Origin of the sequence: Nocardia sp. NPDC058705 (genome assembly GCF_042749305.1) — a bacterium.
Taxonomy (GTDB): domain Bacteria; phylum Actinomycetota; class Actinomycetes; order Mycobacteriales; family Mycobacteriaceae; genus Nocardia.
The window spans coordinates 56,611-114,281 of the sequence record NZ_JBHYRN010000023.1; the positions used below are offsets into that span (position 1 = coordinate 56,611).

37 protein-coding genes (2 of these 37 only partly in view) are annotated in these 57,671 nt (G+C 68.5%); 27 read left to right on the forward strand and 10 right to left on the reverse strand.

Annotation, left to right across the window (positions count from 1 at the left end; translation table 11 throughout):
- A protein-coding gene (locus tag ACFW6D_RS23700; protein WP_379331483.1) for a DUF4862 family protein crosses the window boundary here: on the forward strand, positions 1-447 show its 3' end. 519 nt of this gene lie to the left of the window's left edge; 447 of the gene's 966 nt are visible here — the last part of the coding sequence; its start codon lies beyond the left edge, outside the window; it ends in the stop codon at positions 445-447.
- Positions 448-456: 9 nt separating this feature from the next.
- Here ACFW6D_RS23700 and ACFW6D_RS23705 read toward each other — a convergent pair whose 3' ends face one another.
- Positions 457-765 carry a putative quinol monooxygenase gene (locus ACFW6D_RS23705; protein WP_379331484.1) on the reverse strand — a complete coding sequence of 103 codons (309 nt, stop codon included), beginning with the start codon at positions 763-765 and terminating at the stop codon, positions 457-459.
- 87 nt (positions 766-852) lie between these two features.
- On the opposite strand from ACFW6D_RS23705, the gene ACFW6D_RS23710 reads away from it, so the two are divergent.
- The 4 genes from ACFW6D_RS23710 to truB all read left to right on the forward strand — a co-directional run bounded on the left by ACFW6D_RS23710 (position 853) and on the right by truB (position 3,901).
- Positions 853-1,152, forward strand: coding sequence for an ArsR/SmtB family transcription factor (locus tag ACFW6D_RS23710; RefSeq protein WP_379331486.1), 300 nt, complete (start codon positions 853-855; stop codon positions 1,150-1,152).
- A 42-nt stretch (positions 1,153-1,194) separates the two neighbouring features.
- Positions 1,195-2,151 (forward strand): metallophosphoesterase family protein, encoded by a 957-nt coding sequence (locus ACFW6D_RS23715; RefSeq protein WP_379331488.1) that lies wholly within the window; start codon positions 1,195-1,197, stop codon positions 2,149-2,151.
- Between the two features lie 152 nt (positions 2,152-2,303).
- On the forward strand, positions 2,304-2,975 hold the full coding sequence (npt, locus tag ACFW6D_RS23720) for a 4'-phosphopantetheinyl transferase Npt (protein ID WP_379331490.1): 672 nt from the start codon (positions 2,304-2,306) through the stop codon (positions 2,973-2,975).
- Between the two features lie 11 nt (positions 2,976-2,986).
- Entirely contained in the window at positions 2,987-3,901 is a 915-nt protein-coding gene (gene truB / locus ACFW6D_RS23725; RefSeq protein WP_379331492.1) for a tRNA pseudouridine(55) synthase TruB, read from the forward strand.
- Between the two features lie 99 nt (positions 3,902-4,000).
- Here the strand turns inward: truB and ACFW6D_RS23730 are convergent, their stop codons facing one another.
- Positions 4,001-4,315 (reverse strand): hypothetical protein, encoded by a 315-nt coding sequence (locus ACFW6D_RS23730; protein WP_379331494.1) that lies wholly within the window; start codon positions 4,313-4,315, stop codon positions 4,001-4,003.
- A gap of 31 nt (positions 4,316-4,346) precedes the next feature.
- Between ACFW6D_RS23730 and ACFW6D_RS23735 the strand changes: the two genes are divergently transcribed.
- Positions 4,347-4,871, forward strand: a complete 525-nt coding sequence (locus tag ACFW6D_RS23735; RefSeq protein ID WP_379331496.1) for a hypothetical protein — start codon at positions 4,347-4,349, stop codon at positions 4,869-4,871.
- On the opposite strand, the gene ACFW6D_RS23740 is transcribed toward ACFW6D_RS23735, so the two are convergent.
- Positions 4,868-5,629 (reverse strand): metal-dependent transcriptional regulator, encoded by a 762-nt coding sequence (locus ACFW6D_RS23740; RefSeq protein WP_379331498.1) that lies wholly within the window; start codon positions 5,627-5,629, stop codon positions 4,868-4,870. The genes ACFW6D_RS23735 and ACFW6D_RS23740 overlap by 4 nt on opposite strands.
- A 102-nt stretch (positions 5,630-5,731) precedes the next feature.
- Between ACFW6D_RS23740 and ACFW6D_RS23745 the strand changes: the two genes are divergently transcribed.
- From ACFW6D_RS23745 to ACFW6D_RS23770, 6 genes are all read left to right on the forward strand, one after another.
- A complete protein-coding gene (locus tag ACFW6D_RS23745) occupies positions 5,732-6,700 on the forward strand; it encodes a bifunctional riboflavin kinase/FAD synthetase (protein ID WP_379231835.1) in 969 nt (322 codons plus the stop codon).
- Between the two features lie 124 nt (positions 6,701-6,824).
- Positions 6,825-7,094, forward strand: coding sequence for a 30S ribosomal protein S15 (rpsO, locus tag ACFW6D_RS23750; protein ID WP_379231837.1), 270 nt, complete (start codon positions 6,825-6,827; stop codon positions 7,092-7,094).
- Between the two features lie 420 nt (positions 7,095-7,514).
- Positions 7,515-9,791, forward strand: a complete 2,277-nt coding sequence (locus ACFW6D_RS23755) for a polyribonucleotide nucleotidyltransferase (RefSeq protein WP_379331500.1) — start codon at positions 7,515-7,517, stop codon at positions 9,789-9,791.
- A 481-nt stretch (positions 9,792-10,272) separates the two neighbouring features.
- Positions 10,273-34,242, forward strand: coding sequence for a non-ribosomal peptide synthase/polyketide synthase (locus ACFW6D_RS23760; protein WP_379331502.1), 23,970 nt, complete (start codon positions 10,273-10,275; stop codon positions 34,240-34,242).
- Positions 34,243-34,413: 171 nt separating this feature from the next.
- Positions 34,414-35,772, forward strand: a complete 1,359-nt coding sequence (locus ACFW6D_RS23765; protein ID WP_379331504.1) for a M16 family metallopeptidase — start codon at positions 34,414-34,416, stop codon at positions 35,770-35,772.
- Between the two features lie 28 nt (positions 35,773-35,800).
- A complete protein-coding gene (locus ACFW6D_RS23770; RefSeq protein ID WP_379331505.1) occupies positions 35,801-37,303 on the forward strand; it encodes a tetratricopeptide repeat protein in 1,503 nt (500 codons plus the stop codon).
- On the opposite strand, the gene ACFW6D_RS23775 is transcribed toward ACFW6D_RS23770, so the two are convergent.
- Positions 37,300-37,650, reverse strand: a complete 351-nt coding sequence (locus tag ACFW6D_RS23775) for an ArsR/SmtB family transcription factor (protein WP_379331507.1) — start codon at positions 37,648-37,650, stop codon at positions 37,300-37,302. The genes ACFW6D_RS23770 and ACFW6D_RS23775 overlap by 4 nt on opposite strands.
- Before the next feature lie 80 nt (positions 37,651-37,730).
- Here ACFW6D_RS23775 and ACFW6D_RS23780 point away from each other — a divergent pair, with 80 nt between their 5' ends.
- A complete protein-coding gene (locus ACFW6D_RS23780; RefSeq protein WP_379331509.1) occupies positions 37,731-38,951 on the forward strand; it encodes an MFS transporter in 1,221 nt (406 codons plus the stop codon).
- 49 nt (positions 38,952-39,000) lie between these two features.
- Here ACFW6D_RS23780 and ACFW6D_RS23785 read toward each other — a convergent pair whose 3' ends face one another.
- Entirely contained in the window at positions 39,001-39,396 is a 396-nt protein-coding gene (locus tag ACFW6D_RS23785; protein ID WP_379331547.1) for a VOC family protein, read from the reverse strand.
- A 136-nt stretch (positions 39,397-39,532) separates the two neighbouring features.
- Between ACFW6D_RS23785 and ACFW6D_RS23790 the strand changes: the two genes are divergently transcribed.
- From ACFW6D_RS23790 to ACFW6D_RS23825, 8 genes are all read left to right on the forward strand, one after another.
- Positions 39,533-40,639 (forward strand): alcohol dehydrogenase catalytic domain-containing protein, encoded by a 1,107-nt coding sequence (locus ACFW6D_RS23790; RefSeq protein ID WP_379331510.1) that lies wholly within the window; start codon positions 39,533-39,535, stop codon positions 40,637-40,639.
- Between the two features lie 120 nt (positions 40,640-40,759).
- The gene (dapB, locus tag ACFW6D_RS23795) at positions 40,760-41,506 is read left to right on the forward strand and encodes a 4-hydroxy-tetrahydrodipicolinate reductase (RefSeq protein WP_379331512.1); all 747 of its coding nucleotides are present in this window, start codon (positions 40,760-40,762) and stop codon (positions 41,504-41,506) included.
- Positions 41,507-41,559: 53 nt separating this feature from the next.
- Entirely contained in the window at positions 41,560-42,000 is a 441-nt protein-coding gene (locus ACFW6D_RS23800; RefSeq protein ID WP_379331514.1) for a hypothetical protein, read from the forward strand.
- 7 nt (positions 42,001-42,007) lie between these two features.
- Complete coding sequence (locus ACFW6D_RS23805) at positions 42,008-42,460, forward strand: flavodoxin family protein (RefSeq protein ID WP_379331516.1); 453 nt, start codon at positions 42,008-42,010, stop codon at positions 42,458-42,460.
- A gap of 114 nt (positions 42,461-42,574) precedes the next feature.
- A complete protein-coding gene (locus ACFW6D_RS23810) occupies positions 42,575-43,240 on the forward strand; it encodes a DNA-binding response regulator (protein ID WP_379331517.1) in 666 nt (221 codons plus the stop codon).
- The gene (locus ACFW6D_RS23815; RefSeq protein WP_379331519.1) at positions 43,237-44,451 is read left to right on the forward strand and encodes a sensor histidine kinase; all 1,215 of its coding nucleotides are present in this window, start codon (positions 43,237-43,239) and stop codon (positions 44,449-44,451) included. Before ACFW6D_RS23810 ends, ACFW6D_RS23815 begins: the two co-directional genes overlap by 4 nt.
- Positions 44,451-45,476, forward strand: a complete 1,026-nt coding sequence (locus ACFW6D_RS23820) for a hypothetical protein (RefSeq protein ID WP_379331521.1) — start codon at positions 44,451-44,453, stop codon at positions 45,474-45,476. Before ACFW6D_RS23815 ends, ACFW6D_RS23820 begins: the two co-directional genes overlap by 1 nt.
- A 40-nt stretch (positions 45,477-45,516) precedes the next feature.
- The gene (locus ACFW6D_RS23825) at positions 45,517-46,716 is read left to right on the forward strand and encodes a winged helix-turn-helix domain-containing protein (protein ID WP_379331523.1); all 1,200 of its coding nucleotides are present in this window, start codon (positions 45,517-45,519) and stop codon (positions 46,714-46,716) included.
- A gap of 1 nt (position 46,717) precedes the next feature.
- On the opposite strand, the gene ACFW6D_RS23830 is transcribed toward ACFW6D_RS23825, so the two are convergent.
- On the reverse strand, positions 46,718-47,164 hold the full coding sequence (locus ACFW6D_RS23830) for a hypothetical protein (protein ID WP_379231860.1): 447 nt from the start codon (positions 47,162-47,164) through the stop codon (positions 46,718-46,720).
- Between the two features lie 114 nt (positions 47,165-47,278).
- Here ACFW6D_RS23830 and dapA point away from each other — a divergent pair, with 114 nt between their 5' ends.
- Together dapA and ACFW6D_RS23840 are read left to right on the forward strand one after the other, a co-directional pair.
- Positions 47,279-48,187, forward strand: a complete 909-nt coding sequence (gene dapA, locus ACFW6D_RS23835) for a 4-hydroxy-tetrahydrodipicolinate synthase (RefSeq protein WP_379331525.1) — start codon at positions 47,279-47,281, stop codon at positions 48,185-48,187.
- Complete coding sequence (locus ACFW6D_RS23840) at positions 48,184-50,271, forward strand: ribonuclease J (RefSeq protein WP_379331527.1); 2,088 nt, start codon at positions 48,184-48,186, stop codon at positions 50,269-50,271. Before dapA ends, ACFW6D_RS23840 begins: the two co-directional genes overlap by 4 nt.
- Before the next feature lie 64 nt (positions 50,272-50,335).
- Here ACFW6D_RS23840 and ACFW6D_RS23845 read toward each other — a convergent pair whose 3' ends face one another.
- A complete protein-coding gene (locus ACFW6D_RS23845; RefSeq protein ID WP_379331529.1) occupies positions 50,336-50,890 on the reverse strand; it encodes a hypothetical protein in 555 nt (184 codons plus the stop codon).
- Positions 50,891-50,925: 35 nt separating this feature from the next.
- Entirely contained in the window at positions 50,926-51,309 is a 384-nt protein-coding gene (locus ACFW6D_RS23850; RefSeq protein WP_379331549.1) for a DUF4189 domain-containing protein, read from the reverse strand.
- Between the two features lie 296 nt (positions 51,310-51,605).
- Here ACFW6D_RS23850 and ACFW6D_RS23855 point away from each other — a divergent pair, with 296 nt between their 5' ends.
- Together ACFW6D_RS23855 and ACFW6D_RS23860 are read left to right on the forward strand one after the other, a co-directional pair.
- A complete protein-coding gene (locus ACFW6D_RS23855) occupies positions 51,606-54,161 on the forward strand; it encodes a DNA translocase FtsK 4TM domain-containing protein (RefSeq protein ID WP_379331531.1) in 2,556 nt (851 codons plus the stop codon).
- A gap of 424 nt (positions 54,162-54,585) precedes the next feature.
- On the forward strand, positions 54,586-55,566 hold the full coding sequence (locus tag ACFW6D_RS23860; RefSeq protein ID WP_379331533.1) for a TerC family protein: 981 nt from the start codon (positions 54,586-54,588) through the stop codon (positions 55,564-55,566).
- 58 nt (positions 55,567-55,624) lie between these two features.
- Here the strand turns inward: ACFW6D_RS23860 and ACFW6D_RS23865 are convergent, their stop codons facing one another.
- Together ACFW6D_RS23865 and ACFW6D_RS23870 are read right to left on the reverse strand one after the other, a co-directional pair.
- Positions 55,625-55,909: a YciI family protein gene (locus ACFW6D_RS23865; protein ID WP_379331535.1), complete on the reverse strand. Its 285-nt coding sequence runs from the start codon at positions 55,907-55,909 to the stop codon at positions 55,625-55,627.
- Positions 55,910-55,937: 28 nt separating this feature from the next.
- The gene (locus tag ACFW6D_RS23870; protein ID WP_379231876.1) at positions 55,938-56,504 is read right to left on the reverse strand and encodes an amino-acid N-acetyltransferase; all 567 of its coding nucleotides are present in this window, start codon (positions 56,502-56,504) and stop codon (positions 55,938-55,940) included.
- A 181-nt stretch (positions 56,505-56,685) separates the two neighbouring features.
- On the opposite strand from ACFW6D_RS23870, the gene pgsA reads away from it, so the two are divergent.
- Positions 56,686-57,324, forward strand: coding sequence for a CDP-diacylglycerol--glycerol-3-phosphate 3-phosphatidyltransferase (gene pgsA / locus ACFW6D_RS23875; protein ID WP_379331537.1), 639 nt, complete (start codon positions 56,686-56,688; stop codon positions 57,322-57,324).
- Positions 57,321-57,671, forward strand: the 5' portion of a protein-coding gene (locus ACFW6D_RS23880; RefSeq protein WP_379331539.1) for a CinA family protein. Its footprint extends 138 nt past the window's final position; 351 of the gene's 489 nt are visible here — the first part of the coding sequence; the start codon lies at positions 57,321-57,323; its stop codon lies beyond the right edge, outside the window. The genes pgsA and ACFW6D_RS23880 overlap by 4 nt, the downstream gene beginning before the upstream one ends.

The window sequence follows — 57,671 nt, forward strand, 5'->3', positions numbered from 1 at the left end:
GTGGTGAAGGGGTTCCTTCCGCTGGAAGACGAGGTGTCGGCAGTCGGAGCGGCTCGCGAGCGCACGGGTATCGATCTCGGAATCCAGCTGAACTGGGGCCGTTCGGTCGTCGAGGGACGTACCCACACCACCGCGGCCGACCACATCGCCACGGTCCGAGCCGCGGGTTTGCTCGCCGGCTTCACGCTCTCGGGGTGCGCACCGGTCGATACCTCGCACGGACCCGCGTGGGACGACTGTCACGTCCCGCCCGACCCGCTCTGCCCGGTCTCCGAACTCACCTCGGCCCGTATCGCGGCGACCCTGGCGGCGCTCGGGGCTGCGCGGATCATGCGCGGCATCAAAGTGTCGGCGCCGACAGGTGCCGACCTCGCCACGCGCATCGATACGGTCGCGCGCACGCTCAGCGTCGTACAGGCCGCCGAGCGCCGCGCCGCGGGTCGATGACGGTGCGGATCAGCGCGGATAGGGGCTGAGCATGTCGATCCAGCGGATGTCGAGGTCGCGGGTCAGGTAGTCGAGGCGGGAGTTCCAGAAGGCCTGCATGTGGGGGAGTGCGAGGTGGCGGTCGAGGTCGGCTTTGCTGCGCCACACCTCGTAGAAGACGAAGACCGACGGGTCGTCGCTGTCGACGTGGAAGTGGTATTCGAGGCAGCCCTCCTCGGCGCGGGTCGGTTCGACGAACGAGAGCAACAGTTCGCGCAGGTCGTCGCGGCGTTCGGGTTTCGGGTGGGCGAACCCCACCAGTGCGTAGGTGCTCGGCATCATGCTCCTAGGTACGATGTTCTACGTACCTAGGAGCGCTAGGCCGTGGCTAGGTATGGCGCAAGTCGTACCTATTGGAGGTGATGGGTGGAGGAACTCGAGCTGGGCGTGGTTCTCGGCGCGCTGGCCGATCCGCTGCGGCGCCGTGTGATCACGCTGCTCGCACTGGATCCGGCCGACGGGGATCGCAGTTGCTCGTCGTTCGAGCTGCCGGTGACGAAGGCGACCCGCACCCACCACTTCCGGGTGTTGCGCGAGGCGGGGCTGGTCCGGCAGGTGAATTACGGCAATCGCAGCACTGTCGTCCTACGGCGAGCCGAGCTCGACGCGCGGTTTCCGGGGCTGTTGGATCTGCTGGTCGCCGAAGGCGTGGACGCGCAGGGGTGAACCCACCGGTGACGCGGGGCGCGGGTGTGCCACTGTGGACAGGTGATTCCGAAGTTGTGGGCGGTCAGTGATGTGCATGTGGGGCATCAGGGGAACAAGCCTGTCGTCGAGCAGATCCAGGCGGATTCGCCGGAGGACTGGCTGATCGTTGCCGGTGATGTGGGGGAGAAGGCCGAGGAGGTGCGGTGGGCGCTGGAGTTGTTGCGCAGCCGCTTCGCCAAGGTGATCTGGGTGCCGGGTAATCACGAGCTGTGGACCACGCCGAAGGATCCGGTGCAGATGCACGGGGCCGCGCGCTACGACTATCTCGTGGCGATGTGTCGTGACATCGACGTCGTGACTCCGGAGGACCCGTTCCCGGTGTGGACCGGTTCGGGTGCGGAGAAGTACGGCGGCCGGGTCACCCTGGCCCCGATGTTTCTGCTCTACGACTACTCGTGGCGTCCGGCGGGCACGAAAACCAAGGCGGAGGGTTTGGCGCTGGCCCGCGAACGCAATGTCGTCGCGACCGACGAGTTCCTGCTCACCCCCGACCCGTACCTCACCCGCGACGCCTGGTGCCACGCCCGCGTCCAGTACACCCAGCGCCGTCTCGACGCCCTGCCCCCGGAAGCCCCGCTGGTGATGATCAACCATTTCCCGCTGGTCCGCCAGCCCACGGAAATCCTGTTCTACCCCGAGTTCTCCCTGTGGTGCGGCACCGACCTGACCGCAGACTGGCACACCAGCTACAACGTGGTCTGCTCGGTCTACGGCCACCTCCACATCCCCCGCACCACCTACTACGACGGCGTCCGCTTCGAAGAGGTCTCCCTCGGCTACCCCCGCGAATGGAAACGCCGAGGCGTGCCGGACCCCCTCCTGCGCCAGATCCTCCCCGAACCGACCTACGCCGAAGGCGACCTCAACGCCTGGGGCGGCCACTTCAAGGTCACCCCGGAGATGGAAGCCGCCGCAGCCGAAATGCGCGAGAAGGCCGAACGCAGACGAGGCATCTAGATTTGCAAGAAATCCCCCCCAACTGATTTCGTAAGAACATCGGTAACTCACCGGGCACGAGCAAACCCGCCCACCCCGGTCCCGCCAGACGCCAACGCTGCCCCAACCAGCACCTGAGTCTGGCCTGAATACGCGGAGAGGCGGACGAGCACGTGCTGGAGAGGATTTTGCCGCGGAGTGTGGCTTCGGCGGAGCTGTTGGTTTTTCCCGAGGATCTGAAGGCGCATCCCGCCGAAGAACACCTCATCGCCAAGTCCGTCGAGAAGCGCCGTCGCGATTTCATCGGCGCCCGGCACTGTGCCCGCCTCGCTCTCGAAGAACTCGGTGAGCAGCCTGTCGCGATCGGCAAGGGTGAGCGCGGTATGCCGCTGTTCCCGCGCGGCATCGTCGGCAGTCTCACCCACTGCGACGGCTACCGAGCGGCCGCGATGGCGCATGCGCTGCGGTACCGTTCGGTCGGTATCGATGCCGAACCGCACGGCCCGCTGCCCGACGGCGTGCTCGATTCGGTGAGCCTGCCCGCCGAACGCGAGTGGTTGTCCGCCACGCCCGGTGAGGGTCTGCACCTGGATCGACTGCTGTTCTGTGCCAAGGAGGCCACCTACAAGGCCTGGTTCCCGCTGACCTTGCGCTGGCTCGGTTTCGAGGACGCGCACATCACGTTCGAAATCGATTCCCGCACTTCGGATTCCGGTTCCGGAACCTTCCACACGAAACTGCTCGTGCCGGGCACGACGAACGACGGCGGCGCACCGCTGACGGAGTTCGACGGCAGCTGGTTGATCGCCGACGGGCTGATCCTGACCGCGATCGCGCACGGCTGATGGCGGCGCGGGTGTCGCGGGTCGGCGAACTCGGCGGTCTGGTGATCGTCGACAAGGACAGCGGGCTCACCAGCCACGATGTGGTGGCGCGCAGCCGAAAGATCTTGCAGACCAAGAAGGTCGGGCACGCGGGCACCCTCGACCCGATGGCCACCGGCGTGCTGGTGCTCGGGGTGGAGCGGGCCACGAAACTACTCGGCCAGCTACTGCTCACCACCAAGGCCTACACCGCGACAATCAGGCTCGGGCAGGCGACGAACACCGACGACGCCGAGGGTGAGGTCACCGCGACGACGCCCGCGCTGCACGTCACCGACGAGGAGATCGCGGCCGGTGTTGCCGCCCTGACCGGCGACATCGAACAGGTGCCCGCCACGGTGAGTGCCATCAAGGTCGACGGTGAACGTGCCTACGCCCGCGTGCGCGCCGGTGAAGAGGTGCAGCTGGCCGCCCGCCCGGTCACGGTGTCGCGCTTCGGCATTCTGGCCCGACGCGATGTCGATGAGTTCGTGGATCTCGACGTGGATGTCGAATGCACCTCCGGCACATACATTCGCGCCCTGGCCCGTGACCTCGGTGCCGCCCTCGGCGTAGGTGGCCACCTGACTGCGTTGCGCCGCACCAGAGTTGGGCCCTTCACCCTCGAACATGCCCGCACCCTCGAAGAACTCGCCGCCGCAGGCGAAGCGGGCGAGTCGCTGCTCAGTCTCGACGTCGACACCGCCGTCAAAACCGCGTTCCCCCTACGCGACATCGACGAATCCCAAGCCACCGACCTACGCACCGGCCGCTGGCTCGACCCCGTGGGCATCAAGGGCGTCTACGCCGCCATCGACCCCCGTGGCCGCGCCATTGCCTTGCTCCAAGAGAGCGGAAAACGCGCGGGCTCGGTCATCGTGGTGCGCCCGCGCGGCATCGGCGACTGACCAGGCCGACCAACACAGCCGACTCCGGCGAGCGTTGCGATGCCCCCTGTTCTGGGGGCTGGATAGCGCCTAACACCGGCCCGACCCCAGGCGATAGCCCTACTGCATAGTCCTCGATACCAAGGGGTGCATCGTGACGGTGTCCAAGAAGGCGTGGCTCGTCGTATCCGCCTGCGCAGCAATAGCTCTCGTCGGATGTGGGGACGCAGACCCGTCGACATCGGGCACGAGCACTCCGCGCATCACCTCGACCGTGCCGCCGAGCGTGACGACAACGGTCATCACGCCCGCTTCGGGCGCTGACCAGCCCACGATCGTGCCCGCGCCGTCGACCACCGCATCATCCGGCGGATCGGTGACGACGAAACCGGCATCGCCCGCGGAACCGACGCCGCAACCCACGGGCACGATCATCCTCTCGACCCGGACGGTGGCCGGTTCGCCGGTGCCGAATGTGCTGGTGCACTTGGCACTCCATCGGCCATGTGACCCGGCCTCGCACGACATCAGGACGGGCGAGACATCGGAAGCCGCGCGGTTCGACGCGCACACCGACGCACAGGGCATCGCCACGTTCCCGAATGTGCCGGTCGGCTGCTACTACTTCGGCATGACCCCGCCCGAGGGCAGCAACCCGGTCCCCGTCGGCATGCACACGCTGTTTCTGACGACCGCGGGCGCCACCGAGAAGGGGACCCTGGAGTTCAACAACATGACGAGCTCACCCAACTGTGACGAGACGACCATCGAAACCAGTCTCGGGGTCGATCCCGCGCCCGCGATCACCATCGACCTCTGTGACGGGGCGTGGGCGGTGGTCCGTTGGGACAGCCGAGGCGACAACCAGCAGATCATCAACTCCAATGTCGGCGGGTGGCAGACGTACACGATCTTCCCGCACAACATCTGCTGGGCGACGGCCACCGCCGACGGTGTCCCCGACCGGTTCAAACGCTTCTTCGACTGCTAGCTGGTCAGCCAAATAGCTTCGGCGGCAAGGGTTCCCAGTTCGGTGGGGGAATCGGCCGAGGCGATGCGCACGGCGATGGTGCCGGCGAAATCGCGGCGCTCCTCGACGGCGATGGAGGTGTCGAGGGCGATACCGACGGAGTCGAAGTAGCGCAGCATCGCGGGGTCGGCGTCGGAGATGCGGGCTACCCGGCCGGATTCGCCGGCGGCGAAGTCGCTGAGCTGGCGGGCCGGTGGGGTGGGCACGGCGCCGTCGACCGAGGGGATCGGGTCGCCGTGGGGGTCGCGGTCGGGGTGGCCGAGTTTCGCGTCGATGCGGGTCATGAGCAGGTCCGAGACGGCGTGTTCGAGGACTTCGGCTTCGTCGTGGACCTCGTCCCAGCCGTAGCCGAGTTCGTTCACCAGGAAGGTCTCGATCAGGCGGTGGCGGCGCACCATCGCGACCGCGGCGAGGCGGCCGTGTTCGGTGAGGGTGATCGCGCCGTAGCGGGCGTGCTCGACCAGGCCCTGATCGGTGAGTTTGCGGACGGCTTCCGACACCGTCGAGGCCGACACGCCGATCCGCTCGGCGAGCAGCTTGGTCGAGACCTTCTCCTGCGACCACTCCTGGGCGGTCCAGATGACCTTCAGATAATCCTGTGCCACCGCCGACAGTTCGGGGGCGATCGCGGGGCTGAATTCTGCCTGCTCGGCGGGTTGCGTCAGCGCGCTACGGGTCGCGACATCTCGTTTGGCTGGCACCTCACCAATGTTAGGCATCCCTGGCCCGAATGACACATCGGCGAACCGGCACGGCGCGCACCGGTGATCCGCCTCATACCGGAATTCTGTTCGCGCACCGCTTTGCGTAGGCTTCGCTCTGTGCAGAGATGGCGAAGTCTCGACGACGTGCCCGCGGACTGGGGGCGTTGCGTTCTCACGATCGGCGTGTTCGACGGGGTACATCGGGGGCACGCGCAGCTGATCAGCCGCGCGGTGGCCGCGGCGGAAAAGCGTGGGGTCCCCTCGGTTCTGATGACCTTCGATCCGCATCCGATGGAAGTGGTGCGACCCGGTTCGCATCCCGCGCAGCTGACCACGCTGACCCGCCGCGCGGAGCTGGCGCAGGAACTCGGGATCGACGTGTTCTGCGTGATGCCGTTCACCCAGGAATTCATGAAGCTCACGCCAGGCGAGTACGTGCACGATCTGCTGGTCGAACGACTGCATGTCACCGAGGTCGTGGTCGGCGACAACTTCACCTTCGGCAAGAAGGCCGCGGGCACGGTCGACACGATGCGTGAGCTGGGCGAGCGGTTCGGCTTCGAGGTCGACGGGGTGACCCTGCTCGGCGAACACGCCGTCACTTTCTCCTCCACTTATATCCGCGCCTGTGTCGACGCGGGCGATATGGCCGCGGCGGCCGAGGCGCTCGGGCGTCCGCATCGGGTCGAGGGTGTCGTCGTGCACGGCGACGGTCGCGGGCGTGGGCTCGGTTTCCCGACCGCCAATGTCGCGCCGCCGATGCATGCCGCGATTCCGGCCGACGGGGTGTACGCGGGCTGGTTCACCGTGCTCGGGTCCGGTCCGGCGATCGGTTCCACCGAACCGGGCGAGCGGGCGATGGCGGCGATCTCGGTCGGCACCAACCCTACGTTCTCGGGTCGCTCGCGCACGGTCGAGGCGTTCGTGCTCGACGGCGAGGCGGATCTCTACGGCCAGCATGTCGGCGTCGATTTCGTCGAACAGCTGCGTGGGATGCGCAAGTTCGAGTCCATCGATGAGCTGGTCGAGGCCATGGGCCGCGATGTCGAGGCCGCGCGCAAGGTCCTCACCGCCGCCGACTCCTGACCCGACTTTTACTCCGTGCGTAGCGCCGAGTACAGTGGCTCCTCGGGTTTGCTGCGGTCCGCGGTGGCGCCCATCCCGGGTAACCGGACCTTCGAGCGCGGAACTGAAAAATAGGAGTCCAGCCATGGCGCTGACCACTGAGCAGAAGTCGGCGATTCTCGCCGAGTACGGCCTGCACCCCACCGACACCGGCTCCCCGGAGGCGCAGATCGCGCTGCTGTCGAAGCGGATCTCGGACCTGACCGAGCACCTGAAGACGCACAAGCACGATCACCACACCCGTCACGGCCTGCTGGCCCTGATCGGTCGTCGTCGTCGCCTGTCGAAGTACCTGCAGGCCAACGACATCAACCGCTACCGTTCGCTCATCGAGCGCCTCGGCCTGCGTCGATAGTTTTTGCGGCTGGCGCCGCGGGTTTTCGAGTTCGCGTGACACGCCATCCTTCGGGAGGCGGTCGTCGAGTAGCCAATGGGAAGAAGTACACTTCTTCTCGTTGGCTATTCGTGTATTCGGGGACCATCGGGTTCCCGGCTGCATTACAACATGTGACAGCCGTGTGCATCCGTCCGCGTGGCGTCGGTCTTCGGTAGTGGCCTTTCGGCAGGCGTTGTTTTCACCGCCGTCGGGCTTCGATCGATGATCGCCTCCGCGTCGCCCCTCTTGTGGAATGTTCCAGCCAGGGGAAAGGCCGGGTGCTGCGCGTGGCAGCCAGGAGGGTTCCCACGTGTCCGTGTCCGGTACGGCTGACGAAAAGCCGGTTCGCGCCCACATGGTGCTGCGCTCCGGCGAGACGAGAGGTCGAGAGAAGAAAATATGACGCAGACAACTGAACGTCCTTCGACTGCGGTCGAGGTCGAGCCCGGTGTTTTCGAGTCGGTCGCACTGATCGACAACGGTAGCTTCGGCACCCGCACCATCCGCTTCGAAACCGGCCGTCTGGCCAAGCAGGCCGCGGGCTCCGTCGCCGCCTACCTGGACGACGAGACCATGCTGCTGTCGGCGACCACCGCCGGCAAGTACCCCAAGGATCAGTTCGACTTCTTCCCGCTGACGGTCGACGTCGAAGAGCGCATGTACGCCGCGGGTCGCATCCCCGGCTCGTTCTTCCGTCGCGAGGGTCGCCCCTCCACCGACGCGATCCTGACCTGCCGCCTGATCGACCGGCCGCTGCGCCCGACCTTCATCGACGGTCTGCGCAACGAGATCCAGGTCGTTGTCACCGTGCTGAGCCTGAACCCGGCCGACCTGTACGACGTGGTGGCCATCAACGCGGCCTCGGCGTCGACTCAGCTCTCGGGCATCCCGTTCTCCGGCCCGATCGGTGGCGTTCGCGTCGCCCTCATCGGTGAGCAGTGGGTCGCGTTCCCGACTGTCGAGGAGCTCGAAGGCGCCGTGTTCGACATGGTCGTCGCGGGCCGCGTCACCGACACCGGCGACGTCGCCATCATGATGGTCGAGGCCGAGGCCACCGACAAGGTCATCGCGCTGATCGAAGACGGTGCGCAGGCGCCGACCGAGGCCGTGGTGGCCCAGGGTCTGGAAGCCGCGAAGCCGTTCATCGCGCGTCTGGTCCGTGCGCAGGCCGACCTGGCGGCGCTGGCTGCCAAGCCGACGCAGGAATTCCCGCTGTTCCCGCCGTACGGCCCCGACGTGTTCGAGGCTGTCGAGGGCACCTCGAAGGTGGAGCTGAACCAGGCGCTGAGCATCGCCGACAAGCAGGCCCGCGAAGCCAAGATCGACGAGATCAAGGCCGAGGTGCTCTCCCGTCTGGGTGAGGACTTCACCGGTCGCGAGAAGGAACTGGGTGCCGCGTTCCGCTCGGTCACCAAGAAGCTGGTTCGCCAGCGCATCCTCACCGACGGTTTCCGCATCGACGGCCGTGGCCTGGCCGACATCCGCGAGCTGTCTGCCGAGGTCGACGTGATCCCGCGCGCCCACGGTTCGGCGATCTTCGAGCGTGGCGAGACCCAGATCATGGGCGTCACCACCCTCGACATGGTGAAGATGGCGCAGCAGGTCGACTCGCTCGGCCCGGAGACCTCCAAGCGCTACATGCACCACTACAACTTCCCGCCGTTCTCCACCGGCGAGACCGGCCGCGTCGGTTCGCCGAAGCGTCGCGAGATCGGCCACGGCGCGCTCGCCGAGCGTGCGCTGATGCCGGTACTGCCCTCGCAGGAGGAGTTCCCGTACGCCATCCGTCAGGTCTCCGAGGCGCTGTCCTCGAACGGCTCGACCTCGATGGGCTCGGTCTGCGCCTCGACGCTGTCGCTGCTCAACGCCGGTGTGCCGCTGAAGGCGCCGGTCGCGGGTATCGCTATGGGCCTGGTTTCCGACACCATCACCAACGACAAGGGTGTCGAAGAGGTCCGCTACGTCGCGCTCACCGACATCCTCGGCGCCGAGGATGCCTTCGGCGACATGGACTTCAAGGTTGCCGGTACCCGTGACTTCGTCACCGCCCTGCAGCTCGACACCAAGCTCGACGGCATCCCCTCGCAGGTGCTGGCCGGTGCGCTGAACCAGGCGCACGACGCCCGCACCACCATCCTGGACGTGATGGCCGAGGCCATCACCGACCCCGACGAGATGAGCCCCTACGCCCCGCGCGTGACGGCCATCAAGATCCCGGTCGACAAGATCGGTGAGGTCATCGGGCCCAAGGGCAAGATGATCAACCAGATCACCGAGGAAACCGGCGCCAACATCTCGATCGAAGATGACGGCACTGTTTTCGTCGGTGCGACCGATGGGCCTTCCGCCCAGGCCGCGATCGACATGATCAACGCCATCGCCAACCCGCAGCTGCCCAAGGTCGGCGAGCGTTTCCTGGGCACGGTCGTCAAGACCACCGCCTTCGGCGCGTTCGTGTCGCTCCTGCCGGGCCGCGACGGTCTGGTGCACATCTCCAAGCTGGGCAACGGCAAGCGCGTGGCCAAGGTCGAAGACGTGGTCAACGTCGGCGACAAGCTGCGCGTGGAGATCGCCGATATCGACAACCGGGGCAAGATCTCGCTCGTCCCGGTCGAGGACGAGGCCGCCGCGGCTGCCGAGCCGGTCGCCGTCGAGGAGACCGCCGCCGCCGAGTAGGCGTCGCTGCTTCATCTGACTGCCGAAACCCCCGCCGTGCGAACGGCGGGGGTTTTGTCGTCTTCGGCGTAGTCGTGACCTGGGTCACGATGATGCAACGTTGTTGCAACGTTGTTTCACATAGTGTTGTCGGGCACAGCGATTACTGGCCGGTATCGATATTTTGACTGAATCCGGTCCGGTTTATTATCGAAACGAATACGCTTCTCATCGTCTGCGGACGCGTTCTGGTGTCGGGGTTGATGATGGAGGTCGGGAGATAGCCGAGTCATTGCTGGTTGCATGGCGGCGAGCCAGATTGCCGCGATCGTGTCATAGCCGATCGCACTGAGTCCGGCGTGAGTGGGTGGATTTCGGGCAGGGTGCCTGAGGTTGGCCACCCCGGCGCCGATCCCGTCCCCCCGGTTGTGCGCCGGGGAGTTCCGAGTTTTTGTGCGGCCGCGTGGCGTTACCCGCGGCCGGTAATGGAAGGCAGTGTGCGATGACCAACCCCACTCCGGCGCGCGCGGAAACAGAACAGCTGGCAGCGCTGGTGGCAACGGTCGCGGCGATGGAACCGGCGCGGATCGCGGTCGAGTTCGACGGTGCCTCGGTGTCCTACGGTGAGCTCGATGCGCAGCTCGCGACGATGGCCGAGCTCACCGGTGGGGCGCTGGACCCGGAGACGCTGGTGCAGGTCGTGCTCGCCGAGCTGTTCCCCGGGGTGGTCGACGCTGCCGAGGGGACCTTCGGTGTGCTGCTGGAATCGCTGGGCGTGGATGCGATGGCGGTGCTCGGTGGACCGGTGGCCTCGCCGACGCTGATCGACCGGTTCGCCGAGCAGTCGGCGCGGACTCCCGACGCTGTCGCGGTGCAGTTCGGTGCGCAGACGCTGACCTACGCGGAATTCGACGCCAGGGTGCGGGTGCTCGCCGGGCGGCTGGTCGAGCTGGGAGTGGGGCCGGAGTCGTTGGTCGGGCTCGCGCTTCGCCGCAGTGTCGAGTTGATCGTCGCGGTGCACGCGATCGTGCGGGCCGGTGGTGCGTATGTGCCCCTCGATCCCGATCATCCGGTGGACCGGTTGCACTACGTGCTCGAGGTGGCGCGGCCGGTGGTGGTCGTGACGCGTGCTTGCGATGAGCCGGATCTCGGTAGGGCGCCGGTGTTGCGCACCGATGACATCGGCTGGGGCTCGGTGCCCGTTGAGGTGGTGTCCGGGGTGCGGGCCGACAACACGGCCTACGTCATCTTCACCTCCGGTTCCACGGGTCGGCCGAAGGGCGTGGCGGTGACCCACGGGGCGATCGTGGCGAACCTGGATTGGCGGCAGCGCAGCTACGGCATGACCGATGCCGATGTGGTGTTGCAGAAGACGCCGTTCACCTTCGACGTGTCGGTCTGGGAGCTGTTCTGGCCCTTACAGGTGGGTGCGCGGCTGGTTGTCACCGAACCCGGTCGACACGGTGATCCCGCGTATCTGGCGGCGTTGATCGCCGAGCACCGGGCGACGGTGACGCACTTCGTGCCGTCGATGCTGGCCGCGTTCGTCGGTGACGTGAGCGCCGAGGCGGATCTGTCGTCGTTGCGGATGGTGTTCGCCTCCGGTGAGGCGCTGCCCGCCGCTACCGCCGCACGGCTGCGCGCCTTGTCGTCGACCGCGCTGCACAACCTGTACGGGCCGACCGAGGCGGCGGTCGACGTCACCGCGCACGAGGTGACGGCTGCGGACGAGGTGTCGGTGCCGATCGGTGGTCCCGCCGATGACACCGGGTTGCTGGTGCTCGACGAGAATCTGGATCGGGTGCCCGTCGGGGTGGTCGGGGAGCTGTATCTGTCGGGTGTGCAGTTGGCGCGTGGTTACGTGGCGCGGCCGGGACTGACCGCGGATCGGTTCGTCGCCAACCCGTACGGTGCGGTCGGTGAACGGATGTATCGCACCGGTGACCTGGTGCGCTCGGTGCGCGGTGAGCTGGAATACCTGGGGCGCACCGACTTTCAGGTCAAACTGCGTGGGTTGCGGATCGAACTGGGGGAGATCGAGGCCGTGCTGGCCGCGCATCCTCGGGTCGGCAACGCGGCGGTGGTGCTGCATCGGCATGCCGCCGGGGAGGCGCTGGTCGGTTATGTGGTGAGCGTCGACGGTGCGGTGCTCGACGAGGGCGAGTTGACCGCGCACGCCAAGATGTCGATGCCGGAGTACATGGTGCCTTCGCTGCTGGTGCAGCTGGATGCGATGCCGATCAATGCCAGTGGCAAGCTGGATCGTAAAGCGTTGCCGGAGCCCGATTTCCGTGTTGCGGCTGCCGAGTTCCGCGAGCCGCGTACGGCTACTGAACGGTCCGTCGCGGCATTGTTCGCCGAGCTGCTCGACGTGGAGACCGTCGGGTTGGACGACGACTTCTTCCGTCTCGGTGGTAACTCGCTGATCGCTACCCGTGCCATCGGGCGGCTGCAGGCGAATTTCGGTGTGCGGGTAGATGTTCGCGACTTCTTCGACAGTCCGACTGTCGCCGTGCTGGCGAAGCTGGTCGAGGGTGGGGTTGTCGACGAACGGCCCGCGCTCGTTGCGGGGCCGCGGCCTGCGGTGTTGCCGCTCTCGCCCGCTCAGCAGCGGATGTGGTTTCTGAATCGGTTCGATCCGGAGACCGGGGCGTACAACATTCCGATCGCGGTGCGGTTGTCGGGTGTGCTGCATCTGGACGCTTTACGGGCGGCTGTCGGTGACCTGATCGCTCGGCATGAAGTGCTGCGCACGGTGTATCCCGAGGTCGACGGGGTCGGGACGCAGCGGGTGCTCGCTCCCGCTGATGCGCTCGAATTGCTTGTTGCCGAATCGAGTTCGGAGGCACTGGCCGCTGGTGCTGATGGTGACGACAGCTCGGTCGGCGTCGATGGCGGGTCCCCTGCGAGTGCGGGCGTGGAGAGTGGCGCGTCCGAGGTGAGTGGGCGGGCCAACGGTGGTGCGGGCGATTCGGTGTCGTCGGCAGTGTCGACGCTGCTCGACCCGATCGGCGTTGGTGCCGAGGAGCTTCCTGATGTCCTGGCCGCGGTGATCCTGCGTGGATTCGATGTCACTGTTGCCCCGCCGGTGCGGGCGAGGTTGTTCGAGGTCGACGGCGATCACGTGTTGGTGCTGGTGGTGCATCACATCGCGTCCGACGGTTGGTCGGCTGGTCCGCTGGTGCGTGACACGATGGCCGCCTACTATGCGCGGACCGAAGGTGCTGCGCCGCAGTGGAATCCGCTGTCGGCGCAGTACGCCGACTACACGCTGTGGCAGCGTGCGATTCTCGGTGCGGAAGACGATGCCGACTCGCAGGCCGGGCGGGAGATCGCGTTCTGGCGGGACTCGTTGGCCGGACTGCCGGACGAGTCGAGCCTGCCGACCGATCGGCCGCGTCCCGCCACGGCGTCGATGCAGGGGCGGCGGGTCTCGTTCGAGCTCGATGCCGAGGTGGTCGTGGCGCTGAATGCTGTTGCCGCGGAACAGGGTGCGACGCTGTTTATGCTGCTGCACGCGGCGTTGTCGGCGCTAATCGCACGCCTGTCGGGCAATGCCGATGTGGCGATCGGAACGCCGGTCGCCGGGCGCGGTGCCGCCGAACTCGACGACGTCATCGGCATGTTCGTCAACACCGCCGTGCTGCGCACCCAGGTGCGGGGCGCCGAACCGTTCGAAGAGCTGCTCGGCCGCGTTCGTACCGGAGACCTGGCCGCCTTCGACCACACCGCCCTGCCGTTCGAGCGGCTCGTGGAGGTGCTCGCGCCGCCGCGCTCGGCTGGTCGGCATCCGCTGTTCCAGGTGGCGCTGTCGCTGCAGAACCTGCCGCCGACGAGCTTCGAACTGCCAGGTCTGCGTGCCGCCGCCGTCGACCTGCCCTACGACATCGAGAAGTTCGATCTCTCGGTGACCGTGCGTGATTCCGGCGCCGGTGGTCTGTCCGGCGAATTCTCCTACGCCACAGATCTGTTCGACGAGCCGACGGTCGCGCGGATGGTGTCGCGCTTCATCGGCCTGCTCGCCGCGATCGCCGCCGCCCCGCACACCCCCGTGGCCGATCTGCCCCTGCTGATCGGCACTGAACTCGCCGAGCTGACCGCCCGCACCGGTGGCCCGTCGACCTCCGCCCCGCTGCTGCCGGAGGTGCTGGCCCGCGCCGCCGCCGACCCCGCCGCGATCGCGATCCGCGACGGCGCCCGCACCCTCACCTACGGCGAACTCGACGCCGCCTCCGCCCGCCTTACCGCCCGCCTCGTCGACCTCGGCATCGGCGCGGGAGACCTTGTCGCAGTGAGCATCCCGCGCTCCGCCGCCTCGGTCACCGCGGTCTGGGCCGTCGTGAAGTCCGGGGCAGGTTTCCTCCCGGTCGACCCGACCTACCCCGCCGACCGTATCGCCCACATGCTCGCCGATTCGGGTGCTGCTGCCGGCATCACGGTCGACGCGGTGCTGGCGGACCTGCCGGCCACAGTGAACTGGCTGGTGCTCGACGGCGTGACATCTGATCCAAGCGAAGCACCGCTCGCCGATGGTGGTGCCGACGCACGTCTCGGTGACCGCGCCGACTGTGCCGAACTGGCCGACAGCGCCGACTGTGCCGAACTGGCCGACAGCGCCGACTGTGCCGAACTGGCCGACAGCGCCGACCGTGGCAAACGCGACGTTCGTGATGACCGCGGCGACGTGCCTGGCGGTGATGTCACACGTGGCGACGGCGTCGTGGTCTCTGCGGGGGGACATGCTTTTTCGAACGGTGCCGAAAAAGTGCACGATGTGAACATTTTCGGGAGTGCTGCGAAAAACACTTTGGTCGGAACCTCGCAGGCCGGCGCCGCGGGCGGTATCACGGCGGGTGGCAGCGTGGCGGAAAGTGCCACGGCGGGTGGCAGCGTGGCGGGTGGCGCCCCGGCGGGTGGTGCGGCCGGAAGGCGTGTGGTGGATCCGTTGGATCCTGCGTACGTCATCTACACGTCCGGCACCACCGGTCTGCCCAAGGGTGTGGTGATTCCGCAGGGTGCGGTTGCGGCGTATCTGCCGGTGCAGGCGGGGCGGTATCTGGCGTCGGCGGATGCGCGGGTGCTGCATGTGGCGTCGCCGTCGTTCGACATCTCGGTGGCCGAGCTGCTGCTGACCGTGACCGAGGGGGCGACGATGGTTGTCGCGCCCGCCGGGGTGTTCGGTGGGGCGGAGCTGGGGGAGTTGCTGCAGGTCGAGCGGGTGACCCATGTGATCATCACGCCGTCGGCGCTGGCGACGGTGAACCCCGAGGGGCTGGACGCGCTGCGGGTGGTCGTGGTCGGTGGTGAGGCGTGCCCGGCGGAGCTGGTCGCGCGCTGGACCGCTGCGATTCCGGGGCTGATCTTCCGCAACGGGTACGGGCCGACCGAGGCGACCATCGTCACCAATATCAGCGAACCACTCAGCGCGACAACGCCTGTCACGCTCGGCGCGCCCGTGGAGGGCACGACCGAATTGGTCCTGGACGATCGGCTGCGACCGGTACCCGCCGGGGTTGTCGGCGAGCTGTACATCGCCGGTGCGCAGCTGGCGCGCGGATACCACCGCAGGCCCGCGTTGACGGCGGGCAGGTTCATCACGAATCCCTATGGCGCGCCCGGTGATCGGATGTACCGCACCGGTGACACCGTGCGCTGGGTTCATCGTGACGGTTCGTTCGATCTGGAATACCTGGGCCGCAACGACTTCCAGGTGAAGGTGCGCGGATTCCGGATCGAGCTGGGGGAGGTCGACGCGGTCCTCGTCCGGCATCACACCGTCGACTTCGCGGCCACCATCGGTCACCGCACCGACGCCGGCGCCACGCTGTTGGTGTCCTACATCGTGCCTGTCGCCGGTACCGCGGTCGACACAGCGACCCTCGTCGCGCACACCGCCGCACACCTTCCCTCGCACATGGTGCCGTCGGCGATCGTCGCCCTCGACGCGGTGCCGCTGACCCCGGTCGGCAAGCTCGACCGGGCCGCACTGCCCGCGCCCGTCTTCGAAGCCGCCGCCTACCGTGCGCCGGAAACGGCTGCCGAGCAGGTTGTGGCCGCCGCCTTCGCCGAGGTACTCGGACTGGACCGGGTCGGCCGTGACGACGACTTCTTCGACCTGGGCGGAAACTCGCTGCTCGCCACCAGGTTGATGGCACGCATCGGCACCGACCTCGACATCCGCATCCCCGTGCGCCAGCTCTTCGACACCCCTACGGTGCTGACGCTGGCCGCGGCCGCCGACCGTCTGCGCGGCACTGGCACCGGCCCCGCGCTGGTGGCGGGGACTCGACCCGATCCCGTTCCGCTCTCGCCCGCCCAGCAGCGCATGTGGTTCCTCAACCGCTTCGACCCCGGCTCGGCCACCGACAACATTCCCCTGGCCGTCCGCCTCACCGGCACCCTGGACATCGCCGCACTGCAGGCGGCGATCGTCGACGTGCTGGATCGGCACGAGGTCCTGCGCACCCGCTACCCGGAACTCGACGGCAACGCCATCGCCGAAATCCTGCCTGCCAGCGGACTCCTGCCCGAGGTCCACCCCCAGATCGTGCCCGCGGCCGACCTGCCCGACGCCGTACGCACCTTCGCGTCGATCGGCTTCGACCTCACCCTGGACGCGCCCATTCGCGCGACTTTGCTCCGTGTCCTCGCGAAGAGCGAAGCACCGGAACATGATTTGCCATCCGCAGCTTCCGCTCACATCCTGGCAGAGGCAGGCCGAACCGGTATGCCGGTTCGCGCGGACCGGGTCGACACTCTCGGCTCCGCGGACCTGGCGGAGTCTGCCGGCTCCCGCCACGTCGACCGCGAAGCGGAAGCGGTGCCTACGAGTGCCCCCTTGCGAGGCGACGCCGAGTATGTGCTGGTCATCGTGTTGCATCACATTGCGGCCGATGGATTCTCGTTCGGCCCGCTGATCCGGGACGTGCTCACGGCCTACGGCGCGCGGGCCGTCGGTGAATCCCCGAGTTGGGCGCCGTTGGCCGTGCAGTACGCCGACTACGCCGTCTGGCAGCACGCGGTTCTCGGCGACGCCACAGATCCGGAATCAGTGGTGGCACAGCAGCTCTCGTTCTGGCAGGACGCGCTGTCCGGGCTGCCGGAGCAGCTGGAACTGCCCACCGACCGAACCCGGCCCGCGGTCGCTTCCCGGCGCGGTGCGATGCACGGCATCGAGATCGACGCCGACACCCATCGCGCGCTGGCGGAATTCGCTCGCGCGCAGGGTATTACGGTGTTCATGGCGGCGCACGCGGTGTTCGCGGTACTGCTGGCGCGGTTGTCGGCGACCACCGATATCGCGATCGGCACTCCAGTGTCGGGGCGTGGTGAACGCGCGCTCGACGATCTGGTCGGCATGTTCGTCAACACCTTGGTCCTGCGCACCGAGGTGGCCCCCGCGATGGGGTTCACCGAGCTGATCGCCCGAGTCCGCGACACCGATCTCGCCGCTTTCGGTCACGCCGATGTGCCCTTCGAGCGGCTGGTCGAGCTCCTCGATCCGGTCCGCTCCACCGCCCGTAACCCGCTGTTCCAGGTGATGCTGTCCCTCAACGAGGACACCCCGAGCGAACTCGCCCTCCCAGGCCTCACCGTCGCCGGTTTCGATCTACCGACCGGCGTAGCCAAGTTCGACCTCGAACTCACCCTCACCGAACACCGCGACGAAAGCGGCACTCCCACCGGCATTTCCGGTGCATTCCTGTACGCCACCGACCTGTTCGACGCCACTACCGTCGAGGGCTTCGCCATCCGCCTGCACCGCCTGCTCACGGCCGTCCTCGCCGACCCGACCCGCCCGGTCGGCGACATCGACATCCTCGAGCCGGCCGAGCGAACCGAACTCCTGACAACGTGGAACGACACCGCGACCGGGTCGGGTCGCACCGCGACTCTCGCCTCACTCTTCGCCGAACAAGCTGCCGCCACACCTCATTCGATCGCCGTAGTGGTCGACGGGGAGCTTTCGTATGCGGAGTTCAGCGGGCGGGTCGCACGGCTGGCCCGTCATCTGATCGCGCTCGGGGCGGGCCCGGGTGCGCTGGTCGCGGTGGCGATGCGGCGCGGTGTGGAGCAGTTGGTCGCGGTGCACGCGGTGCTGGCGGCCGGTGCGGCGTATGTGCCGGTGGATCCGGATCATCCGGCCGAGCGGACGGCCTATGTGCTGGCGCAGACGGCACCGGTCTGTGTTCTGGCCGTCGCCGGAAGTGGTGTGGCGGTGGGGGAGTCGGTGCTGGAGGTCGACGCGCTCGACCTGTCGGAACTGTCCGCGGAGCCGATCACCGATGACGAGCGGGTGGTTCCGCTGCGTCCCGAGCACCTCGCGTACGTGCTGTTCACGTCGGGTTCCACCGGCAGGCCTAAGGGTGTGGCGGTGCCGCACAAGGCCGTGGTGAACCAATTGCGGTGGCTGCAGCGGGAATACCCGCTCGGCGTCGACGATGTGGTGCTGCAGAAGACGCCGTTCACCTTCGACGCGTCGGTGTGGGAACTGTTGTGGCCCTTGCAGGTCGGTGCGCGACTGGTTCTCGCCACGGCTGACGGGCATCGCGATCCGGCCTACTTGGCGGCGGCCACGGTGCGCCATCGGGTGAGCGTGGTTCAGTACGTGCCGTCGGTGCTTGCCGCCGTCGTGGCGGAACCGGAATCTGCGCACGCGGATTCGCTGCGACTGGTTTTCGCGGGTGGTGAAGCGCTGACGACAGACCTGGCGCGGCGGGTGCGCGCGAGCACCGGCGCGACCGTGGTGAACCTGTACGGACCCACCGAGACCGCCATCCAGGTCACCGCCCACGAGGTGCGCGACGAACAGGGCGCGGCGGTGCCGATCGGTGCACCGGTCGCCGATACCCGTGTGTACGTGCTGGATTCGCGCCTGCACCCGGTGCCCGCGGGTGTCCCGGGTGAGCTCTACGTCGCGGGCGCCCAGCTCGCCGACGGCTACCACGGTCGCACCGACCTCACGGCCGAACGTTTCGTCGCCGACCCCTTCGGCACCGGCGAACGCCTCTACCGCACCGGCGACCTGGTCACCTGGCGCACCGGCCCCCACGGCCCAGCCCTGCATTACCTGGGCCGCACCGACTTCCAGGTGAAACTGCGCGGCCTGCGCATCGAACCGGCCGAAATCGAAGCCGCCATCGCCTCGGTCCCCGGCGTCAGCAGGGTCGCCGTCCTTGTCCGCTCCGACGAAGGCCGACCTGATCAGCTCGTTGCCTACGTGGTCCGCGCTGGGGCAACGCCTGCGGGCGTGCGGCCCGCGACGGTGGGCGCCCTGTCCTCCGCCGCCACGGACGGGACGAACGCGCCGGGCGCTGTGCTCGACGTCGCAGGCAGCGCCGAACAGCACGCCACGGCCCGTGCCGATGCATCGTCGACTTCAGGCCCCAGCACACCTGCGATACCCGACCGCGCGGATCTCGACGCCGCGATCGCCGCCGTGCTGCCCTCCTATATGGTCCCGGGCGCCTACGTCTTCCTCGACGAGCTGCCCGTCAACGCATCCGGCAAGCTCGATCGCCGGGCGCTGCCCGCGCCGCAATCGCAGCAGCGCGAACACCGGGAGCCCGCCACCGCCACCGAGCGGATCGTCGCCGCGACCTTCGCCGGGGTGCTCGACCTCGACCAGGTCGGTGCGGGTGACGACTTCTTCGCGCTCGGCGGGAACTCACTGCTGGCGACCCAGGTGGCGGCGAGGCTCGGTGCCGCGCTGGATGCTCGGGTGCCGGTGCGGGAACTGTTCGAGGCGAGCACCGTCGACGGACTCGCCGTGCGGCTGGACGCACTGCGCGGCACCGGTAGCAGGCGCGGACCAGTGGCAGGGCAACGGCCGCAACGAATTCCGCTCTCACCCGCGCAGCAGCGGATGTGGTTCCTGCACCGCTTCGATCCGGACTCCGCCGCGTACCACATTCCGGTCGCGATCCGGCTCAGCGGCGACCTGGATACCGCGGCGCTGCGTGGGGCGCTGGGTGACCTGATCGCGCGGCACGAGACCTTACGCACGACCTACCCCGAATTCGACGGACAGGCAACACAACTCGTCGGGCCGACGTTCGTACCCGAGCTCGCCGTGGTCGATGTCGAGGCAGATGCTGTGCCTGCAGCGGTGGTCGCGGTCCTCGCCGATGGCTTCGACATCACGACCGAGGTGCCGGTGCGCGCCGCCCTGCTACGGGTCACGGCGACCGAGCACGTGCTGGTGCTCGTTGTGCATCACATCGCGGCGGACGGGTGGTCGATGGGGCCGCTGACCCGGGATCTCGTCACCGCCTACGCAGCGCGCGCCGCGGGTGTGGAACCGCAGCTGCCCGCGCTGGCCGTGCACTACGCCGATTACGCGCTGTGGCAGACCGAGGGCCTCGGCCACGCCGACGACCCGGACGCGCCGCTGGCCCGCCAGCTCGACTACTGGACCGACCGCCTCGCGGGGCTGCCCGATGTCCTGACACTGCCCACGGACCGGCGCAGGCCGCTGATCGCCTCCAACCGGGGCGCGACCTTCACCACCACCCTCGACGCGGACCTGCATCGCGGGATCGAGGAGCTGGCCCGCGCGCACCGCGCGAGTCCGTTCATGGTGCTGCACGCGGGCCTTTCGGTACTGCTGGCCCGCCTGTCGGCCGGTACCGACATCGTCGTCGGCACACCGGTCGCCGGCCGCGGTCATCGCGAGCTCGACGACATCGTCGGCATGTTCGTCAACACCCTGGTGCTGCGCGCCCGGGTCCAGGCCCACGTCCGTTTCGGTGACCTGCTCGACGAGGTCCGCGCGGGCGATCTCGATGCCTTCGACAACGCCGATGTGCCGTTCGAAAGCCTCGTCGACGCGCTGAATCCGGCTCGCTCGCAGGGGTATTCGCCGCTGTATCAGGTTTGCCTCGCGTTGCAGAACCAGCGCAGGACCGCGTTCGAACTGCCCGGTCTCACGCTGTCGGGGCTGACGCTGCCGGATGCGCCGATCGAGGTGGATCTGGACTTCACCTTCGTCGACCGTTTCGCGCCGGACGGCGCACCCGATGGTCTCGACCTCGAACTGCGCTACGCCACCGACCTTTTCGACGCCGACACCGTCACCACCATGGTCGACATGCTCGAGCGGGTGCTACAGGGCGCCGTCGCCGAACCCGGCACTGCCGTAGGCGATCTCGCGATGCTCGCCGATGCCGACCGCGCCGAGATCCTCGCGAGCCACCACGGCGAGGTCGTGCCCCTCGACGCCGCGCTGGCCGAACTGGGTGTGCGTGCCCCGCTCGCCGCGCACCTGCTCGATGCCTCGGCCGCCCGCGATCCGCACGCCGTGGCGGCGGTCTTCGAAGGCGCCGAGATCACCTACGGGGCGCTCGCCGCCCGAGCCAACCGGTTCGCGCGCAGGTTGATCGACTGCGGTGTCGGCCCGGAAACGCCGGTGGCCGTTGCTGTTCCGCGCGGCATCGAACTGCTGGTGGTGTTACACGGCGTGCTCGCCGCCGGTGGTGTGTACGTGCCGATCGACGCGGCCCAGCCCGCGGACCGCATCGGCGATGTGCTGGCGACGGCCGCGCCGCGACTTGTCGTCGTCGCGTCCGCCGGTGATCTCGACCATGTGGACAGTGGCATCCGATCCGCCACGGCCTCAGTGCATTTCGCGGCTGCGTCCCGCTCGGGGTTCGCGGTGCTGACCGTCGCCCAGCTCGAGGGTTCGACGCGGGATGCTGCGGATTCGCCACACGGACCTGGGGTTTCGGAGAATGGAGCTGAGGTTGCGCCGCATCGCGTGGTGTCGGGCGCACCGCTCACCGACGCCGAACGCCTCGCGCCGCTGCACCCCGAGCACCCGGCGTATGTGCTGTTCACGTCCGGATCCACCGGTACACCGAAGGGTGTGCTGATCTCGCATCGCGCCGTCGTCAACGAAATCTGCTGGCTGCGTGGCGAATACGCGATGACCGCGGCGGATCGCTTCCTGCAGCGCGCGCCGCTCACCTTCGACGTCTCGCTCTGGGAGCTCCTCGCCCCCGCGCTGCTGGGTGCCCCGCTGGTGCTGCTGCGCCCCGGCGGTCACCTCGACCTGGAATATCAGGCGCGCGTGGTGCGCGAGCAGGGCGTCACCATCATGGAGATCGTGCCGTCGGTGCTGGCCGCCATGCTGGCCGAAGGACTCGGCGACGCGCTGAGCGGATTGCGCATGCTGCACGTGGGCGGCGAGGAGCTGCCCGCTCCGTTGGCGGCCACCGTGCTCGCCGCGCTCCCCGGCGAGCTGCACAACACCTACGGCCCGACCGAAGTCGCCATCACCAGTACTTTCCAGCAGATCACGGCGCCGGTCGAACAGACCGAGATGCCCATCGGCAAGCCGACCTGGAACGTGCGCGCCTACGTCCTCGACGAGCGACTGCACCCGGTGTCGAGCGGTGTCGCGGGCGAGCTGTACCTCGCGGGTGACCAGCTGGCTCGCGGCTACTTCGGCAGGCCCGACCTGACCGCCGACCGGTTCGTCGCCGATCCGTTCGGGGCCGAGGGCGCGCGCATGTACCGCACGGGCGACCTCGTCCGTCGCGATCGTGCGGGAGCGCTGGTTTACCTGGGCCGCAACGACTTCCAGGTGAAGATCCGGGGGCTGCGGATCGAGCTGGGCGAGATCGAGGCTGCCCTCGGCGACGCTCCCGGTGTCACCCACGCCACCGTGCTGCCCGCCACCGACGACGCCGGGCGACAGTGCCTGGTCGGGTATGTCGCGGGCGAGGTCGACATCGTGGCGGTGCGTGCGCATGTCGCGAGCCGGGTGCCCGCGTACATGGTGCCCGCGCACCTGGTCGTGCTCGACACCGTGCCGCTCAACTCCGCCGGCAAGCTCGACCGGACCGCGCTGCCTGCCGCTGACCTGTCCACCACCACCGCATACGTGGCGCCGCGACCGGGTGCGCAGACCGCACTGGCCGGTGTGATCGGCGAACTGCTCGGGGTGGCGCGCGTCGGTGCCGACGACGACTTCTTCGCCGTGGGTGGCAATTCGCTGCTCGCGATGCGGCTGGTCGCACGCGCCAACGCGGTCCTCGGCAGTGCGCTGGATGTGCGCGATGTGTTCGACGCCCCGACCGTCGCGGGACTCGCCGAACGTGCGGGGGCCACGGGCGAACAGGTGCCCGCGCTGGCTGTGGTGCGGCCGCGTCCGGATCGAATCCCGTTGTCCCTGGCCCAGACTCGTCTTTGGTTGCTGCACCGGATCGACCCCGAATCGGCCGTCTACACCCTGCCCATCGCCCTGCGCCTGACCGGCGACCTCGACACCGACGCGCTGTGGGCCGCGCTCGCCGACGTCCTCGACCGGCACGAATCGCTGCGCACCATCTTCCCGGAGGACGCCGACGGCCCGACCCAGGTGGTGCTGCCCGTCGACGCGGTGTTGCCCGCCACGGTCGTGCGCGAAATAGCCGAGGCCGAACTGGCCGAAGCCGTACGCACCCTCATCGGCGAGGGCTACGACCTGACCACCCAGCCCCCGCTGCGGGCTGCACTGCTGCGTCGCGCCGCGCGGGTCGAACCTGTACGCCGATCCGACGAGCACGTGCTGGTGCTCGCGGTGCATCACATCGCGGCCGATGGTGTGTCGACGACGCCGCTGGCGCGTGACCTGATCACCGCCTACGCCGCGCGCGCTGCGGGAATCGCTCCGGTGTGGGAGCCGTTGCCGGTGCAGTATCCGGACTTCACCCTGTGGCAGCACGCCGTGCTCGGTGACGCGGCGGACCCGGAGTCGCGGCTGGCGCGGCAGTTGGCGCATTGGCGTGACGAATTGGCCGGGGTCGCACCGGTTCTCGAACTGGCAACCGATCGGCCACGGCCCGCTGTGCGCACGGGTTCGGGTGGCGCTGTCGGGTTCGAGGTGCCCGCCGAGGTGGTCGCCGGGATCGAGGAGTTGGCTCGTCGCCACGGGGTGTCCACCTTCATGGTGGTGCACGCGGCGTTCGCGGTGCTGCTGTCCCGGCAGGGTGCGGGTGCGGATGTTCTCGTCGGCACGCCGGTCGCCGGGCGGGCGGATGCCGCGCTCGACGATCTCGTCGGGATGTTCGTCAACACCCTCGTGCTACGGACCGCCGTCGATACCGGCGCCGGGTTCGGTGAGCTGCTCGCCGAGGTGCGAGCGGCCGACCTGCGGGCCTTCGCGCACGCGGACCTGCCGTTCGAGCGGCTCGTGGACGAGCTGAATCCGGTTCGCTCCACGGCATATTCGCCGATCGTGCAGGTGATGCTCGCCTTCGAACACCGCGACGACACCGTCATCGAACTGCCCGGCCTGCGGATCGACGAATTCGCCATGCCGGCGGCGACGACGCAGTTCGACCTGTCGCTGGCGGTCAACGAGACCGTCGATGCCGCGGGGGAAGCCGGGATGCGCGGGTGGCTGCGCTATGCCACGGATCTGTTCGACGCCGACACGGTGGCCGCGTTCGGTGCGCGGTTCGTGCGGGTGCTGAGTGCTGTTGTCGCCGATGACGGCGTCGCGGTCGGTGAGATCGACCTCCTGGATGCCGCCGAGACCGCCCAGTTCGTGGCGTGGAACGACACTGCGGCCCCGCTCGACACCGATGCGACGCTGGTTACGTTGTTCGGCGCGCGGGCCGCGCGTACGCCCGACGCGGTTGCGCTCGAATTCGAGGGTCAGCGAGTTACCTACGGCGAGTTCGCCGTTCGTGTCGCCCGCCTGGCGCGATGGCTGATCGCCGAGCAGGTCGGCCCCGGCGCGATCGTCGGTGTCGGGCTGCGGCGCGGCATCGACCTGCTGGTCGCCATCTACGCCGTCCAGGCCGCGGGTGCGGCGTACCTGCCGCTGGACCCTGACCACCCGGCCGACCGGATCGCCGATGTTCTGGCGACCGCGGCACCGGTCTGTGTGCTGGCCGCCTCCGATTTCCCCGAAACTGACTCGCACGCCACGCGCATTGTCGATCCCGCCACGCTCGATCTGTCCGGGTTCGCGGCGGCCCCGGTGACCGATGCCGAGCGGATCCGGCCGTTGCATGGTGCGGATCTGGCGTATGTGCTGTTCACATCCGGTTCGACCGGTAAGCCCAAGGGCGTCGCGGTGACTCACACCGCGATCGTCAATCGCTTGGTCTGGATGCAGGATGCCTATCGGCTCGATGCTGCCGATGTCGTGCTGCAGAAGACGCCGATCACCTTCGATGTTTCGGTGTGGGAACTGTTCTGGCCCTTGCAGATCGGGGCCACGCTGGTGATCGCGCGCCCGGACGGGCATCGGGATCCCGTGTACCTGGCGGAGGTCATCACCCGCACGGGTGTCGGTGTCGCGCACTTCGTCCCGTCGATGTTGGCGGCGTTCCTCACTGAACCGCGTGCCGCCGAGTGTGTTTCGCTGCGACAGGTATTCGCTTCCGGTGAGGCGCTGCCCGCCGCCGGTGCCCAGCGTCTGCGCACGCTGATTCCCGGTGTCGCCGTGCACAATCTGTACGGACCCACCGAGGCCGCCGTCGATGTCAGCTTCCACGAGGTCACCGACGCCGACACGGTCACGGTGCCGATCGGCGCCCCGGTCGCCAACACTGCCCTGCACGTGCTCGACGCGCGTCTGCGGCCGGTTCCGGTCGGTACACCGGGTGAGCTGTATCTGGCCGGCGTCCAGCTGGCGCGCGGGTACCTCGCGCGCCCCGACCTGTCCGCCGATCGCTTCGTCGCCAACCCCCTCGGCGCCCCGGGCGAGCGCATGTACCGCACCGGCGACCTGGTGGTCCGCACCCGCTCGGGTGAACTGGAGTACCTGGGCCGCACCGACTTCCAGGTGAAACTGCGCGGCCTGCGTATCGAACTCGGCGAAATCGAAGCGGTGCTCGCCGGCCTCGACACCATCGAACGCGCAGTGGTCACCGTCCGCGACGACGGCGCCGGCGACTACCTCACCGCCTACCTGGTCCCGGCTGAAACCAGTCACGGGGTGACCGGCGCTGACGCGGACGCGCGTTCCGCCGCTGCCGTCGGCGTCGCCTCGGACACTGGGGCTGTCGATGACGATGCGGTCCTCCTCGCCGTTGCTGACATCGGCGACGGCCCTACCATCGGCGCCGATTCTGCCGACCGCAACCGGCACCGTGGCGTCATAGCGGACGCCTCGTCGCTAGACCTCGCTGTCGTGAAAGCGGCTTTGCAACAGGCACTCCCGTCCTACATGGTGCCGAGTGCGTTTGTCGTGCTCGATGAGCTGCCGGTCAATGCCTCCGGCAAGCTCGCTCGGCGCGCACTGCCCGCACCGGAGCTGGTCGCGCGCGAATTCCGTGCACCGGCGACGCCGTCGGAGCAGCTGGTGGCGGGGGTCATCGCCGAGGTGCTCGGTGTCGAACTGGTCGGTGCCGATGACGACTTCTTCGATCTGGGCGGCAACTCGCTGATCGCGACCAGGGTGGCCGCGCGACTCGGGGCGGCATCGAGCAGGCAGGTGCCGGTGGCGCGGATCTTCGAGGCGCCGGTGGTTGCCGCATTGGCCGCCGCACTCGATGCCGAGGCGGGCACGGCACGAGTGGCACTGGCGGCGGGGGAGCGGCCCGCGTCGATTCCGCTCTCGCCCGCGCAGCAGCGCATGTGGTTCCTGAACCGGTTCGATCCGGACTCGGCCGGGTACAACGTGCCGATCGCGGTGCGTCTGAGTGGTGCGCTCGATCTGGAGGCACTCACCGCGGCGGTGGGCGATCTCGTCGACCGACACGAAGTACTGCGCACCTATTACCCGGAGACGGCTGATGGGCCGGTCCAACAGATCCTGACTGCCGCCGAAGCCGGTGTGGCACTGCAGGTTCGCGATGTCGACGCGGCACAGATCGTGGCTGAGGTAACGGCGCTGGCCGCCACGACCTTCGATGTCACGGCGGGTGTGCCGTGGCAGGTGGTGCTGTATCGGATCACCGCCGACGAGGCCGTACTCGCCCTGGTCGTGCATCACATCAGCGCCGACGGCTCGTCGATGCCGCCGCTGATCCGTGACCTGATGACGGCCTACCTCGCCCGCCGCGACGGCGCGGCACCGCAGTGGACGCCGCTGCCGGTGCAGTACGCCGACTACGCGTTGTGGCAGCGCGCGGTGCTCGGCGACGAAGCCGATCCGGACTCCCTATCCGCCAGCCAGCTCGACTTCTGGCGCGGCGAACTCGCCGATCTGCCCGAGGAACTGGCCTTGCCGCTGGATCGACCGCGCCCGGCAGTGCGCACCCTCGCCGGTGGGACGGTGTCGGTGACCCTGGACGCGGACACTCACGCCCGGCTCAGCGCGCTGGCCCGCGAATCCGGGGCCACGCTGTTCATGGTCGTGCATACCGCGTTCGCGGCGCTGCTCGGTCGCCTTTCGGGCAGTCACGACATCACCGTCGGTACGCCGGTCGCCGGGCGCGGTGAGGCCGCGCTCGAGGACCTGATCGGCATGTTCGTCAACACGCTGGTCTTCCGCACTCGCCTGCGAGCGGGAGAGTCGTTCCAGCAGTTGCTGATTCGACAGCGCATCACCGACCTCGCAGTCTACGCCAACGCCGAGGTGCCGTTCGAACGCCTCGTCGAGGTACTCGATCCGACGCGCTCCACCGCCCGGCACCCGCTGTTCCAGGTCGGGTTCTCGTTCCAGAACTTCGAGCGGGCCGAGCTGGCGCTGCCCGGGATCACGGTGTCGGGACTGGACACCGAGAGTGAACTGTCGCAGTTCGATCTGCACCTCATCGTCAGCGACGAGTACGCCGACGGTGCAGCCGCGGGCGTCACCGGCGTCCTCACCTACGCCCACGACGTGTTCGACACCGAGACGGCGGTAGCGATCGCGGGCAGGCTGGAACGGCTGCTCCAGGCCGTCGCCACCTCGCCGGACATTCCGCTCGATGCCGTGGACGTGCTCGAACCTGCGGAGCGGACCCGCGTCCTCACCGAGTGGAACTCCACCACACACGAGATCGACTGCACCGCAACGCTGCTCACGCCGTTCCGCGCCCAGGTATCGGCTCGGCCCGAGGCGACCGCGCTGGTCTTCGAGGGCGCGGAGCTGACCTACGCGGAACTGGACGCCCAGGTCAACCGCCTGGCCCGATACCTGATCGGTGAAGGTGTCGGCCCGGATGTGCCGGTGGCACTCGCCATCCGGCGCTCCATCGACCTCGTGGTCGCTATGTACGCGGTGCTCACGGCAGGCGGTGCGTACGTGCCGGTCGACCCCGACCACCCGACCGACCGCATCGTCCAGATCCTCGACACTGCCCGACCGCACCTGGTCCTCACCACCGCCAGGGACGAATTCGACTGGCCGCCAGTGGCGGCACCGGCACCCGTCGGATCGGGTATGCCCGCCGAATCCGATTCGTCACCGACGGCCGATGCCTTCGGGGCGACGGTCCAGCAGCTGTTCGGCGACGATCGGCAACCGCCGATGCAGGGACTCGATGGCGCAAGTGATTCGGCGGCAGCCTCACCGACCAGGGTCGTTGTACTCGATGAGGTCGACACTGCCCGCTACTCGAGCGATCCGGTAGCGAAGTCCGAACTTCTTGGACCACTGCTGGATTCGAACCTCGCGTACGTGCTGTTCACCTCCGGGTCGACCGGCAAGCCCAAGGGCGTGGCGATGAGCCATGCCGGTGTGCGCAATCAGATCGCGTGGCTGATCGAGCAGTACGGCCTGGGTGGCGCAGATGTATATCTGCAGAAGTCGGCGGCCGGGTTCGACCTTTCGGTGTGGGGCTTCTTCGCCCCGCTCGCCGCCGGTGCGACGCTGGTGCTCGCCACGCCTGACGGGCACCGTGATCCGCTGTATCTCGCCGAACTCGTTGCCGCGCAGCAGATCACCGTCGTCGACTTCGTGCCGTCGATGCTGGCGATGTTCGCCGCGCATGCCGATCCCGAGCAGTTGACGAGCCTGCGGCTGGTCCTTGCGATCGGTGAAGCACTCACTCCCGAGACCGTCGTCGCGCTGCGTGCGAAATCCGCTGCGGTGGTACACAACCTGTACGGTCCGACCGAAGCTGCGGTGTCGGTGACCGCGTGGCCCGCTGAGGGCGCTACAGGACAGACAGTGCCTATCGGCGTGCCCGAATGGAATACCCGCGTGTACGTCCTCGACGAGCGGCTTCGCCCGGTCGCCCCGGGCGTGGCCGGCGAGCTGTACCTGGCCGGCGATCAACTCGCTCGCGGGTACCTCGGCCGCGCCGACCTGACGGCGGACCGATTCGTCGCCGACCCGTTCGTCGGCGCCGATTCCAGTCCCGACGTGGCTGATTCCCGTCCCGGCGTGGCCGACATCCGTCCCGACGTGGCCGACATCCGGGCCGAGGTGGCAGACGCCGGTCCGGACGTTGTCGACGCCCGAAACAGCTACCGGGGCGGGCGCATGTACCGCACCGGTGACCTGGTGAAATGGACGCGCGAGGGCGTGCTCGTCTATCTGGACCGCATCGACTTCCAGGTGAAGTTCCGTGGTCAGCGCATCGAACTCGGCGAGATCGAGACCGCGCTGCAGGGTCTCGACGGGGTCAGTCAGGCGGCGGCGGTGGTCTCGGCCAGTGTCACCGGCGATCGGCTCGTCGGCTACACGGTGCCCACGCCGGGCGTCGAGCTGGATCCGGCTGCCCTGCGGTCGGCGGTCGGGGCCGTCCTGCCGTCGTACATGGTGCCGTCGGTGATCGTGGTGCTCGACGCGTTCCCGCTCAACACCTCCGGCAAACTCGACCGGAAGTCGCTGCCGGCACCGGAATTCGTGGCGAAACCGTTCCGGGCCCCGATCACCGCGGCGCAGCGGGCGGTGGCCGAGGTGTTCGGTGACGTGCTCGGGCGTCCGGAGGTCGGACTCGACGACGACTTCTTCGAACTCGGCGGCAACTCGCTCATCGCCACCCGGGTCGCGGCCCGCCTCGGCGCGGCACTGTCGACCAGGGTGCCGGTGCGGACCCTGTTCGAAGCGACCACCGTGGTCGACCTCGCGGCCGCGCTCGCGGCGCGGGTGGGCAGCGGTGCGGGGATCGCGCTGACGGCGGGGCCGCGACCGGCCAGGATTCCGCTGTCGGCCGCCCAGCAGCGCATGTGGCTGCTCAACCGGCTCGATCCCGACTCCGCCGCCTACAACATCCCGATCGCGGTGCGGCTCACCGGCGATGTCGACGCCGCCGCGCTGGCCGCCGCGGTCACCGATGTCCTCGATCGGCACGAAGTGCTGCGCACGGCTTACCCGGCCGTCGACGGGATCGGGCACCAGGCGGTGTGGGAGTTCGTGCCGACGCCGGTCGTGGAGACCGTCGATCCGATCGCGGTGCCGGCGATCGTCGCCGCCGAGATCGGGCGCGGATTCGATGTCACCGTCGCGCCGCCCGTGCGGGCGCGCGTATTGCAGTGTGCGAGTGACGAAGTGGTGTTAGTGGTGGTGATCCATCACATCAGCGCCGACGGGTTCTCCGCCGGGCCGCTGCTGCGCGACACCAGTGCCGCCTACCTCGCCCGCCGCGCGGGGAGCGAACCCGATTGGGCGCCAATGGAAGTCCAGTACGCCGACTACACGCTGTGGCAGTGCGCGGTGCTGGGTAGCGAGGACGACGCGGAGTCGGTCGCCGCGCGGCAGCTACGATTCTGGCGCGACGAACTGGATGGCATGTCCGGGCTGCTCGAACTGCCGATTGACCGGCCGCGTCCGGCAGTCGCCTCGCACCGCGGTGCGAGCGTGGAAACCGCAGTACCACAACAGGTCTGGCAACGGGTTCGCCAGCTGGCTCGTCGTGCCGATGCCAGTGAGTTCATGGTCGCCCACGCCGCCCTGGCCACCCTGCTGGCTCGGCTGAGCGGCACCGCCGACATCGCGATCGGCACCCCGGTGGCGGGGCGCGGTGAGCAGGCCCTCGACGATCTGGTCGGCATGTTCGTCAACACCTTGGTGCTGCGAACCGGCGTCGACCCCGGGGACTCCTTCGCCGCGCTGCTGCGTGAGGCGAGGCGGGTGGACCTGGACGCTTTCGAGAACGCGGAGGTGCCGTTCGAACGGCTCGTCGACGTGCTCGACCCGATCCGTTCCACCGCCCACAGCCCACTGTTCCAGGTGATGCTGGCCTTCCAGAACCTGGCCGCCGCACCGGTCGAGGTGGTCCTGCCCGATCTCACCGTCACCGGCCTGGAAGCCGACGCCGCCATCGCCAAGTTCGACCTCGACCTGGTCCTCGCCGACACCCCTGATGGCGGCTGCGCGGTGAGCCTGACCTACGCCACCGACCTGTTCGACGCCGACACCGCCGCCCGCATCGCCGACGGCTTTGTGCGGGTGCTGGCCGCGGTGACAGCGAACCCGGACGGTGCGGTGGGCGATATCGACCTGCTCACCGAGAACGACCGGCGATTGCTCGATACTTGGTGGGACACTGCGTATTCGGGTGTCGGCGAGGTCGCCCCCGGCCGGATCTCGACGGCGCCGAACGTCCACGTCGACGCCGCGCTTCGCGGCACGGCGGACATCGAGTCCGGCGCAACGGCGGGCGCGATGCCGAGCACGGTCGGCGCCGGACCTTCGAGCACGGTCGGTACCGGGCACGCAGGCACGGTCGGCACAGGACCTTCGAGCACGGTCGGTGTCGGGCACGCGGGGACGGTCGGTACCGGGCAGGCGGGCACGGTCAGTGTTCTGCCGACGGCGTTCGCCTACCAGGCCGCCGCGACACCGGATGCTGTCGCGCTCGTCGACGGCGACACCGCGCTCACCTACGCCGAGTTCTCGGCGCGGGTGAACCGGCTCGCTCGTCATTTGATCGAGCTCGGTGTCGGGCCCGATGATGCTGTGGCGGTGGGTGTTCGGCGTTCGGCCGAGCTGCTCGTCGGGGTGTACGCGGTGCTGGCGGCGGGTGGTACCTACGTGCCGATCGATCCGGATCATCCGGCCGAGCGGATCAGCCGGATTCTGCGGATCGCGCGGCCGGTCTGTGTGCTCACCACCAGCCGCGACGCCGCCGATCTCCCGCTGACCGGGCTCGATGGTGTTTCGCTCGATGCGGTGGATCTCGCCGCCTACTCGGCCGAACCGATCCACGACGCCGAGCGGGCGCAGCCGCTGCTGCCGGAACACACCGCGTACGTGATCTTCACGTCCGGATCCACCGGCCTGCCCAAGGGCGTCGGCGTGCCGCATCGCGCGATCGTCAACCAACTCGATTGGCTCGCACAGCGTTTCGGGTTCACGGCCGGTGACACCGTGCTGCACAAGACGCCGACGACGTTCGACGCGTCGATCTGGGAACTGCTGCTGCCACAGCGCGTCGGTGCCCGCACGGTCATCGCGCGACCCGGCGGGCACGGGGACCCGGCCTACCTGGCGGCGCTGATCACCGAACATCACATCGATACAGTGCAATTCGCGCCGACACTGCTCGCGGCGTATGTCGCCCATGTGCAGGAAGCGGCTGTCGTCCCAGCGGTGGGCGCCGCCGATTCGATCAACGGGGCTGGTCTCCACGATCGTGAACGGGAGCGTTTCGAGGCAATCCAGGGCGGATTCGCGGAACAGAACGCTCGCCACGGTGTCGAACGTGCGGTCGTTGAGGGTGTGGCCCGCAACGGCGTCGCGGGCGGGTCGCTGCGGCGGGTGTTCGCGGGTGGCGAGGCGCTACCCGCCGCGCTGGCGCAGCAGACGCGCGCGCTGACCGGGGCGCAGGTGGTGAACCTGTACGGGCCCACCGAGACCGCGGTGCAGGTGAGCACCCACGTCGTCACCGATGCTGACACCGTCACGGTGCCGATCGGGGCGCCGGTGTGGAATACCGGGCTCTACGTGCTCGATGCCCGGTTGCGGCCGGTGCCGCCGGGAGTGACCGGCGAACTGTACGTGGGTGGTGCGCAGCTCGCGCACGGCTACATCGGGTCGGCCGAACTCACCGCGGAACGGTTCGTGCCGGATCCGCTCGGCACCTCCGGTTCGCGCATGTATCGCACCGGCGATCTCGTGCGCCTGCGTGGCAGGGGCGCTCCCGCACTGGAATACGTCGGTCGCGCCGATCTGCAGGTGAAGCTCAACGGTCAACGCATCGAATTGGGTGAAGTGGAAGCCGCGCTCGGGCGGCAGCCGGGGGTCGCGCAGGCGGCGGCCGCTGTGGTGTCCGGGGCCGGCGCGGATCGCCTCGTCGCCTACGTCGTCGCCGCGCGCAACGCGGAAGTCGAGCGGGCTGATAGTGGCGTCGCGGGTGCCGTAGGCGATGACCGCACCGCTGGTGGCATCGGCGCCGATGCTGTCACGGAACCTGATGTGGCACAGAGGAAATCGACCCTTGACGCAGCAGCGCTGCGGACGGCACTCGCCGCAGAGCTGCCTGGGTACCTTGTCCCGGCGGTGGTGCTCGAGCTGGATGCGTTGCCGGTCAACACTTCCGGCAAGCTCGATCGCAACGCCTTACCGCGACCGGAGATCCGCCAGGCCACCTACCGGGCGCCGATCACCGAGACCGAGCAACTGGTCGCCGGTGAGTTCGCGAGGGTGCTCGGCCTGGATCGAATCGGCATGGACGACAACTTCTTCGACCTCGGCGGCAACTCGCTCACCGCGGTCCAGCTGTCCTCGCGACTGAGCGAGGCGCTACAGACCGCGGTGCCGGTGGCGTGGTTCTTCACCGACCCCACGCCTGCCGTCGTCGTGGAAAGGCTCCGCGCCGAAGATGATTCGAGCGAAGACGCGTTCGCGGTGCTGCTGCCGCTGCGGGCGAGCGGCAGCGGCGCACCGCTGTTCTGCATCCACCCCGTGGGCGGTGTGTCCTGGTCGTTCGCCGGACTGACCCGCCACCTCGACCCGCAGCGCCCGATCTACGGTCTGCAGTCGCCCGCCCTCACCGCAGACGAACCCCTGCCCACCACCATCGACGCCTGGGCGCAGCGCTACATCGCGGCCATCCGCGAGGTGCAACCGGAAGGGCCGTACCACCTGCTCGGGTGGTCGCTGGGTGGGCTGCTGGCCCACGCCGTCGCCACCGGCCTACAAGCCGACGGCGAGCAGGTGGCACAGCTGGCGATGATGGACAGCTGGCTCGGCGACGGACCCGAACAGACCCCGATGCCCACCGTCGGCGACCTCCTGGGAGGCCTGGCCGGTGACGATCTCAGTTTCGACACCGACGGTCTCGCTGCCGCGGCCGCGGGCATCGGCGGTCCGCTGGCCGGGCTCGACCGCGCCCGCATCGCCCGCATCATCGACGCCGCCACGACCTCGATGGCGATGGTCGATGACTATCGTCCGCGCCGCTTCGACGGTGATCTGGTCTACTTCGCCGCCACCGTCGACGACCCCAGCGGATCGCGCGGCGCGGCCGGCTGGGCAGGCGCGGTCGGCGGCGCGGTGCACCGGTACGGCATCGACGCCACCCATTGGGCGATGGCCGGTGAGGCAGCGCTGGCCCGGATCGCGCAGATCCTCGATGGAACCGAACCCGGTGCGCACGGGTTCGCGAGCGAGGCACCGGCGACGAGGGCCGATGCGCGAGCGGGGGCGGTGGGCGCATAGAATCGGGGAGCCGGCCGTCGTGCCTGCTGCCTGCACCATGAGGCATACTCGCGCGTCGCCAGCTCCCGTTTCGAGAGGTTGAGGAACCATGCCAGCACAGCCGTCCGGTGAGATCGGGTGACGAGGTCGAAATTCACGGAATCGAGTACCGGGTCCGATGAGGACACCGCAATGGGGGATCGGGTGACGGAACCGAAGTTGACCGAGTCGAGTACCGAAACCGTTGACGACATCTCCACCGACGGTGGGGTGCGCCGCACCGTGCTCCCCGGCGGCCTGCGCGTGGTCACCGAACACGTCCCCGGTGTGCGCTCGGCCTCCATCGGGGTCTGGGTGGGCGTCGGTTCACGCGACGAAGGCCCCACCGTGGCCGGCGCCGCGCACTTCCTCGAACACCTGCTGTTCAAGGCGACGCCGACCCGCACCGCCCTCGATATCGCGCAGTCCATGGACGCGGTCGGCGGCGAACTCAACGCGTTCACCGCCAAAGAGCAGACCTGCTACTACGCCCACGTCATCGATGAGGACCTGCCCCTAGCAGTCGACCTCGTCTCCGACGTGGTGCTCAACGGTCTGTGCCGCGCGGTCGACGTCGACGTGGAGCGCCAGGTGGTCCTGGAAGAGATCGCGATGCGCGACGACGACCCCGAAGACCTGGTCGCCGACTCCTTCCTCACCGCCATGTTCGGCGACCACCCCATCGGACGCCCGGTGATCGGCAGCGTCGAATCGATCGAAGACATGCAGGCCACCCAGCTGCGCGGTTTCCACCAGCGCCGCTACCGGCCCGAACGCATGGTGGTCGCGGTCGCGGGCAATGTCTCCCACGAGCGCGTCGTGGAACTGGTGCATCGCGCGTTCGAACCACATCTGGATACCGCCGCCGAACCCGCGCCGCGTCGCGAGGGCAAGTTCCGGGCACAGGGCGCGCCGGGACTGATCCGGATCAATCGCGACAGCGAACAGACCCACCTCGCCTTCGGTGTGCGCGCCTTCGGCAGGCACGAAGGTCAGCAGCGGTGGCCGCTGTCGATCCTCAACACCATCGTCGGCGGCGGTCTGAGTTCCCGGCTGTTCCAACGCATTCGGGAAGAACGCGGCCTCGCCTACTCGGTGTACTCGAGCGTCGACACCTTCGCCGACACCGGTTCGTTCTCGGTCTCGCTCGGCTGCCAGCCCGAAAACCTCGGCCAGGTCACCACTTTGGCGCGCGACGTGCTCGACGAGGTCGCGGCCAACGGTGTCACCGACGCCGAATGCGCCAGGGCCAAGGGATCTTTGCGCGGTGGGCTGGTACTCGGTCTCGAGGACTCCGCTTCCCGAATGAACCGCATCGGCCGCAGCGAACTCAGCTACGGCAACCACCGCAGCGTCTCGGCCACTCTGGCCCGCATCGACGCCGTCACCACCGACGAGGTCAGCGAGATCGCCCGCACCCTCCTCTCTCGTCCCTACGGTGCGGCGGTGTCGGGCCCGTACCAGCGCACCCGCGACCTCCCGGCCTCGGTACGAAAGCTCGTCGAACGCTGAACAATTCGCGCAGGGGAGGGGATCGGTCGTGCCGGTGCAGGTGGCGCTCGAGCGGGCTCGCGTGGCCAAGGAGATCGGGCGGATCGACGAAGCGCGGCGGATTCTCGGGACGGCGTTGCTGGCCGCGCCGGAGGATCCGCGCGTGCTGGTCGGGCTGGCGGATATCGCCTTCGCCCTGGACGAACACGACGACGCGGTGCGCTTGGCCGGTCGAGCGCTGCTCGCTGATCCGGATTCCGACCACGCGCACCTGGTGATGGCGATGGCGCGGTCGATGCGCGAGGAGTGGGACCTGGCGCTGGAGCACTGCTACACCGCCCTCCGGCTACAACCCCACGACGCGCCGACGCTGCTGTTGCTGGCATTGCTGCACACCAACAGTCCACGCAGAGACAAGGATCGGGCCCGCGCGGCCCTCGCCGAAGCGGTCGCGCTCGAACCGAACGAGGCCACCGTTCACTGCTCGGCGGCCGAAACCTATGCGCGGCTCGGTGATGCCGACGCCGTGCGGCATCACGTCACCGCGGGGCTGGCGATCGATCCGCTGCACGTCGACCTGCTCCGGATGCAGGCGCGGGCCGAGTTCGCCGGATTCGACGGTGGTCGCGATGCCGCCGTCGCGACACTGCGTGGCGTGCTCGCGAACGCGCCGTCCGATACGAAGGCGCGGCGCATGCTCGCCGAAGTGCACTGGCGGGCACTGTTGCGACTGGCGGCATGGGTGTGGGCGTTCGCGGGATGCTATGCGGCACTGGCGATGTGGCTGCCGCCGATCGTGCTGCGGGTACTCGCGCCGATGATGTTCGTCGCGTTGCCGCTCGCCTGGTTCGGGGTGTTCCACAAGTTGCGCAAGCAACTTCCGCCCGGATACCTGCGGGCCAGGGTCACACGGGCGCGGGTCGTGATCGCGCTCGTCGCCGTGCTGGTGTCGGCGGCGCTGGTGGACCTGGCGGCGATCGCGATGCGTTCGGAACTGGCCGTGCTGGTTCGGCTCGGCGGTCTGGTGCTGGTGCTGGGGGTGCTCGGCGCGAGCTTCGGGCATCTGCTGCTGTTCACGGCGTGGATGCGGCGCGGGCGCGACGATCCCGACCCCGACGACGGCGAGGACTTCGCGGGATTTCAGATCTTGGTGCTCGGCTTGTTCGTGGCGCCGTTCGTTGTCGTGATGGCGTTTCTGCGCGGCTGGGCCCGTCAGCCCGCGGTGTTCGGTGTGCTGGTCGCGACCGTCGGCATCGTCGTTGTCACCCTGGTGATCGAGGCGGGGATCGCGGCGTGGCGTGACCGGCGCAATTACCGCCGATCCTGGGCGACCGTGGCGCTGGTGTCGATCGTTGTCGGGATCGCGGCCGGGTCCGGCGCGGCAGTGTGGTGGGGCGGCGGCGAGATCGTCCGCGGGGAAACCGGCGGGCGGGAATTGGTGGACGAGCCCGCGGTGCCGGCGACGACTACTCGTCGTCCACTTCCGACGCTCCCGAGCCGGTTCTTCCAGACCTCCGAGCGTCCACTGCCGAGCAGGACAGCGGAGCGCTAGATCTTTTCGTCGTGGTGAGCGGTATCGGCGCGGTTGGCGGCCTCGACGATGGAGGGGAGTAGGCCGGGGAGGGCCTGTTCGATGGCGGCGGTGCGCAGGTTCTGCAAGGTTTGACCGTCGATGGTCAGGCGTTCGATCAGGCCCGCTTCGCGCAGGATCTTGAAGTGGTGGGTCGCGGTGGATTTGTTGATCGCGTCGTAGAGGGCCGCGCAGCGGATAGGGGCGGCGGCGTTGCTCAGGCGGCGGACCATTTCCAGGCGGACGGGATCGTGTAAGGCGCCAAGGACAGTCGGCAACGCGGCGACGGGGAAGATCGGCGCCGGGGGAAGATCGTTAGCCTGTGTCATTGATTACCTCACTCGGGGGTTTGATAGTCATCATACTCGGCGTAGCCTTGGCCTAGTTCGATGGTGATCAAACTCTGCTGATGGGGGCCGCTGTGGTGGCGACAACGATGGCGCCGGTCGAGACCGGGCAGCGCTGGGCGTACGGGCTCGTCCTGGCCGCGAGTGCGGTGGCACTCGGGGTTTCCGGGGCGCCCGCTCCGCTCTACGGCATCTACGAGACCGAGTGGCATCTGTCGCCGCTGACCACGACCCTGGTGTTCGCCGTGTACGCCTTCGCCGCCCTCGGCGCGGTACTGGTGTCGGGGCGGATCTCCGATGTGATCGGGCGCAAGCCGGTGATGATCGGCGCGTTCGCCACCATGATCGTGGGTCTGGTGGTGTTCCTGTTCGCTGACTCGGTGCCGATGTTGTTGCTGGCCAGGGCATTACACGGGGCCGCGGTCGGGGCCACCGTGGTCGCCGGTGCGGCGGCGCTGCTGGATCTGCGACCCGAGCGTGGCGCGCGATCCGGACAGCTCACCGGGGTGGCTTTCAATGTCGGCATCGCGGTCGCGGTCCTCGGTACCGCGGTCCTCGCGCAGTACGCGCCGTCGCCGCTGCGCACGCCGTATGTGGTGATCGCGGTGGTGTGTATCGCGGCCGGTGCGGGCATTCTCGCGCTGCGTGAGCCGCACACCGCCCGGGTGAAGGCGCGCATCACCATCGCCAGACCGTCTGTTCCGCACGAGATCAAGGCCGACTTCTGGTTCTCCGCGATCGGTGTGATGGCCGCCTGGTCGGTACTCGGCGTGCTGCTGTCGCTGTATCCGTCGCTGGCCGCCGCCGAGACCGGGGTGCACAACCTGGTGTTCGGCGGCATCGTGGTCGCAGGCACGGCGCTGGCCGCGGCGCTGTCGCAGCTGTTCGCCACGCGCATTCCGGCCCGGCGCGCTGCCGTGATCGGCGACCTCGGCATGGCCGCGTCGCTGCTGGCCACCATCCCGGCGCTGGCCACGAAACAGCCCGCGGTGGTGATCGCGGCGGGCGTGATCCTCGGCGCCACCTTCGGGCTCGGCTTCGGTGGCTCGCTGCGGCACCTGTCGGAAGTGGTGCCGCCGCATCGCCGCGGCGAGACCATGTCGGCGTTCTATCTGCTGGCCTACTCGGCGCTGGCGTTGCCGACCCTGGTGGCGGGCTGGGCGGCCACCACCTGGGGCCTGACGGCGGTGTTCCCGTGGTTCATCGTGATCGTGTCGGTGGCGTGCGTGGTCGCCGCGGTATTGGGCATGCGGGGGACGCGAGCCGCCGCGAAACCGGCGTAGTCACCGAAAACAGGCCGGCCCCTTGTCGCGGGGGCCGGCCTGTTGTGTTCTACGTGGGCCAACCGCCATACGGAACGGTGATCAGTTCCAGGAAGTGACCGTTGGGGTCGAGGAAATAGACTCCGCGACCGCCGTCGTGGTGATTGATCTCGTTGACCCCGTGTTGTTGCGGGTCGGCCCAATGGTCCAGTTTGTAGCGCTGGATCTTGGCATAGGCCGTGTCGAACTCGGCCTCCGAGATCAGGAATGCGTAGTGCTGGGGCTGGATCTCGGAAACGAAGGGCGGCACCTTGGCGAAATCGAAGGCGGCGCCGTGATCGAGGGAGATCGGAATGAACGGCCCCCACTGTTTTCCTATGTCCAACCCGAGGATGTCCGCCCAGAACTCGGCGGTCTCCCGATTATCGTGACATCCGACAATGGTGTGATTGAACTGCACTGACAGGGGATTTCTCCTTGGTTTCGTGATGGCACCGACCCTGGGCTCGGTACGAGGCGGCCTACAGGAGCACCATCACCGAGATCGAGGTTAGCGACAGATCCCGGAACCTGTAAAGGGCTCTCGCGGTAGCGTCGCGAGCATGAAGATTCGTGGAGCCGTTCTGGAACGGATCGCCGACCCGACACCGTTCGCCGATTCGCAGCCGATCACCGTGTGCGACCTGGAATTGGGCGAACCGGGCGCGGGCGAATTGCTGGTGCGGATCGAAGCGGCCGGACTGTGCCATTCGGATCTGTCTGTGGTGGACGGCAATCGGGTGCGGCCGGTGCCGATGCTGCTCGGCCACGAAGCCGCAGGCATCGTCGAATCGGTGGGCACCGGTGTCACCGATGTGGCGGTTGGGCAGCGGGTGGTGATGACGTTCCTGCCGCGCTGCGGTGCCTGCGCGGGGTGTGCGAGCAATGGGCGCACGCCGTGTGGGCCTGGCAGCGTCGCCAACAACGCGGGCGAACTGCTCGGCGGCGGTCGGCGGCTCACCCGCGACGGTGAAGTCGTGCAGCACCACCTGGGCGTTTCCGGGTTCGCCACGCACGCGGTGGTGGACCGGCGGTCGGTGGTGCCGGTCGACGACGATGTGCCACCCGAGGTGGCGGCGGTGCTCGGCTGCGCGGTGCTCACCGGTGGCGGTGCGCTGCTCAATGCGGCGAAACCCGGTGCGGGAGACCGGATCATGGTGGTCGGGCTCGGTGGGGTGGGGATGGCGGCCGTGCTCGTCGCCGTTTCACTCGGGCTCGGCGAGGTGATCGCCGTCGATACGGTGCCCGAAAAGCTCTCACTCGCACGCGAATTCGGAGCGACCGTGGCCTGCACGCCGGGTGAGATCGCCGAGCAGGGCGTGGTGGCCGACGTGGTGATCGAAGCGGCGGGCAATGTTCGCGCATTCGAAACCGCTGTTGCCGCAACCGCACCCGGTGGCGTCACCGTGACAGTCGGCCTGCCCGCGCCGACCGCCACCGCCACGATCTCCCCGCTGGCACTGGTCGCACAGGGGCGCACCATTATCGGCAGCTACCTGGGCTCCGCCGTTCCCGACCGCGACATCCCCGAGTACGTGCGGATGTGGCGCGAGGGCAAGCTGCCGCTGGAACGGCTGGTGTCCTCGCGGATCGGCCTCGACCAGGTGAACCAGGCGATGGACGACCTCGCGGCAGGCGCGGCGTTGCGGCAGGTCATCGTCTTCGACTGACCGGGATGCCCGAACGCAGGTCTCGACCGTGAACTGTCGCTGTCCGAGGTCGGCGCCGGGCCGAGTGCTGCTGCTCGATAGGCTTCGATGAGCAAGCGGAGTCGAGGACGAGGAGATGCGGTGACCATTCGGGTCGGAGTGCTCGGAGCACGCGGCAAGGTCGGGCAGGCGATCTGCGCGGCGGTGGAGGCGGCGCCCGATCTGGAGCTGGTAGCGCAGGTCGACAAGGGTGACGTGCTCGAGACGTTCACCGAGACGGGCACCCAGGTGGTCGTCGACTTCACCCACCCCGACGTGGTGATGGGCAACCTGAAATTCCTGATCGAGAACGGCATCCACGCGGTCGTCGGCACCACCGGTTTCGACGAGGTCCGCCTCGCCGAGGTGCGCGGGCAGTTGGCGCAGCGACCCGAGGTGGGGGTGCTGATCGCGCCGAACTTCGCCATCGGCGCCGTGCTGTCGATGCGTTTCGCCGAGCAGGCGGCCCGGTTCTTCGACTCGGTCGAGGTCATCGAACTGCACCACCCGAACAAGGCCGACGCGCCCTCGGGCACCGCGTACCGCACCGCCGCGGTGATCGCCGCGGCCCGTGCCGAAGCGGGCGTCGGGATCAGCCCCGATGCGACCACCGCTGAACTCGAGGGTGCGCGCGGCGCCGACGTCGACGGGGTGCGGGTGCACTCGGTGCGTCTGGCCGGGCTGGTCGCCCACCAGGAGGTGCTGTTCGGTACCCAGGGCGAGACTCTGACCATTCGCCACGACTCCATCGACCGGTCCTCGTTCGCGCCGGGCGTGCTGCTCGGGGTGCGTGAGATCGCCGGGCGGCCCGGTCTGACCGTCGGGCTCGACCCGTTCCTCGATCTGTGAGTAGCTCCGCCGCGCAGCGACCCGACCGGCAGGTTCTGAAAACCGTTGCGGTCGTGGTGTTTCTGGTTGTCGCGCTGCTGTACTACTTCGTCCGGCTCGGCGGCATGGCGATCGCCTTCATCGCCGACGGCGGGTTCGCGGGTATCGCGATCGGCATCGGTATGTTGCTCCTGCCTGTGGTCGGAATCTGGATCCTGTGGGCGACCCTGACCGCGGCCTTCGATCACCAACGGCTGGCTCGGCGCGTCCACGAGGAAGGCCTCGAGGTCGACACCTCTGACCTGCCGCGCCGCCCCTCCGGCCGGATCGAACGCGACGCGGCCGACGCCCTGTTCGCGCAGATCAAGGCCGAATGGGAAGCCGACCCGGACAACTGGCGCTCCTCCTACCGGCTGGCCCGCGCCTACGACTACGCAGGCGACCGCGGCCGCGCCCGCGACACCATGCGCCGCGCGGTGGCACTGGAAAAACTGGAACGCGACCCAGGAGAGTAGCGAGCCCATGCCCCGGTTGCTGATCATCCACCACACCCCGTCGCCACACACCCAGGCGATGTTCGAAGCGGTCCTGGCCGGGGCGAACGACCCCGAGATCGAGGGTGTCGAGGTGGTGCGCCGGGCCGCCTTGGCCGTGACGGCCGTCGACGTGCTCGAAGCCGACGGCTACCTGCTCGGCACCCCGGCCAACCTCGGCTACATGAGCGGCGCCCTCAAACACGCCTTCGACACGATCTACTACCCGTGCCTGGACTCGACCGGCGGGCGCCCCTACGGCCTCTACCTGCACGGGAACGAGGGCACCGAAGGCGCCGAGTCCAGCGTGGAGCGGATCACCACGGGGTTGGGCTGGCAGCGCATCGCCGCGGCGGTGGTGGTTTCTGGGCCGCCGAGCAAGGCCGATCTGGAGGAATGCTGGGAACTCGGTGCGACCATCGCCGCAGGTCTGATGGACTGAGACGGGCCCGCCCCGAATATTGGTGGGCTGACATGCGGGCTCGGGATGCGGTAGAACTCGAGACCGAAGTTGTCTGCGGACTGGCCGCGGTGGGTGTTCGAAGGGGAGTGGTCGGTGAGCGAGTTGCGGACAGTGCGACGGGTCGGTCTGGTGGAGGACCACGAGTCCGTGGCGATCGGGCTCGGCGCCATGCTCGGCCCCGAACCCGACCTGGAACTGGTGGCGGTGGCCGAATCGGTGGCCGGGTTGCTCGCCGAGACCACCGACCTCGACCTCGTCGTCCTCGATCTGCGCCTGCCCGACGGCTCGACGCCCGAGGACAATGTCACCGCGCTGCGTGAGCGCGGGATCGAGGTGCTGGTGTTCACCGGCGCCGACAACGCCTTCCTGGTCCGCTCCGCCGCCAAAGCGGGTGTGCTGGGGGTGCTGCGCAAGTCCGAGAGTGTGGCGACGGTGGTCGAGGGGGTGCGCCGGGCCGCCTCCGGCGAACAGGTGGTGACCACCGACTGGGCCGCCGCCATCGACGGTGATCCGAAACTCTCCGACGTCGGGCTCAGCCCGCGTCAGGAGGAAGTGCTGATGCTGTACGCCTCGGGGGAGAAGGCTTCGCGGGTGGCCCGGCTGACCGGACTGTCGGAACAGACGGTCAACGACTACCTGGGCCGCATCCGGCAGAAATACGCCGACGCGGGACGACCGGCACCCACCAAGACCGATCTGTACAAACGGGCCGTCGAGGACGGGTGGCTGCCCGTGCCGGAAAGGCAGCAGCACACGTGAGTGATCGCGCGGTCGCGACGGCGTCCGCACCGGTCGGCGACGTCGAGTTCTCGCGGGCGGCGACCGACCAGATCCTGCGCAGGCTCGGGCTGTGCGTCGGGACCGGCGCGATGATCGTGATGGCGCTGGAACTGCCCTCGGTGCTGGTGCAGCCGGTCGACATGTCGGTGTGGCCGGAACTGCATCTGGTGTCGGCGTATCTGATGTTCGGGGTGCTGGCGATCGTGTCGGCGCGCGGTCCCGTCGACGCGATCCGCCGCACCGCCGCCGCGGCCGCGGTGTGTTATCTCGCCGCGGCCGTGGCGACGCCGCTGGTGTATTCGGTGGTGCATATCGGTTCGTTCGCGTCGTGGCCCTATCGCGGGCTCGCCGTCGGCGTGATGGCCGCCGGGCTCGCGTGGTCGCGACGGGGCGCGGCCGTGTACGGAGCCGTGCTCGCGGTGGCGACCAGCGTGTCGAATACGCTTGTGGTACCGAATAGTTCGATGTGGGCGCTGTTCGGCGACATCACCAGGGCGATCGGAGTGGCCGCGCTGTTCCTGTGGTGCGTGGTGTACGCGCGCGCCGCCGCCGAACGTGTGGACCGGGAAGCGGTCCGGCAGCGCAGTCGCGCGGCGGCCGTCGCGGCGACCTCGGCCCGGGAACGCGAGGGTGCGCGTTTCGCGGCGCTCATCCACGATGCGGTGCTCTCGACACTGCTGGAAGCCTCGCGGGCGCAGCAGTCCTCGTCGGTGTTGCGCAATCAGGCCGCGCGCACCCTCGAACAGCTCGAGCTGTCACGGACCGCGCCCGCGATCGACCACCTCGACGCCGCCGCGACGATCGAATTCCTGCGCGAAGCCGTGCGCGAGGTGGCAGCCGAGATTCCGGTGCAGGTGTCCTCGCGGCGCGCGGCGGACCTGTGCCTGCCGATCGAGGCCGCGCAGGTGCTCGGGGCCGCGCTGTCGGAGGCGGTGCGCAACAGCCTGCGCCATGCCGATGTCGCCGGTCGGACGGTGCGGCGCGGTGTGTCGGTCACCATCGCGACCGGCGGCATCCGCGTGGTGCTCGCCGACGACGGCGCCGGGTTCGACCCGGCCAGGGTGTCGGCCGACCGGATGGGGATCGCGGGCAGCATCCTCGGCCGGATGCGCGCGCTCGCCGGTGGCGCGGCGTTCGTGGAATCCGCGCCGGGCGCGGGAACCGTGGTGACTCTGGTGTGGGGTAGTTGATGGTCGATCGTGATCTGCCGTTCGCGATGCGCGATCTGTTCGGGCTCAGCGACGGCACCGCCTGGCTGTTCGTGGTGATCTTCGAAGCCACCATCGTGATGTATCTGCGGGTGAACTTCGATATCGCCCCGCCCGCGGCCGCAGGCGCGGCGATGATGCTGATGGCCGTGGCGGCGCTGGTGGTACTGGTGTTCCCCGTGGACCCACTGCCGTGGCCCGCCACGACCTTCGTCGCCTGCGCGGGACCGGCGGCGATGGCGCTCACCGTGCCGTGGCTCGAGGACGCGACGGGGTTCTCCCACCAGCTGTGGACCGCCTATCCCACGTCGTATCTGCTGGCGATGCTGGTGTTGCGGGGGCGGATCGGGTCGGCCTGGCTGGGGGTGGCAGCCGCCGCGACGGTGCTGATCACGATGGGCGCGTTCACCAGTTGGCATCCCGAAACCGTGGTGCGCGCGCTGACCCCGGTGGCCACCGTCGGCGCGGTGACGGTGTTCATGTCGATCGTGCGGCCCACCCAGCGATCACTGCGGGAACTGCGCAGCGAGGCCAATCGCCGGGCGGCCACGGAGGCCGCGCTGGCCGCCGCCAATGCCGAGCGCGAACGTCAGTTGGGAGCCCTGGACCGGGTGGCGGGGCCGCTGCTCGCCCGCATCGCCGCTGGCATCGAACTCACCGACGCCGAACGCGAACAGTGCAGGCTCCTGGAAGCGGAACTGCGCGACGGACTTCGGGCGCCACAGCTGGTCACCGATAAACTCAGCGCCGCGGCGCGCGGGGCCCGAGCGCGCGGAGTGGAAGTGACACTGCTCGACGACGGCGGCTTTCGGGGCGTGCCGGAATGGGTGCGCCACAACGTGATCGAGGCCGCGGCGGCCGAACTCGACATGGCCGCTGTGGGATCGGTGACCGTGCGAGTGCTGCCGGTCGGCAGGCGCTGGGTGGCGACCGTGCTGGCCGCCACGCCGTGCGGGGATCGGCGGACCGAGATCGACACCGCGGGCGAGGTCGCCGTCTCCACCTGAGCCCCGATTACTTGTCGGACCCCTGTGTCAGGCTGAGGAAATGCAGCGGATGAATGCGGCCCAAGCTCGTCGAACGGCGCTGGCCGCGCAGGGCTTCGGCAAGCGCAGGCCGACCAACCCGAAGCGTCGGGCGATCCTCGATGTGGTCGCCAGAACCCGTCTGCTGCAAATAGATTCGGTCTCGGCGGTGGTGCGCGCGCACTACGCGCCGGTGTTCAGCCGGATCGGTCCCTATGACCGCAGCCTGCTCGACGGCGCCGCCTGGAGCGACAGCGCCAAGGCGCGGCGCGGGCTGGTGGAGTACTGGGCGCACGAGGCCGCGCTGATCCCCGTCGCCGACTGGCCGTTGATGCGGTGGCGGATGACGGAGTACCAGCACGGTCGCTGGTCGGGGATGCGCAAGGTCGTCGAGCGCAATCCCACGCTGGGCAAGGACATTCTCGATGTGGTGACCGAGGTGGGTGCGGCGAGCGCGGGGGAGATCGAACGTCATCTCGAGCTGGACAAACCGCGGGCGAAGGGGACGTGGTGGAACCTCAGCGATACCAAGATGATCTGTGAGCAGCTCTTCGCCGCGGGCGAGCTGTCCACCGCGCGACGGGTCGGGTTCACCCGGCACTACGACCTCACCGAACGCGTGGTCCCCGCCGATATCCTGGATCGGCGGATCGGCGAGGAGGACGCCGTCCGAGAGCTGATCCGCCGGTCCAGCCGGGCACTCGGCATCGGCACCGAGACCGACCTGCGCGACTACTACCGCCTGGCTCGCAGGCAGAGCGCACCCGCCATCGCCGACCTGGTCGACGCGGGCGAACTACTCCCCGTCGAGGTCGACGGCTGGGACGCGCCCGCCTACCTGCATCCGGAGGCCGCCACCCCGCGCCGGATCACCGGGACCGCGCTGCTGTGCCCGTTCGATCCGCTGATCTTCTTCCGCCCGCGCACCCAGCGGGTCTTCGACTTCCACTACCGGATCGAGATCTACACCCCCGAACCCAAACGGGTGCACGGGTATTACGTGTTCCCGCTGCTCGTGGACGGCAAGCTGGTCGGCCGGGTGGATCTGCGCGCCGAACGCGCCACCGGCCGACTGCTCGCCCCCGGCGCCTTCGCCGAGCCGGGCTACGCGACGGCCGAGACCGCCCAGGCCTTACGCGGGGCGCTGCGCGAAATGGCCGACTGGCTCGAACTCGACGAAGTCGTTATCGGCGAACGTGGCGACCTGGCCCCGCTGCTGTGACTCACCAGCCCTTGCCGCCGTAGCCGCGCATCTGATCCTTCAACGCACCGCTGACGGCCCCGGAGAGCCACGAGTTCAGCGACTGGCCGTTCTGCTGGGCCGCCTCTTCGGCCTTCGACTTCAATTGTTCGACCAAACGAAGGGTCACCCGGCTGATATCGCCGGTCATCTCCTCGAAAGTCTGCGGCTGATCGTCCTCGGGGGGCGTGTTCTTGCGCACGTCGGCGACCGCCTCGGTGCCGTCGAGTCGCACGTGCACGGTGCGGTCGCCGAGCTCGGTGCTGATCTCGGCGGCCAGTTCCGACAGCGCCGACAACAGCACCAGCCGGCTCGAACTCTCCACCGCTGCGGCGAGGGCGGCGGCGGTGGCCTGCGTTTTCTCGTCGCCGAGCGCGGCGGCGGCGATCAGTTCCTCGCGCAACCGCGCGGTGTGAGCATTCAGATCCATGACATCAGTGTGACGTCATATATGACATCACGCAAGGTGAAACATACCCACCGGCAGCCGCTTCGGCCGCTAGGGTGTCGAGGCGCAACCAGGGACCGGGTAGCCTTTCTGACCATGACGAACGGTGAATCGACGCCAACGGAGCTGCGCGCGTCCGGCACGGTCGGTGTCGCGATGGTGACCCCCTTCAGCGCTGCGGGCAAGCTCGACGTCGATGCCGGTGTCGCACTGGCGGCACACCTGGTCGACCGCGGGGTCGACCTGCTGATCATCTCGGGTACCACCGGCGAATCGCCGACCACCACCGAAACCGAGAAGCACGATCTGCTGCGCGCGGTCGTCGACGGTGTCGGTGACCGGGCCACCGTGGTCGCGGGTGCGGGTACTTACGACACCGCGCACTCGATCGAACTGGCGCGTGCCGCGGAGAACGCGGGCGCACACGGTCTGCTCGTCGTGACGCCGTATTACTCGCGGCCCACGCAGGAAGGTCTGATCGCGCATTTCACCGCGGTCGCCGATGCCACTGCGCTGCCGATCACCCTCTACGACATTCCACCGAGGTCGGTGGTGCCTATCGCCATCGACACGATCCGGCGCCTTGCCGAGCATCCCAACATCGTCGCGGTGAAGGATGCCAAGGGCGATCTCGTCTCCGGAGCCGATCTCATCGCGACCACCGATCTGGATTTCTATTCCGGTGACGACGGCTTGAACCTGCCCTGGCTCTCGGTGGGCGCGGTCGGGTTCATCAGCGTCATCGGCCACCTCGTGCCGGAACGCCTGCGCGAGATCCACCAGGCCTACACCGCCGGTGACGTGGCCACCGCGCGTGAGATCAACGCGACACTACTGCCGCTGTACGCGGCCATGACCCGCCTGGGAGGTGTGGCGATGTGTAAGGGAGGACTCCGATTGCTCGGTATCGACGTAGGTGAGCCTCGTTTGCCCCAGCTCATGCCGACGCAGGCACAACTGGAGGAACTGATGCTCGATCTGCAAGCCGCGGGGGTACTGGCATGACCGAACCCGTAGCTCGTAAGCCCCGTCGTCGTGCGGCATCGCGTGCCGCCGGCGCGCCCGAGCCGACACCTGTGGAGACTGTGCAGGCCGCGGTGAACAAGGTGGTACCGCCTGCCGCGAAGGAACCGGCGATCGCCGAACCGATCGCCGTGGTCGCCGCCGAGGCGAACCTGGCCGGTGCCGCCGAAGTGGGCACCGACCTGCAGAGCGTCGCCGAGGAGCGCGTGGTCGAGAAGAAGACCGCGCCGCGTCGCGCCAGGACCAAGCCGGCCACCGAGGCCAAGGCCAAGACCGAACCCAAGAGCAAGCCCGCCGCCGAGCAGTCCCGTGGTGGCGGTCGTGGCAGGCAGGGCGGCGGTCGCGGACGCGGCGCCGCACCGGTCGCCGAGCCGCGCGAGAAGGCCGCCCACGACAAGCTGGGCCCGCCGCCGAAGCTGCCCAAGAACGGCCTTCGCCTGTTCGCTCTCGGCGGTATCGGCGAAATCGGCCGCAACATGACCGTCTTCGAATACGGCGGCAAGCTGCTGATCGTCGACTGCGGTGTGCTGTTCCCCGAGGACCAGCAGCCCGGCGTGGACCTGATCCTGCCGGACTTCGGGCCGATCGAGGACCGGATGGCCGACGTCGAGGCCATCGTGCTCACCCACGGCCACGAGGACCACATCGGTGCCGTGCCGTTCCTGCTGCGTCTGCGCCCCGACATCCCGGTGATCGGCGCCAAGTTCACCCTCGCCCTGGTCGCGGCCAAGGCGCGCGAGCACCGCTTGCAGCCCAAGCTGCGCGAGGTCGCCGAGGGCGAGACCACCGTGCACGGCCCGTTCGAGCTCGAGTACTTCGCGGTCAACCACTCGATCCCCGACGCGCTCGCGGTCGCCATCCGCACCCCCGCGGGCGTGGTGCTGCACACCGGTGACATCAAGCTCGACCAGCTGCCCCTCGACGGTCGCCTCACCGACCTGGCCGGATTCTCCCGCCTGGGCGACGAGGGCGTCGATCTGTTCCTGGTCGACTCCACCAACGCCGAGGTCCCCGGCTTCGTCACCCCCGAGCGCGAGATCGGTGGGGTGCTCGACAATGTGATCGGCAAGGCCACCAACCGCGTCATCGTGGCCTCGTTCGCCAGCCACGTGCACCGCATCCAGCAGGTCGTCGACGTCGCACAGAAGTACAACCGCAAGGTCTGCTTCGTCGGCCGCTCGATGGTCCGCAACATGGAGATCGCGCAGGACCTGGGATACCTGACGGTTCCCGACAATGTCGTGGTCACCCTGGATCAGGCCGCGAACCTGCCCGGCAACCGCCTGGTGCTCATCTCCACCGGTTCGCAGGGCGAGCCGCTGTCGGCGCTGTCGCGGATGGCGCGCGGCGAGCACCGCCAGATCAACATCCGCGCCGACGACCTGGTCGTCCTGGCGTCCTCGCTGATCCCCGGTAACGAGAACTCGGTGTTCGCCGTGGTCAACGGCCTGGCCCGGCTCGGCGCGACCGTGATCACCCAGCAGAACGCGAAGGTGCACGTCTCCGGACACGCCTCCGCCGGTGAGCTGCTGTACCTGTACAACGCGGTGCGCCCGACCAACGCCATGCCCGTGCACGGCGAATGGCGCCACCTGCGTGCCAACGCCGCACTGGCGATCGCGACCGGTGTGCCCGAGGAGCGGGTCATGCTGGCCGAGGACGGCGTGGTGGTCGACCTGGTCGACGGCATCGCCTCCATCGTCGGCCGCGTGCCGGTCGGGCACGTCTACGTCGACGGCCTCTCGGTCGGTGACGTCGGCGAATCGACCCTGTCGGACCGTCTGGTGCTCGGCGAGGGTGGTTTCATCTCGATCACCATCGTCATCGACTCGACCACCGGCAAGACGGTGAGCACGCCCGAGCTCAACGGGCGCGGCTTCTCCGACGACCGCAACGCGCTCGACGGCGCCAACGAACTGGTCGAGGCGGAGCTGCTGCGTCTTGCCGGTGAGGGCATCACCGACACCCACCGCATCGCCCAGGGCGTGCGCCGGGTGGTGGGTCGCTGGGTCGCCGATGTCTACCGTCGTCGCCCGATGATCGTGCCGACGGTCGTCGCCGTCTGATCTGGTGTTGAACGCGAAAACCGCTGGGTGACAATGTCGCCCAGCGGTTTTCGTTTGTCTCGGGTCAGGCCTGGCAGGCCGCGGAGTCGAGCTTGGCCGACTTCACGATGTTGCACGCGAACACGTGCGAGACCTTCCAGGTGTCGTCCTCGGCGACGAAGTCGACGAAGGCGTCCTTGACCGGGGCACCGTCGATGGTGACATCGGCGTTGGCCTTGAGCTTGCCGTCGGCCGGGTCGCCGACGGTGGTGATGGCGACCTTCACGTTGTTCTGCTTGGCCGCCTCGACGAACTTGTCGACCAGCATCGGATCCTGGTCGGCGTCCTCGATGTAGGTCTTCTTCTCGTCACCGGTGAGCTGACCGGCCATGGCCTTGTTCAGCCGGGCGTTGAGCTCGTCGGCGGTGGGCTTGGGCAGGTTGGGCACCGTGGTGGCCGCGGGCTCGCCGCCCTCCTCCTTGCCCGACTTGGCGTCGCCCGATTCGAAGGCGCCACCCTTGCTGGTGGTCGTTCCCGCGCTCGTGTTGGACGAGCTGTCGCTGGAACTGCACGCGCTGAGGCCGAGCGCCGCGACGATCGCGACGAGGGCGGCAGCGGTTTTCACTGGACGGTTGTTCACTACAACTCCCATGATCATGGTCGAGACAGGTCGGGCTAGAGCTGGTAGCCGCTGGTGCAGTTCCAGTGCTTGATGTAGGCGTTGCCCGGATTGTTGTTCAGCGCTTCGCGTTTGGCGCCGCCGATCGTCGGCGCGGAGCCGTAGCTCCACCAGCCGCGCGAGATCGCGATGGCGCCACAGCCGTTGCGGTAGGACACCTTCACATCGCATCCGCCGCCGCCACCGCCGCGCAGGCAGGCCGACATGGCGCCCGCCTCGGCGTCGGCGTAGCTGCCGTAATCAGTGGCGTATCCGTAGACCCCCGGTTTGACCGACACCGCGATGGCGCCGTAGTTGCCCGACTGCGCCTGGGCCGGTGCGATGTGCCCCGCGAACACTGCGAGTGTGGCGGCACCCAGCACGGCCGCGCTGGTGAGCATTCTCTTCACTTGTGGATTCCCCTTCTAGAGCACGGGTCGACGACCCGATAGAGCGCTGTCAAAGTACCGAGCGGTGTGGTCGTAGCGCCAGCCGTGCAGGCTTCCTCGGGGTCGAAAGAGAGGAATTCGGCAAGGATTCCGTAAGTTCGGGCCGATGAAACGCGGTTCCCGGCGAGATTTCCCCGCGCTGACCGGGGCGCCGCGACCTGCGCATCCGCCTCGGATCGGCGCGGCGGGCGGGGTGGGACCAGTGTTGCGGATGGTCTCGGAGGTGCTCGAGCGGCTAGCCTGAGGTCATGGCAGGTAAGTCCCGCAGCACCACGACCTCTCGTGCGCGGGCGGGATCGACCAGGGGGCGCACGTCTGCGGCGCGGTCTCGTTCGGCGACACCGCGCGCGACACCAGCCCCGCGTGGGCGTACCACGCCCGCTCGCAGGCCGGTCAAACGCGCGTCCAACACCGCGCCGCTGGTCGTGATCAGGCGCGGTATCGGGAGCGGCTGGACCATGCTGGCGCGCGGTGTCGGGGCCACCACCCGCACGCTGAGCCGGGCCGGGGATCTCGACCACGGGCACCGTCGCGACGGAATCGGGTTGGCGCTCATCGCCTTGAGCGTGATCATCGCCGCGGCGATGTGGCTCTCTGCGGGTGGGCCGGTCGGCCGGTTCCTCGAGGATGTGGTGCGGGCGATCGCTGGTTCAGCGGCGGTGCTGGCACCGATTCTGCTGGTCGCACTCGCGGTGGTGCTGATGCGCACTGAACCGCACCCGGAGATCCGGCCGCGGTTGGTCCTTGGTGGGCTGCTCGTCGTGCTCCCCGCACTCGGGGTGTGGCATCTGGCGGCAGGTTCCCCGACCGACGCGGACGGTCGCGCCACCGCGGCGGGTGCGCTGGGATACGCGATCGGTGGACCGCTCGGGCAGGGGCTCACGCCATGGCTGGCGCTGCCGATTCTGTTGTTGGCCATGATGTTCGGTGTGTTGCTGCTCACCGGCACCACCGTGCGCGAGGTGCCGACCAGGCTGCGCGAATACTTCGGCCTCGGCGAATATGCCGACGACTCCGACCCTTACGACCCGGCCAACTACGACGCCGACGGATTCCCGGTGCACCGCAACCGAACCCGTCGCGGCAGCCGCGACCCCGAGGGCCTTTTCGCGCCCGACGAGTTCGGCGGATCCGAGGCGGCAGGCGAACCGCCGCTGCGCGATGCCAAACCGATCGAGGAACCCGGAGCGGTCGCGCCGAAACCGGCAGCACCCGCGCCGAAACCGGCGCGCAAACGGCCCGCGGTCACGCCGGTCGACCAGACCCCGCCGCCCCCGCCGGAACCGGAGTTCGTCACCGACCGCGTCGTCGACGGCGACTACACGCTGCCCCCGCTGACCCTGCTGCTCGACGGTGACCCGCCGAAGAAGCGTTCGGCGGCCAACGAATCGATGATCGAGGCGATCACCGAGGTGCTGGTGCAGTTCAAGATCGATGCCGCCGTGACCGGGTTCGTGCGCGGCCCGACGGTCACCCGGTACGAGGTGGAACTGGGCCCCGGCGTCAAGGTCGAGAAGATCACCGCGCTGGCCCGCAACCTCGCCTACGCCGTCGCCACCGAGAATGTGCGCCTGCTCGCGCCCATCCCCGGTAAATCGGCCGTTGGCATCGAAGTGCCCAATGCCGACCGCGAATTGGTGCGCCTGGCCGACGTCCTCAAGTCGCCGCACACCCGCAACGACCACCATCCCCTGGTGATCGGCCTCGGCAAGAACATCGAGGGCGAGTTCGTCTCGGCGAACCTGGCCAAGATGCCGCACCTGCTCGTGGCCGGTTCCACCGGTTCGGGTAAGTCGAGTTTCGTGAACTCGATGCTGATCTCGCTGCTGCACCGGGCCACCCCCGAAGAGGTCAGGATGATCCTGATCGACCCGAAGATGGTAGAGCTCACCCCCTACGAGGGCATTCCGCACCTGATCACGCCCATCATCACCCAGCCCAAGAAGGCCGCCGCCGCGCTGGCCTGGCTGGTGGAGGAAATGGAACAGCGCTACCAGGACATGCAGGCCAACAAGGTCCGCCACATCGACGATTTCAACAAGAACGTCCGCTCGGGCAAGATCACCGCCCCGCTGGGTAGTGAACGTGTCTACCGGCCGTATCCGTACATCCTGGCCATCGTCGACGAGCTCGCCGACCTGATGATGACCGCCCCGCGCGACGTCGAGGACGCGATCGTGCGGATCACCCAGAAGGCGCGCGCCGCCGGTATCCACCTCGTGCTGGCCACCCAGCGCCCCTCGGTGGACGTGGTGACCGGCCTGATCAAGACCAATGTGCCCTCGCGACTGGCGTTCGCCACCTCCTCGCTCACCGATTCCCGGGTCATCCTGGATCAGCCGGGCGCGGAGAAACTGATCGGCATGGGCGACGGGCTGTTCCTGCCGATGGGCCAGGGCAAGCCGACCCGTCTGCAGGGTGCGTTCATCTCCGACGAGGAGATCCAGGCGGTCGTCGAGTTCAGCAAGACCCAGGCCGAACCCGAGTACCAGGAGGGCGTCACGGCCGCCAAGGCCGGTGAGGTCAAGGACGTCGACCCCGATATCGGTGACGACATGGACGTGCTGCTGCAGGCCGTCGAACTGGTGGTCACCTCACAGTTCGGGTCCACCTCCATGCTGCAACGCAAGCTGCGCGTCGGCTTCGCCAAGGCGGGCCGCCTGATGGACCTGATGGAAACACGCGGTGTGGTCGGTCCCAGCGAGGGCTCCAAGGCACGCGACGTGCTGATCAAGCCCGACGAATTGGACGGGTTGCTGTGGTCGATCCGTGGCGGCGATCCCGGGGCGTCCGAGGACGAGTAACGCCGTTCCCGGTTTGCTCTGACCGTGCCGGAAGCAGGCGGCGACGAACGAGGAGGGACCTGGCACGGCTCGTGGTCGGGAACGGCCCTGGTCGGGCGGGGATCGCCTGTCAGGCGGTGAAGCAGGCGCGCGCGAGGCGGGTAGCCGACTTCATGGCACCGGGGCTGAGCCGGTGCATCGCGGTGGGGCGCTGGATCTGCGCGGTGGATTCGTACACGGCTCGCTCCTCTCGGGGCGGTAGTCGGGGTATGCGGTGACGGTAGCAGCGGTGATGAACCGGGCGACAGTGCTTTTCCGTGCGCGCGGCGGGTACGTTGGTCGCCGATGTGTGTGAAATCATTGCGAGCAAGCGTTCCGCAAAGGCGACTGAAACGGACAATTCGGGCATGATGGACGACATGAACTTCATCGATCGGACCACCATATGCAGGTGACCACGCTCGAGTGGGTGATCACCGGACTGGTGATCCTCGGCCTGTTCGTCTTCGACTTCTTCGCCCACGTGCGCACCCCGCACGAGCCCACCTTCAAGGAATCGGGCATCTGGTCGGCCGTCTACATCAGCCTGGCGCTGCTGTTCGGCCTGTTCGTCGCCTGGAAATGGGGCGGCACCTTCGCGGGGGAGTACTACGCGGGTTTCGTCACCGAGAAAGCGCTCTCGGTCGACAACCTGTTCATCTTCCTCATCATCATGAGCACCTTCGCCGTGCCACGGATCTACCAGCAGAAGGTGCTGCTGATCGGCATCGTGCTGGCGCTGGTGATGCGCGGTGTGTTCATCGCGATCGGCGCGGCCGCGATCAGCGCCTACAGCTGGGTGTTCTACCTGTTCGGCGCGTTCCTGATCTACACCGCGATCAAGCTGCTGCGCGAGAGCGGGCACGAGGCCGAGCACGAGGAGAAGCGCGACAGCTACATCGTCTCGCTGGCCAAGCGGATTCTGCCCACCACCGACGAGTACGACGGCGACAAGCTCATCACCCGGATCAACGGCAAACGTGTGGTGACCCCGTTGCTGCTCGCGCTGCTGGCGATCGGTTTCGCCGACCTGCTGTTCGCGCTGGACTCGATTCCGGCGATCTACGGCCTCACCGAGCAGCCGTATCTGGTGTTCACCGCCAACGCCTTCGCGCTGATGGGTCTGCGTCAGCTGTACTTCCTCATCGGCGGGCTGCTCGATCGCCTGGTGTACCTGTCCTACGGGTTGGCCGCGATTCTGGCGTTCATCGGCGTCAAGCTGGTGCTGCACGCGCTGCACGAGAACACGCTGTCGTTCATCAACGGCGGTGAGCACGTGAACGTTCCGGAGATCTCCACGGCGCTCTCGCTTAGCGTGATCATCGGCATTCTGGTCATCGCGACGGTGGCGAGCCTGCTGCGCACCAGACACACCGACAAGGCCTGACATACACGACACTGCCCGCAACCGCAGAGGTTGCGGGCAGTGCTGTGTCCGGGGTCGGTTATTCGGCGAAGGCGCCCATCACCGGCAGCCACTCGACCACACGCACGGCCTCGATCAGACCCAGTCTCGCGAACGGGTCGTTGCTCAGCAGTTCGGTCAACGACGACGCGTCCTCGTGGCGGAACAAGAGAAGCGCGCCCGAACCGTCCGGGTACGGGCCGCTGCTGAGCACGGTGCCCGCGTCGACGAGGGCGTTCAACCAGGCGCGGTGCTCCGGGCGGTTGGTCGCGCGGTCGGCCGCGGTGGCATCCGTATAGGTGTAGTGGACAGCGAAGATCGGCACAGTCGATCACTTTCTGACGAGGGATTTTCTACAGGGTGAGCAGCATGCGGGTGTTGCCGAGGGTGTTGGGTTTGACGAAGCTGAGGTCGAGGAATTCGGCGACACCGGTGTCGTAGGAGCGGCACATCTCCGCGTACACCTCGGCGGTGACGGGTGTGCCGTCGATCTCGACGAACCCGTGCCTGCCGAAGAAGTCCACCTCGAACGTGAGCACGAACACACGTTGCAACTGCAGCTCGCGGGCGACGGTCACCAGGTGCTCGACCACCGCGCCGCCGACTCCGCGACCCTTCACGACGGGATCGACTGCGACAGTGCGTACTTCGCCCAGATCGGCCCACAACACGTGCAACGCGCCGCAGCCCACGACCTGCCCGTCGAGCTCGGCAACCCAGAATTCCTGGACCGATTCGTACAGCGTGACCAGGTTCTTCTCCAGCAGGATGCGGCCCGCGTACTCGTCGACCAGGCGCTTGATCTCGGGGACATCGGAGGTTCGCGCTCGTCGCACGACCACGCCGGTTGCAGGCGCCACAGGGGGCGCGACAGTATGCGCGTCGCTGGTCGGACCGCTCAAGGGTCCCCGTGAGGTCATGGGTGCACAGTAGTCGGCCGGGTTACCGATAGTCTGAACGTGTGCCGCACATCCTGTCCGTCCGCTCTTCGCATCGCGCCGGGCCCCACGACCGGACCGCGCGGCATGAATCGTGCGAGCAAACTACTCGCGAAACCGTTGGATTTCGGCGCATCGCCGGTGAGTGCCGAGAGGGCGGGGCATGAGCGTGCGACCCGAAGAAATTGATCGTGGGTCGAGTGCTGCTGCGACACCGCTGCACGGGAGCCCGGAGAACCAGGTTCCCCTGCTCAATATCGCGAACATCCTGACGATCGCGCGGATCGTGCTGGTGCCGCTGTTCGTGCTCGCTCTGTTCGCCGAAGGCGGGCACGACACACGCTGGCGGGTCATCGCCGCGGCGGTCTTCGGCCTGGCCGCGATCACCGATCGCTTCGACGGGCAACTGGCCCGCAAATACGGACTTGTCACCGATTTCGGGAAGCTTCTCGACCCCATCGCGGACAAGGCGCTGATCGGGGCCGCGCTGATCGGGCTCTCGGTTCTCGGCGATCTCCCCTGGTGGATCACCCTGGTCATCTGCGGCCGAGAAATCGGCATCACGCTGCTGCGACTGGTGGTCGTGCGGCGCGGGGTGATCCCGGCGGGACGGGGCGGCAAGCTCAAGACGCTGGTCCAGTCGTTCGCGATCGCGCTGCTGGTGCTGCCGCTCTCGGGCGCCTTCGCCACCGCGGGCATGTGGTTGATGTATCTGGCCGTGGCGCTGACGGTGATCACCGGGCTGGACTACGTGGGGCAGGCGGCCCGAGTGTGGCTGGCGGGTGGACGGGCGCGCTCGTGACCGACCCGCTGGTCGACGGTGCGCCGGTCGCCGAACTGGTCAGGGCCCTGAACACGGCCGGTCAGACCGTCGCCACGGCCGAATCGCTCACCGCTGGTCTGCTGGCTGCCACCGTGGCCGGAGTTCCCGGTGCCAGCGCGGTACTGCGGGGCGGATTGATCGTCTACGCCACCGACCTCAAGAGCAGGCTGGCCTGCGTGGACGACGACCTGCTCCGCACCGACGGGCCGGTCGCCCCCTCGACCGCCGAACAGCTCGCGGTGGGGGCCCGACAGCAGTGCGCCGCGGACTGGGGTGTCGGATTGACCGGGGTCGCCGGACCCGATTCCCAGGACGGGCATCCCGTC

Bases quoted from the DNA above. Each gene is read 5' to 3' on its own strand.
- ACFW6D_RS23855 (WP_379331531.1), top strand. From the start codon at position 51,606: ATGGCAGGTAAGTCCCGCAGCACCACGACCTCTCGTGCGCGGGCGGGA.
- ACFW6D_RS23820 (WP_379331521.1), top strand. From the start codon at position 44,451: ATGGTCGATCGTGATCTGCCGTTCGCGATGCGCGATCTGTTCGGGCTC.
- ACFW6D_RS23705 (WP_379331484.1), bottom strand. From the start codon at position 765: ATGCCGAGCACCTACGCACTGGTGGGGTTCGCCCACCCGAAACCCGAA.
- ACFW6D_RS23860 (WP_379331533.1), top strand. From the start codon at position 54,586: ATGCAGGTGACCACGCTCGAGTGGGTGATCACCGGACTGGTGATCCTC.
- ACFW6D_RS23765 (WP_379331504.1), top strand. From the start codon at position 34,414: ATGGGGGATCGGGTGACGGAACCGAAGTTGACCGAGTCGAGTACCGAA.
- ACFW6D_RS23755 (WP_379331500.1), top strand. From the start codon at position 7,515: ATGACGCAGACAACTGAACGTCCTTCGACTGCGGTCGAGGTCGAGCCC.
- ACFW6D_RS23850 (WP_379331549.1), bottom strand. From the start codon at position 51,309: ATGCTCACCAGCGCGGCCGTGCTGGGTGCCGCCACACTCGCAGTGTTC.
- ACFW6D_RS23825 (WP_379331523.1), top strand. From the start codon at position 45,517: ATGCAGCGGATGAATGCGGCCCAAGCTCGTCGAACGGCGCTGGCCGCG.
- ACFW6D_RS23740 (WP_379331498.1), bottom strand. From the start codon at position 5,629: ATGCCTAACATTGGTGAGGTGCCAGCCAAACGAGATGTCGCGACCCGT.
- rpsO (WP_379231837.1), top strand. From the start codon at position 6,825: ATGGCGCTGACCACTGAGCAGAAGTCGGCGATTCTCGCCGAGTACGGC.
- ACFW6D_RS23730 (WP_379331494.1), bottom strand. From the start codon at position 4,315: ATGATCGTGCCCGTGGGTTGCGGCGTCGGTTCCGCGGGCGATGCCGGT.
- pgsA (WP_379331537.1), top strand. From the start codon at position 56,686: ATGAGCGTGCGACCCGAAGAAATTGATCGTGGGTCGAGTGCTGCTGCG.
- ACFW6D_RS23830 (WP_379231860.1), bottom strand. From the start codon at position 47,164: ATGGATCTGAATGCTCACACCGCGCGGTTGCGCGAGGAACTGATCGCC.
- ACFW6D_RS23870 (WP_379231876.1), bottom strand. From the start codon at position 56,504: ATGACCTCACGGGGACCCTTGAGCGGTCCGACCAGCGACGCGCATACT.
- ACFW6D_RS23760 (WP_379331502.1), top strand. From the start codon at position 10,273: ATGACCAACCCCACTCCGGCGCGCGCGGAAACAGAACAGCTGGCAGCG.
- ACFW6D_RS23790 (WP_379331510.1), top strand. From the start codon at position 39,533: ATGAAGATTCGTGGAGCCGTTCTGGAACGGATCGCCGACCCGACACCG.
- ACFW6D_RS23780 (WP_379331509.1), top strand. From the start codon at position 37,731: ATGGGGGCCGCTGTGGTGGCGACAACGATGGCGCCGGTCGAGACCGGG.
- dapA (WP_379331525.1), top strand. From the start codon at position 47,279: ATGACGAACGGTGAATCGACGCCAACGGAGCTGCGCGCGTCCGGCACG.
- ACFW6D_RS23840 (WP_379331527.1), top strand. From the start codon at position 48,184: ATGACCGAACCCGTAGCTCGTAAGCCCCGTCGTCGTGCGGCATCGCGT.
- ACFW6D_RS23775 (WP_379331507.1), bottom strand. From the start codon at position 37,650: ATGACACAGGCTAACGATCTTCCCCCGGCGCCGATCTTCCCCGTCGCC.
- ACFW6D_RS23805 (WP_379331516.1), top strand. From the start codon at position 42,008: ATGCCCCGGTTGCTGATCATCCACCACACCCCGTCGCCACACACCCAG.